General features: G+C 49.2%; 76 protein-coding genes (2 of these 76 cut by a window edge). 7 read left to right on the top strand and 69 right to left on the bottom strand.

Going from position 1 to position 54,131, the window contains the following annotated elements:
• The 20 genes from ACJJIO_RS18325 to ACJJIO_RS18230 form a co-directional block, all read right to left on the bottom strand.
• Positions 1–82, bottom strand: partial view of a DUF2793 domain-containing protein gene (locus ACJJIO_RS18325; RefSeq protein ID WP_444909374.1) — the beginning only. 236 nt of this gene lie to the left of the window's left edge; 82 of the gene's 318 nt are visible here — the first part of the coding sequence; its start codon is at positions 80–82; its stop codon lies beyond the left edge, outside the window.
• 16 nt (positions 83–98) lie between these two features.
• The gene (locus ACJJIO_RS18320; RefSeq protein WP_444909373.1) at positions 99–221 is read right to left on the bottom strand and encodes a hypothetical protein; all 123 of its coding nucleotides are present in this window, start codon (positions 219–221) and stop codon (positions 99–101) included.
• 2 nt (positions 222–223) lie between these two features.
• A complete protein-coding gene (locus ACJJIO_RS18315) occupies positions 224–670 on the bottom strand; it encodes a GTA baseplate fiber-binding domain-containing protein (protein ID WP_507014962.1) in 447 nt (148 codons plus the stop codon).
• 79 nt (positions 671–749) lie between these two features.
• On the bottom strand, positions 750–923 hold the full coding sequence (locus ACJJIO_RS18310; protein WP_444909372.1) for a hypothetical protein: 174 nt from the start codon (positions 921–923) through the stop codon (positions 750–752).
• 28 nt (positions 924–951) lie between these two features.
• Positions 952–1,380 carry a phage tail protein gene (locus ACJJIO_RS18305; RefSeq protein ID WP_444909371.1) on the bottom strand — a complete coding sequence of 143 codons (429 nt, stop codon included), beginning with the start codon at positions 1,378–1,380 and terminating at the stop codon, positions 952–954.
• A gap of 109 nt (positions 1,381–1,489) precedes the next feature.
• Complete coding sequence (locus ACJJIO_RS18300) at positions 1,490–1,954, bottom strand: hypothetical protein (RefSeq protein ID WP_444909370.1); 465 nt, start codon at positions 1,952–1,954, stop codon at positions 1,490–1,492.
• 29 nt (positions 1,955–1,983) lie between these two features.
• Positions 1,984–2,334, bottom strand: coding sequence for a DUF2460 domain-containing protein (locus ACJJIO_RS18295; RefSeq protein ID WP_444909369.1), 351 nt, complete (start codon positions 2,332–2,334; stop codon positions 1,984–1,986).
• 279 nt (positions 2,335–2,613) lie between these two features.
• Positions 2,614–3,132 carry a phage terminase large subunit family protein gene (locus ACJJIO_RS18290; protein WP_444909368.1) on the bottom strand — a complete coding sequence of 173 codons (519 nt, stop codon included), beginning with the start codon at positions 3,130–3,132 and terminating at the stop codon, positions 2,614–2,616.
• A gap of 95 nt (positions 3,133–3,227) precedes the next feature.
• Entirely contained in the window at positions 3,228–3,749 is a 522-nt protein-coding gene (locus ACJJIO_RS18285) for a hypothetical protein (protein ID WP_444909367.1), read from the bottom strand.
• Positions 3,750–3,835: 86 nt separating this feature from the next.
• Positions 3,836–4,162: a hypothetical protein gene (locus ACJJIO_RS18280; RefSeq protein ID WP_444909366.1), complete on the bottom strand. Its 327-nt coding sequence runs from the start codon at positions 4,160–4,162 to the stop codon at positions 3,836–3,838.
• Positions 4,163–4,259: 97 nt separating this feature from the next.
• Positions 4,260–4,553 (bottom strand): hypothetical protein, encoded by a 294-nt coding sequence (locus tag ACJJIO_RS18275; RefSeq protein ID WP_444909365.1) that lies wholly within the window; start codon positions 4,551–4,553, stop codon positions 4,260–4,262.
• Positions 4,554–4,572: 19 nt separating this feature from the next.
• On the bottom strand, positions 4,573–4,740 hold the full coding sequence (locus ACJJIO_RS18270; RefSeq protein WP_444911013.1) for a holin: 168 nt from the start codon (positions 4,738–4,740) through the stop codon (positions 4,573–4,575).
• Between the two features lie 23 nt (positions 4,741–4,763).
• Positions 4,764–5,003 carry a hypothetical protein gene (locus ACJJIO_RS18265; RefSeq protein ID WP_507014403.1) on the bottom strand — a complete coding sequence of 80 codons (240 nt, stop codon included), beginning with the start codon at positions 5,001–5,003 and terminating at the stop codon, positions 4,764–4,766.
• Positions 5,004–5,245: 242 nt separating this feature from the next.
• Positions 5,246–5,728 carry a YcxB family protein gene (locus tag ACJJIO_RS18260; RefSeq protein WP_444909364.1) on the bottom strand — a complete coding sequence of 161 codons (483 nt, stop codon included), beginning with the start codon at positions 5,726–5,728 and terminating at the stop codon, positions 5,246–5,248.
• Positions 5,729–5,938: 210 nt separating this feature from the next.
• Positions 5,939–6,247, bottom strand: a complete 309-nt coding sequence (locus tag ACJJIO_RS18255; protein ID WP_444884559.1) for a D-Ala-D-Ala carboxypeptidase family metallohydrolase — start codon at positions 6,245–6,247, stop codon at positions 5,939–5,941.
• Between the two features lie 144 nt (positions 6,248–6,391).
• Positions 6,392–7,219 (bottom strand): hypothetical protein, encoded by an 828-nt coding sequence (locus ACJJIO_RS18250; protein WP_444909363.1) that lies wholly within the window; start codon positions 7,217–7,219, stop codon positions 6,392–6,394.
• Between the two features lie 366 nt (positions 7,220–7,585).
• Positions 7,586–8,350 (bottom strand): substrate-binding periplasmic protein, encoded by a 765-nt coding sequence (locus tag ACJJIO_RS18245; RefSeq protein ID WP_444909362.1) that lies wholly within the window; start codon positions 8,348–8,350, stop codon positions 7,586–7,588.
• A gap of 492 nt (positions 8,351–8,842) precedes the next feature.
• The gene (locus tag ACJJIO_RS18240) at positions 8,843–9,085 is read right to left on the bottom strand and encodes a LexA family protein (protein ID WP_444909361.1); all 243 of its coding nucleotides are present in this window, start codon (positions 9,083–9,085) and stop codon (positions 8,843–8,845) included.
• A 99-nt stretch (positions 9,086–9,184) separates the two neighbouring features.
• Entirely contained in the window at positions 9,185–9,382 is a 198-nt protein-coding gene (locus tag ACJJIO_RS18235; protein ID WP_252082020.1) for a hypothetical protein, read from the bottom strand.
• Between the two features lie 293 nt (positions 9,383–9,675).
• Positions 9,676–10,377 (bottom strand): hypothetical protein, encoded by a 702-nt coding sequence (locus ACJJIO_RS18230; RefSeq protein ID WP_252082021.1) that lies wholly within the window; start codon positions 10,375–10,377, stop codon positions 9,676–9,678.
• 441 nt (positions 10,378–10,818) lie between these two features.
• Between ACJJIO_RS18230 and ACJJIO_RS18225 the strand changes: the two genes are divergently transcribed.
• Together ACJJIO_RS18225 and ACJJIO_RS18220 are read left to right on the top strand one after the other, a co-directional pair.
• On the top strand, positions 10,819–11,385 hold the full coding sequence (locus tag ACJJIO_RS18225; RefSeq protein ID WP_444909360.1) for a DNA-processing protein DprA: 567 nt from the start codon (positions 10,819–10,821) through the stop codon (positions 11,383–11,385).
• Between the two features lie 392 nt (positions 11,386–11,777).
• Positions 11,778–12,134 (top strand): hypothetical protein, encoded by a 357-nt coding sequence (locus ACJJIO_RS18220; RefSeq protein ID WP_444884555.1) that lies wholly within the window; start codon positions 11,778–11,780, stop codon positions 12,132–12,134.
• A 399-nt stretch (positions 12,135–12,533) separates the two neighbouring features.
• Here ACJJIO_RS18220 and ACJJIO_RS18215 read toward each other — a convergent pair whose 3' ends face one another.
• Positions 12,534–12,704: a hypothetical protein gene (locus tag ACJJIO_RS18215; protein WP_444890082.1), complete on the bottom strand. Its 171-nt coding sequence runs from the start codon at positions 12,702–12,704 to the stop codon at positions 12,534–12,536.
• Positions 12,705–13,023: 319 nt separating this feature from the next.
• On the opposite strand from ACJJIO_RS18215, the gene ACJJIO_RS18210 reads away from it, so the two are divergent.
• Entirely contained in the window at positions 13,024–13,518 is a 495-nt protein-coding gene (locus tag ACJJIO_RS18210) for a hypothetical protein (RefSeq protein WP_444890081.1), read from the top strand.
• A gap of 276 nt (positions 13,519–13,794) precedes the next feature.
• On the opposite strand, the gene ACJJIO_RS18205 is transcribed toward ACJJIO_RS18210, so the two are convergent.
• The 7 genes from ACJJIO_RS18205 to ACJJIO_RS18175 form a co-directional block, all read right to left on the bottom strand.
• Complete coding sequence (locus ACJJIO_RS18205) at positions 13,795–14,760, bottom strand: DUF2971 domain-containing protein (protein ID WP_444890080.1); 966 nt, start codon at positions 14,758–14,760, stop codon at positions 13,795–13,797.
• A 156-nt stretch (positions 14,761–14,916) separates the two neighbouring features.
• Entirely contained in the window at positions 14,917–17,100 is a 2,184-nt protein-coding gene (locus ACJJIO_RS18200) for a hypothetical protein (RefSeq protein WP_444909359.1), read from the bottom strand.
• Positions 17,101–17,112: 12 nt separating this feature from the next.
• The gene (locus tag ACJJIO_RS18195) at positions 17,113–17,817 is read right to left on the bottom strand and encodes a hypothetical protein (protein ID WP_444909358.1); all 705 of its coding nucleotides are present in this window, start codon (positions 17,815–17,817) and stop codon (positions 17,113–17,115) included.
• A gap of 36 nt (positions 17,818–17,853) precedes the next feature.
• Positions 17,854–18,129 (bottom strand): hypothetical protein, encoded by a 276-nt coding sequence (locus ACJJIO_RS18190; protein WP_444909357.1) that lies wholly within the window; start codon positions 18,127–18,129, stop codon positions 17,854–17,856.
• 32 nt (positions 18,130–18,161) lie between these two features.
• Positions 18,162–18,563 (bottom strand): hypothetical protein, encoded by a 402-nt coding sequence (locus ACJJIO_RS18185; protein WP_444909356.1) that lies wholly within the window; start codon positions 18,561–18,563, stop codon positions 18,162–18,164.
• Positions 18,502–19,050, bottom strand: a complete 549-nt coding sequence (locus tag ACJJIO_RS18180) for a hypothetical protein (RefSeq protein WP_444909355.1) — start codon at positions 19,048–19,050, stop codon at positions 18,502–18,504. The genes ACJJIO_RS18185 and ACJJIO_RS18180 overlap by 62 nt, the downstream gene beginning before the upstream one ends.
• Before the next feature lie 10 nt (positions 19,051–19,060).
• On the bottom strand, positions 19,061–19,603 hold the full coding sequence (locus tag ACJJIO_RS18175) for a hypothetical protein (RefSeq protein ID WP_444909354.1): 543 nt from the start codon (positions 19,601–19,603) through the stop codon (positions 19,061–19,063).
• A gap of 94 nt (positions 19,604–19,697) precedes the next feature.
• Here ACJJIO_RS18175 and ACJJIO_RS18170 point away from each other — a divergent pair, with 94 nt between their 5' ends.
• On the top strand, positions 19,698–20,507 hold the full coding sequence (locus tag ACJJIO_RS18170; RefSeq protein WP_444905004.1) for a potassium channel family protein: 810 nt from the start codon (positions 19,698–19,700) through the stop codon (positions 20,505–20,507).
• A gap of 98 nt (positions 20,508–20,605) precedes the next feature.
• On the opposite strand, the gene ACJJIO_RS18165 is transcribed toward ACJJIO_RS18170, so the two are convergent.
• The 5 genes from ACJJIO_RS18165 to ACJJIO_RS18145 all read right to left on the bottom strand — a co-directional run bounded on the left by ACJJIO_RS18165 (position 20,606) and on the right by ACJJIO_RS18145 (position 23,117).
• A complete protein-coding gene (locus ACJJIO_RS18165; protein ID WP_444909353.1) occupies positions 20,606–20,995 on the bottom strand; it encodes a hypothetical protein in 390 nt (129 codons plus the stop codon).
• A gap of 335 nt (positions 20,996–21,330) precedes the next feature.
• Complete coding sequence (locus ACJJIO_RS18160) at positions 21,331–21,582, bottom strand: hypothetical protein (protein ID WP_444909352.1); 252 nt, start codon at positions 21,580–21,582, stop codon at positions 21,331–21,333.
• Positions 21,579–22,676, bottom strand: coding sequence for a hypothetical protein (locus ACJJIO_RS18155; RefSeq protein ID WP_444909351.1), 1,098 nt, complete (start codon positions 22,674–22,676; stop codon positions 21,579–21,581). The genes ACJJIO_RS18160 and ACJJIO_RS18155 overlap by 4 nt, the downstream gene beginning before the upstream one ends.
• A gap of 21 nt (positions 22,677–22,697) precedes the next feature.
• Positions 22,698–22,916, bottom strand: coding sequence for a hypothetical protein (locus ACJJIO_RS18150; RefSeq protein ID WP_444909350.1), 219 nt, complete (start codon positions 22,914–22,916; stop codon positions 22,698–22,700).
• A 24-nt stretch (positions 22,917–22,940) separates the two neighbouring features.
• Positions 22,941–23,117: a hypothetical protein gene (locus ACJJIO_RS18145; RefSeq protein ID WP_444909349.1), complete on the bottom strand. Its 177-nt coding sequence runs from the start codon at positions 23,115–23,117 to the stop codon at positions 22,941–22,943.
• A 184-nt stretch (positions 23,118–23,301) separates the two neighbouring features.
• Between ACJJIO_RS18145 and ACJJIO_RS18140 the strand changes: the two genes are divergently transcribed.
• Both ACJJIO_RS18140 and ACJJIO_RS18135 read left to right on the top strand, forming a co-directional pair.
• Positions 23,302–23,562: a site-specific integrase gene (locus ACJJIO_RS18140; RefSeq protein WP_444909348.1), complete on the top strand. Its 261-nt coding sequence runs from the start codon at positions 23,302–23,304 to the stop codon at positions 23,560–23,562.
• Positions 23,563–23,673: 111 nt separating this feature from the next.
• Positions 23,674–23,802 (top strand): hypothetical protein, encoded by a 129-nt coding sequence (locus ACJJIO_RS18135; protein ID WP_444909347.1) that lies wholly within the window; start codon positions 23,674–23,676, stop codon positions 23,800–23,802.
• A 225-nt stretch (positions 23,803–24,027) separates the two neighbouring features.
• Here the strand turns inward: ACJJIO_RS18135 and ACJJIO_RS18130 are convergent, their stop codons facing one another.
• Positions 24,028–24,414 carry a hypothetical protein gene (locus ACJJIO_RS18130; protein ID WP_444909346.1) on the bottom strand — a complete coding sequence of 129 codons (387 nt, stop codon included), beginning with the start codon at positions 24,412–24,414 and terminating at the stop codon, positions 24,028–24,030.
• A gap of 856 nt (positions 24,415–25,270) precedes the next feature.
• Between ACJJIO_RS18130 and ACJJIO_RS18125 the strand changes: the two genes are divergently transcribed.
• Positions 25,271–26,344, top strand: coding sequence for a hypothetical protein (locus ACJJIO_RS18125; protein ID WP_444905017.1), 1,074 nt, complete (start codon positions 25,271–25,273; stop codon positions 26,342–26,344).
• Positions 26,345–26,450: 106 nt separating this feature from the next.
• Here ACJJIO_RS18125 and ACJJIO_RS18120 read toward each other — a convergent pair whose 3' ends face one another.
• The 35 genes from ACJJIO_RS18120 to ACJJIO_RS17950 form a co-directional block, all read right to left on the bottom strand.
• Positions 26,451–27,704 carry a Y-family DNA polymerase gene (locus ACJJIO_RS18120; protein WP_444909345.1) on the bottom strand — a complete coding sequence of 418 codons (1,254 nt, stop codon included), beginning with the start codon at positions 27,702–27,704 and terminating at the stop codon, positions 26,451–26,453.
• A complete protein-coding gene (locus tag ACJJIO_RS18115) occupies positions 27,705–28,094 on the bottom strand; it encodes a LexA family protein (RefSeq protein WP_444909344.1) in 390 nt (129 codons plus the stop codon). It abuts the gene before it with no gap.
• A 405-nt stretch (positions 28,095–28,499) separates the two neighbouring features.
• Complete coding sequence (locus ACJJIO_RS18110) at positions 28,500–29,345, bottom strand: CPBP family intramembrane glutamic endopeptidase (protein WP_444909343.1); 846 nt, start codon at positions 29,343–29,345, stop codon at positions 28,500–28,502.
• A gap of 121 nt (positions 29,346–29,466) precedes the next feature.
• A complete protein-coding gene (locus ACJJIO_RS18105) occupies positions 29,467–30,120 on the bottom strand; it encodes a hypothetical protein (protein WP_444909342.1) in 654 nt (217 codons plus the stop codon).
• Positions 30,121–30,603: 483 nt separating this feature from the next.
• Positions 30,604–30,909, bottom strand: coding sequence for an IS3 family transposase (locus ACJJIO_RS18100; RefSeq protein WP_444911011.1), 306 nt, complete (start codon positions 30,907–30,909; stop codon positions 30,604–30,606).
• Between the two features lie 149 nt (positions 30,910–31,058).
• The gene (locus ACJJIO_RS18095) at positions 31,059–31,928 is read right to left on the bottom strand and encodes an RbmA family biofilm matrix protein (RefSeq protein ID WP_444909341.1); all 870 of its coding nucleotides are present in this window, start codon (positions 31,926–31,928) and stop codon (positions 31,059–31,061) included.
• Between the two features lie 96 nt (positions 31,929–32,024).
• Positions 32,025–32,897, bottom strand: coding sequence for an RbmA family biofilm matrix protein (locus ACJJIO_RS18090; RefSeq protein ID WP_444909340.1), 873 nt, complete (start codon positions 32,895–32,897; stop codon positions 32,025–32,027).
• A 272-nt stretch (positions 32,898–33,169) separates the two neighbouring features.
• The gene (locus tag ACJJIO_RS18085; RefSeq protein WP_444909339.1) at positions 33,170–33,610 is read right to left on the bottom strand and encodes a DUF2793 domain-containing protein; all 441 of its coding nucleotides are present in this window, start codon (positions 33,608–33,610) and stop codon (positions 33,170–33,172) included.
• A 16-nt stretch (positions 33,611–33,626) separates the two neighbouring features.
• Positions 33,627–34,100 (bottom strand): hypothetical protein, encoded by a 474-nt coding sequence (locus ACJJIO_RS18080; protein WP_444909338.1) that lies wholly within the window; start codon positions 34,098–34,100, stop codon positions 33,627–33,629.
• Positions 34,004–35,179: a phage tail protein gene (locus ACJJIO_RS18075; protein WP_444909337.1), complete on the bottom strand. Its 1,176-nt coding sequence runs from the start codon at positions 35,177–35,179 to the stop codon at positions 34,004–34,006. The genes ACJJIO_RS18080 and ACJJIO_RS18075 overlap by 97 nt, the downstream gene beginning before the upstream one ends.
• 27 nt (positions 35,180–35,206) lie before the next feature.
• On the bottom strand, positions 35,207–35,794 hold the full coding sequence (locus tag ACJJIO_RS18070) for a hypothetical protein (protein ID WP_444909336.1): 588 nt from the start codon (positions 35,792–35,794) through the stop codon (positions 35,207–35,209).
• A gap of 1 nt (position 35,795) precedes the next feature.
• Entirely contained in the window at positions 35,796–36,731 is a 936-nt protein-coding gene (locus tag ACJJIO_RS18065) for a hypothetical protein (RefSeq protein ID WP_444909335.1), read from the bottom strand.
• Entirely contained in the window at positions 36,728–37,648 is a 921-nt protein-coding gene (locus tag ACJJIO_RS18060) for a hypothetical protein (protein ID WP_444909334.1), read from the bottom strand. Before ACJJIO_RS18060 ends, ACJJIO_RS18065 begins: the two co-directional genes overlap by 4 nt.
• The gene (locus ACJJIO_RS18055; RefSeq protein WP_444909333.1) at positions 37,636–38,079 is read right to left on the bottom strand and encodes an NlpC/P60 family protein; all 444 of its coding nucleotides are present in this window, start codon (positions 38,077–38,079) and stop codon (positions 37,636–37,638) included. The genes ACJJIO_RS18060 and ACJJIO_RS18055 overlap by 13 nt, the downstream gene beginning before the upstream one ends.
• Entirely contained in the window at positions 38,079–39,023 is a 945-nt protein-coding gene (locus ACJJIO_RS18050; RefSeq protein WP_444909332.1) for a phage/gene transfer agent baseplate hub protein, read from the bottom strand. The genes ACJJIO_RS18055 and ACJJIO_RS18050 overlap by 1 nt, the downstream gene beginning before the upstream one ends.
• Entirely contained in the window at positions 39,020–39,613 is a 594-nt protein-coding gene (locus tag ACJJIO_RS18045) for a DUF2460 domain-containing protein (RefSeq protein ID WP_444909331.1), read from the bottom strand. The genes ACJJIO_RS18050 and ACJJIO_RS18045 overlap by 4 nt, the downstream gene beginning before the upstream one ends.
• Positions 39,613–41,811 (bottom strand): phage tail length tape measure family protein, encoded by a 2,199-nt coding sequence (locus tag ACJJIO_RS18040; protein ID WP_444909330.1) that lies wholly within the window; start codon positions 41,809–41,811, stop codon positions 39,613–39,615. The genes ACJJIO_RS18045 and ACJJIO_RS18040 overlap by 1 nt, the downstream gene beginning before the upstream one ends.
• A 62-nt stretch (positions 41,812–41,873) precedes the next feature.
• A complete protein-coding gene (locus ACJJIO_RS18035) occupies positions 41,874–42,137 on the bottom strand; it encodes a phage tail assembly protein T (protein WP_444909329.1) in 264 nt (87 codons plus the stop codon).
• Between the two features lie 20 nt (positions 42,138–42,157).
• The gene (locus tag ACJJIO_RS18030) at positions 42,158–42,517 is read right to left on the bottom strand and encodes a phage tail assembly chaperone family protein, TAC (protein ID WP_444909328.1); all 360 of its coding nucleotides are present in this window, start codon (positions 42,515–42,517) and stop codon (positions 42,158–42,160) included.
• 10 nt (positions 42,518–42,527) lie between these two features.
• The gene (locus ACJJIO_RS18025; protein WP_444909327.1) at positions 42,528–43,001 is read right to left on the bottom strand and encodes a phage tail tube protein; all 474 of its coding nucleotides are present in this window, start codon (positions 42,999–43,001) and stop codon (positions 42,528–42,530) included.
• A gap of 51 nt (positions 43,002–43,052) precedes the next feature.
• On the bottom strand, positions 43,053–43,445 hold the full coding sequence (locus ACJJIO_RS18020; protein WP_444909326.1) for a hypothetical protein: 393 nt from the start codon (positions 43,443–43,445) through the stop codon (positions 43,053–43,055).
• A gap of 102 nt (positions 43,446–43,547) precedes the next feature.
• Entirely contained in the window at positions 43,548–44,258 is a 711-nt protein-coding gene (locus tag ACJJIO_RS18015) for a hypothetical protein (protein WP_444909325.1), read from the bottom strand.
• A 166-nt stretch (positions 44,259–44,424) separates the two neighbouring features.
• Complete coding sequence (locus tag ACJJIO_RS18010) at positions 44,425–44,688, bottom strand: hypothetical protein (protein ID WP_444909324.1); 264 nt, start codon at positions 44,686–44,688, stop codon at positions 44,425–44,427.
• Positions 44,689–44,777: 89 nt separating this feature from the next.
• Positions 44,778–45,101 (bottom strand): hypothetical protein, encoded by a 324-nt coding sequence (locus ACJJIO_RS18005; RefSeq protein WP_444909323.1) that lies wholly within the window; start codon positions 45,099–45,101, stop codon positions 44,778–44,780.
• Between the two features lie 163 nt (positions 45,102–45,264).
• Positions 45,265–46,326, bottom strand: coding sequence for an exonuclease/endonuclease/phosphatase family protein (locus ACJJIO_RS18000; RefSeq protein ID WP_444909322.1), 1,062 nt, complete (start codon positions 46,324–46,326; stop codon positions 45,265–45,267).
• A 169-nt stretch (positions 46,327–46,495) separates the two neighbouring features.
• Entirely contained in the window at positions 46,496–46,852 is a 357-nt protein-coding gene (locus tag ACJJIO_RS17995; protein ID WP_444909321.1) for a hypothetical protein, read from the bottom strand.
• 102 nt (positions 46,853–46,954) lie between these two features.
• Positions 46,955–47,272, bottom strand: a complete 318-nt coding sequence (locus ACJJIO_RS17990) for a hypothetical protein (protein WP_444890038.1) — start codon at positions 47,270–47,272, stop codon at positions 46,955–46,957.
• Positions 47,273–47,483: 211 nt separating this feature from the next.
• Positions 47,484–47,783 carry a head-tail joining protein gene (locus tag ACJJIO_RS17985; protein ID WP_444909320.1) on the bottom strand — a complete coding sequence of 100 codons (300 nt, stop codon included), beginning with the start codon at positions 47,781–47,783 and terminating at the stop codon, positions 47,484–47,486.
• A gap of 7 nt (positions 47,784–47,790) precedes the next feature.
• A complete protein-coding gene (locus ACJJIO_RS17980) occupies positions 47,791–48,162 on the bottom strand; it encodes a capsid cement protein (RefSeq protein ID WP_444909319.1) in 372 nt (123 codons plus the stop codon).
• A 98-nt stretch (positions 48,163–48,260) separates the two neighbouring features.
• Positions 48,261–50,303, bottom strand: a complete 2,043-nt coding sequence (locus ACJJIO_RS17975; RefSeq protein WP_444909318.1) for a ClpP-like prohead protease/major capsid protein fusion protein — start codon at positions 50,301–50,303, stop codon at positions 48,261–48,263.
• 9 nt (positions 50,304–50,312) lie between these two features.
• Complete coding sequence (locus ACJJIO_RS17970; RefSeq protein ID WP_444909317.1) at positions 50,313–51,797, bottom strand: phage portal protein; 1,485 nt, start codon at positions 51,795–51,797, stop codon at positions 50,313–50,315.
• Complete coding sequence (locus tag ACJJIO_RS17965) at positions 51,794–52,012, bottom strand: DUF6148 family protein (RefSeq protein WP_444909316.1); 219 nt, start codon at positions 52,010–52,012, stop codon at positions 51,794–51,796. The genes ACJJIO_RS17970 and ACJJIO_RS17965 overlap by 4 nt, the downstream gene beginning before the upstream one ends.
• Positions 52,013–52,078: 66 nt before the next feature.
• Positions 52,079–52,525 carry a terminase gpA endonuclease subunit gene (locus tag ACJJIO_RS17960; protein WP_444911010.1) on the bottom strand — a complete coding sequence of 149 codons (447 nt, stop codon included), beginning with the start codon at positions 52,523–52,525 and terminating at the stop codon, positions 52,079–52,081.
• 2 nt (positions 52,526–52,527) lie between these two features.
• Complete coding sequence (locus tag ACJJIO_RS17955; protein WP_444909315.1) at positions 52,528–53,709, bottom strand: terminase gpA endonuclease subunit; 1,182 nt, start codon at positions 53,707–53,709, stop codon at positions 52,528–52,530.
• A 12-nt stretch (positions 53,710–53,721) separates the two neighbouring features.
• On the bottom strand, positions 53,722–54,131 hold the 3' portion of the coding sequence (locus ACJJIO_RS17950) for a hypothetical protein (protein ID WP_444909314.1). Its footprint extends 325 nt past the window's final position; the window shows 410 of its 735 coding nt (coding positions 326–735); its start codon lies off the right edge, out of view; its stop codon occupies positions 53,722–53,724.

Here is a 54,131-nt window from a genome sequence, read left to right as displayed (position 1 = left end):
CCAGTGCTTGGTTTAGGCTGACGGCGGGGTCTAGGGTGCCTTCCTGGGCGTAGGGGATACCGTTGTTAGGTGTGTTGCTCATGGGGTTTGGTTCCTGCTTATACGCTGATCTGTGCGGCCGGGCCTGGGCCGGTGATGCTGTTTAGCGGGCTGACCTGAATAGTTACTGGGTCTGCAATGGTGATTGTGGTGGCGGTGGTGTCTGTGCTTTGGGCATTCACCGTTACCCTTTAGCTAGTGAAGTATTGCGATTGGTCGTAAGTAGCGCGGCCACCGAGGCGCCTACTCCGAGCCATTGAATTACCAGCTGGCCATTTGCGCGGTGCGCATTGAGATTGGCCGGTGCTGGCTCGGCATGGCTGGCCCCATTGAAAGTGCCGCTGGTGGTTGTCTCTTTGCCGCTGCCAACACTGGTGGCGCGGAAGGTGAGTGTCTGGCCGAGGTTGTAGCGCTCGGTGGGAATGTAATTCAGGGTGTTGCGCTCGAGTAAAACAAAGCACGTGCCCGCCGGGTGATTGGCTGACGTGGTGCCAAGGCGCCCACGCAAGAAGTAACCGATCTCCCACAAGCCGGGGCTGATTTCTTCGGCCTCGCCAAAGCTGGCGATTTCATCGCCGATCAGTGCCCTATTCTGGCGGTTGAGCAGATCCGAGAAGGTGCAGTTTTCCAGCGCGTCGCTGGTATCGTACAGGCGCTGTTGCTGCCGGCAATCAGGACGTAATAGCCCAGCTGGCTGTCGTCACCGCTGGTCAGTATGGGCGCGTCGAAAATTCGATAGTGGTAAAGCCCAGCACCAGTGGCACCGGGGCCGGCGGTGCCATAGGAGCTACGCCGAAGGCCTGAGATTGATAGGCGCTTTTGCGGTCGTGGATCAGTTTGTACTTCTGCTCTCCGTTATCCAGGGATACGGCAGCGATCCCCACTGAACAGCACCACATCGCCGGGGTGAGCTTAATTATCCGGCAGGGTAATTTCAAACTCGCCGCGCTGCTCTTCGATCATCACCTTATACGTAATCACGGTGATCTGTGCGGCCTGGTCGGCCTCCAGTACCAGCTGGGTCTCTATATTTTTCTCGCCCTCGCCGCGAGTATCGATGCTACGATCACAGGTCTGCTTACAAGTATCGATACCACCATCAGCGTCGTAATAGTTTAGGTTGAGCACCCGCACAATCTCCTCGGGGGAGCGGCGGGTTTTCTCGTCGTCGCTATCGCCGATCAAATCTTTTTCATCGATGGTCATCACCGGTTCGGCGCCGCGCGGGGTAAATACCAATGAATCACCGCAATTGACCGGGTCAAAAAAGAACGCCTTGGCCAACTCCTGAATATGCTCGAACTTGGGGGCTTCGTTGCTGACCTGCATCCCCCGAGACATACCCCTCCAGCAGGGTGGTATCGAATTTGCCAAACGGCAGGCCGGCGCGCTCGCAGATCTTTGCAACCACGGCATCGAGGGGATAAGGCATAGGATTTTATTCGGGGTTTTATTCAGGGCTTTTGAGTAAAAACTGCAAGCGGAATTGCCGATTCATACCAATTTTTACCAGGCAGGGGCTATTCACATTGCTAGCCGGTAAATACTCATTGCTATAGCGGTCGCGCTGTTGGCAGTAATCCAGGTTGCCACTTTTTAAATAGGCAAAAATCACATCGCTAGCGCCGGTCTGGGGGCAGTGCTTATCGTCCAGGGAGACTCTCAGGGTAACAAAGCCCGCAACGGTTATTGTTGCCTGGGTGCCCAGGCTGCTGTCATACCAGTACAGTTTGGCCGTGCCGGCTTCCACATAGGCAATCACCGGGCGCATATTCTGGTCAAACGCCAGTCTGACCTCGGTGATATTGGCTCCGGTGATCACCGTGCTGGCCCGCACCTGCAGGGAATCCAATACGATGGCTTTGCCATCCTCCATGACCCGCGCCCAGCTGTGGGTTAGGGTAAGGTTGAGCATAATGGTTACCCGGCCGTTCACCGGCTTCGCTATTTTCCGCTGATAGGAAAAAGCACCGAATACATATTTTTTACCAGCTGGTAGCTCTCGCTATTGCCGCTGCCAAAGCCAATCACTTCCCGCTCCGCTTCAAGATCGCTGGCGTCTTTAAAACGAAAACCAATCAGGGCACCCATGCAGGCATGATGAGCAGCGGCCACGATTTGATGATCCGCATAATCCAGATTTTTAAACAGCACCGAGTAACGGCCCAGCGGGCGCTCCCATTCGGCATTGCGGCGCTCTACTCCGCTGCGTAATTCTTTAATATCGGTTTTATAGCGGTGGTCGTATCCGGAGCCGTAGGCCACTTTTTCCAGCAGGCGACTTTCATTAAACATTAAGATCCCAGCCTCCTGCGGTTAATCCGTTGTTTGCGTTCGCTCTCGCGGGCAAGCTGCGTGGAAGTCGATTATTTACCTTGCCATCAACACGAATATTCTGCGTCATGAAAACCGGGCGGCGGTAATCATCCCAGGCGCTGCCACATTCCGGGCACGTATACACTGCGGTTTCTGGTTGGTGCAGGCCGAACACCGGATGCGGTGTACCGCCTTCTTTTTCCAGCCAGCTGACGTTTTCTCAATCCAGTACATGAGACTCACCGCAGTCGTGACAGGTCACCGGCAGCACGCGCATGGTGTCAAGTTTGGTGTAGTGCTCCACCTGGGAAAGGTCTGCAACGGCCGGTGTGCCAATTTCTTATTGCGCATGCGCTTGAGGCGTTCCCGCAGGTGGCGAATGAAATCGCCCTGATCGCCAACGTCTTTGTTGGTATCGTCCGGCTCCTCCACATAGCCCCGACGGGCTGTGGTGGATTTCACATTGGAGATGGAGTTGGAGCCAATGGTGCGCACCTCACCACCGGGGAATTTCTTCCGCGTTGAGCGGCTACCGCCTTTGCGACTGGTGGTGACATCGATCACCCGATTAACAGCTGGTGACCCCTCGATAATCGGCACCAGCTTTTCATCCATAAACAGCCGGCCTTTTTCATCCTTGGGAAACAGCATCAGGATGTGGGCCAGGTCGGTGACGGCGACCTTGCAGATATCCGTGGCCAGCAATACCGTCCAGCCGATCTGCGCGGCCTTCTGCATCACCACCATCCACGACAGTGGATTATCCAGTGCGTGCATGACACCCCAGAAAATCATTGCGGTAATAACCAGCGTTATCGCTATTTTCCGACGGCAGTTTGATATTGTCCGGCAACCACTCGATCAGCGGGATTTTAGGCTGCGGTATCCAGGCCTGGCGTACTTCCTCCACCAGCCTCTTCAGATTCAATCTCGTAACTGCCAATAGCTTTGAGGGCAGCGTCAATGTTTGGCTGTAGGGGTTCGCGATCGATGGTAATGGCATGCTGGCTCTCGATAGCAATAACGATGCTTTCCACCGCTCCTAAAAATTCATTCTTGCCAATGGTGGACCACTCCACCATCGCTTTACGTACGGACTCAATATCGACAATCAGCTGATCCTGCTTGTACAGCTCGCGCATCTTCAGCTGTGCATTCGCCTCAGATTCAACTGCCTGCGCCATATCGCGGCGGTTGCGGGCCTCATTCGCCTGGCGGCCAGCGGCCTCGGTTCGCAGACGCTCGCAATATTCATGAAGCCAAACTCTGAAGCTGGCACCTACAGTAAAAAGCCCTGCTTTGTAGTGTTTGGCAATAGCCGGTTGAGTAGCGCCAACCAAGCGAGCAAAGCCCAATTGAGTGGCCTGATCATCAAGAGAGATATCACCAGCCAAGGTATAACCCCCTAGGAAATTTCAGATATCTGTTAAAAAAGCGGGGTCCGAATCACCCGTGTGTTGGCCCCTTCAGGAAGACCCGTTCAACGTCTTTTTGCGGTCGCAATTGCATGGTCCATGGCCTTATCCAGTTCAATCGGCAGATGACGCCGCGCTATGCCTTCAGCAATACGGAGAAAAGGGAATCGCTTGCGGTAGTCAGGTTTTCCCTTGAGGAAAATCAGGGTGGGCTTAACCGTTGGCCGGCGTTTGCCGCCTGCCCTCTTCCAAACGCCTAAGACACCATCCAACTTTGCCAACGAAATATTTACCGTTTTTACCCTGCGCACTACCTGCCCCACTTGTAGAGCCAGGGTTACCCCGCAATTCAGCCAGGATTTTTTTATAGGTTCCGACCGAGATATTTCCATGCTTGTTTAATCTCGCCGCCTTGCCATGCACCACATACATACCAGCAGTGAACACCCATATGCCAAAGGGCTCGCTCAAAGCACTTGTCGTTCCGGTTCACATCCATGACCGACGGGGCCAGGTATTTCCGGGTGCAGTACCGTTGGAAACCTGATCACGGATAAAGACTTTGGCAATACCTGAACGCTTCGTGGCTTTCTTTACCAATACGGAGTTCAGCGTTAACTTTACTGGGTTTGTAAATACACGCCCTATAGCTGCACCCTCTTCTCCCCGGATTCGTAACGCCACAGTATTGAGTACCACAGAACTAGCATAAGGTAATTGCTTTTTTAATTCAGCAGATGCTTGATCAAACTTTGAAGTATCCAGCTTTACACTAACGCCCATCGTCCCCGCCCTGCAGCTTCTAGCGCTTGTGGTTGTGGTTGTGGTTGTGGTTGTGGTTGTAATACCAATTAATCATTAAACCTGCTGCAGCTATCAGCACACCAGCAAAGCCAAGCCAGTTGTTTGCGAGCCAACCCGCGAAAGCTCCAGCACCAATAGCAGTCGTATAGCCAGCCTTATCCGCTATTTCTCTCAGAGCATCCTGAAGTGTTATGACTGCTTCCAGGCAATAGTTGCCTTCTCAACGCTGCGCCCCACTACATAACCACCGAGGCCGATTTTTACTATTTCCAGAAGGGCGAGAGTCTGGTTCTCGCTGAGGTTTAGCGCTGTCCACCCCAACCAATGAAAGACGGTCAGCCCCACGAACGTAAGCATTGTTACTGGCCGCCAGTTTCTTTGTAGCCATGACTCTCTTCCAGCTTCTGCAGTGATTACCTGGGTAGCCACTCTCAACTCCTTCAGGTCCATTGAGATTAACTTTGAATCCACCTGCGCCTTTAAGCGGTTGGCTTCTGTCTTACCTGGGAATGCCTTACGTAAAAAAACCGGCTCAGTGGCCGGTTTATATGGTTAGGTACCTGCTAGAGACAACAATCGTAAGGTAGCTTATTTATACTCCCAAAACGCAGAAGTACCAAAAAGGTGTCAGCCCAAAATAATAAAGAAGTGGTCGGTTGTGCTTAGTCTTATTAGCTGCTGATGCTTTGCAGATTTGATAAAAAGTCATTTTCCTGGTCTGTGTTTTCAAATGATGATTTAGGAATAATGTTAAAAATCAAATCTGACTGATAAAGCATGATAATCCGCTTGCTTTCTCGCCACTTGACATAGTCTGACCATTTGATTTTTACTATCCCTCTTTCGTTAATTGCGTTAATGCCCTCACGATCCCATTCGAATTGAGCTGGAAGATTTAAGCTCTTTTGCTGCCGATAAATTTTATTACACTTGTAGCGCAGATAGACCAAATAATAGCCAAAATACCAAAGTAGCCAGCCAGAGGCACAACCAACGGCGATTGATAATTCAACGTTTAAAGCACTATATAAAAAATAGGCAAGCCATACTGTTAAAAGCGTAATGATAAAAAATTTGCTTACACTAAGCTTCTGATGAACCCATTGGGAATGATAGTAATCATCGGGTGTTATCTTAACTTCGATTTTATTCATACTTATTGCTAACATTTATATACTGATGATCTTGACCACTATTATCCTGATCACTGCCTCGGAAGCAATTCCGCGTCAGTTTTCCAAAGTAATCTTTCAAATCAGACTGCCGGACAAATTTTATACACTTCAGCGGGACGGCTAGTAACTTAAGACTGTAGGGCGGGTACGCTCGCCCGGCATTGATTCAAGGTCATCCAGGTGAAGGAATCACCTTTTGAATGCCCCCTTTTGCCATACCCCTATAACGGTGAAACCTTCCTCCTGGGTGATTTTAATTAACCGGTAGGCCCTGCCTGACGCCACCTGAACATCAATAGCCTGCCCGGTGGTATGGGTCATGGTGGCGTTTAATCGAGCGTTATGAACTGGGCAGCGGTAACCGGAGTTAATAATCATCGGCTTGCCAAAGCGCTCTCTAACTTGGATCAGGCGCCTGAGCGTTTCATCTTTGAAATAATTTTTGCCACAACAACGACAGGCCAATTCCAACTCTGTGAAATAGTCATTATCAAACATGGAAGCACCAGAAATAAAAAAACCCGCACTGGGCGGGTTAATTTTTATAAAATAAGTGTCGCTACAGAACGATTTTACTAATACTTTTTAACTGATTTAAATAAACAGCGTATCTTAAAGCTTAAATCAAAAATAAGGATGCGATTAAAGCTCGTAAGCTTCCCTCAGCATATCTTTAAGATAAATATGATGTGTTTCAAACTCCATACCTTGCGCGTCTTTAGCTTTAATACTGACAGCTGTTTCATCACCATCAGGCCCAGGCATTGTTGAGACTTCTAGCTTGTATGCCTCAAAAAACTTTGACTCATCGCCGTAGGGTGCGTGAAAATGAAAAACTTCTTTCCCTTCTCCAAGCCACAGCAATTCGATAACAAATGCCATATCACCATTGCTTGAATTTGGATCAACAGCTGGATTATCTTTAAGCGACAACTCAACCTGACTGCCATCAACTGTAAACGATTTGACATCAACAACTTTGCTTGGAGTCGCATCAACTAATTGTCCATGAACAGAAAATAGTCTTTGCTCAAAATTTAGTGAACGCTCTTTCCCAATAAAATTTTCAACTTCAGAGACAAAGCCTTCAATGTGAACCATTGCATTATTTGGATTTCCAGCATTGAAACCATCTACTGCAATATCAAGCTGACGATACACCCAAACATCATCGACGGTAGAATAAAATCTCCAACCTTGATCATCTGCCTTGAAATTACCTATTAACAAACCGGGCGCATGAGGAAAATTAATTTCTAACGAAGTAAGCATTGCGGGTACTGAATGACTCGCTTGATCAACGGTCAAAATCACAGAACTAGCGCCATTCAAATTTAGGCCAGGATACTGTATTTCACCGTTAGATGAATGTAGATCTTGAAGTTCATACTTGAAAGTTTTTGCTTGCGCACCGAAGGCTAATAGAGCCACAGAGACAGCTACTATTTTAATGGTATTTCTAAAAAACATAAAAATTCACTGAAAAATAAATTGAATTAACCGCTCGAGAAGAAAGTTAACCTTATAACACACATCAAAACCCAGCACCTGATCACACTTTTCGAAAAATCTAATCAAAGAATATATAAAGTATGAGTTAAAACCTACAGAAGCTTACCAACGACAGCATAGCTTATTAAATAATAAACACAAAAAACCGGCTTAGGGGCCGGTTTAAGAAAGGATGATCGGTCGCTATACATACAATTCGACAGCTTGCCCAAGATTATTCTTTTGATGGCTAGCTGTCAATAAATACAGTTTTATATATGCACAGAGTAGAAATTAGCGTGCCAGTAAATCCTAAAAGCCTCTAATAGCATCTAGATCACCAGCTCATTCGCAGATATTCGCTTTTTCCGAAATGCCATGTTTCCTAAGAAGCTTTGCATATTCACCTGTAGAACAAAGACGGGCCAGCCCTTTATTGAACTCATCTCTGGTCTTTTCATCCTTAAACGCCATTTTAAATTTCGAAACCGGTAAAAAGACTTTATGAGTATCCACCTCATCCATTGAGTGCCCCTGCTTCATGGAGAAGTGAGCAAAAATACTCTTATCGATAATGGCAATAGAATCTTCGTTCTGCCAGAAATCCCGGACCTGATCTCGTGAATCCTGTATCTCGACATAATTTTTGCTACCTGCCCCTCCAGGTGAGAAAAGGCGCTCAAATTCTGGCCCTAGATCTAGGTGAGCCCCCTTCCAGGCAATGACATGGTGCCCTACAAGGTCGTTCACATTATCTATTTTAATATCTTCACTCTTGCGGCTAATTGCGTAATTAACAAATCCAACATATTTATTTGAGAAAAAATGGCCACCCGTCTCGCCATGCTCATACACATTTGTCTCAGCATCTGCTATGCCATTTTTAATAGCATTTTGAATATCCCCCCAACCCATCTGCAAGAATTTTATTGAATACCCAGGTAATGCCTGCTGGATTATTTCGACTTCGAGCCCGCTCTTCGCGTTATCAGCAACATAAGGAGGTGCATCATTAGCTATAGCGACCTTTAACTCCGACGTATTAGCGAATAAAGGTAACCCAAGCAATAATGGGAACAAGACTAGCAGCTTTAAGGTCTTGTTTCGCATAGTAAAACTCCTTAATAGCAGGGAATTCTTAATACTTAAATAGCAGGTTAGGCCAAAACATAGATACTATGTAAAAATACGATATCGAATACAATCGACTTTAACTGTTAATAAGGTTTAATAATTAAGGCGCCAATGGTCAGAGCAAATTGGTATAATAAAAAATTGTACTTAATTAACTGGAAGGGAAAGGGCCTTTCCTCATCCCTGCTAAAGCCTCTCTCGCATCTTGTAGCCTACTTCTATGCTGGACTCAATGATTTGGCATAGAATCTTAATGCTAGCTACCGATTTTTTTGCCACCTTTGCCACCTCCTGCAACTCCCATCTTCGGAAGTAACGGAGCCAAAATACTGTTAACTCAATTCTGGCATTATCTTGGTTATTGCGCCCCTTTACCGCTCGTAGTTACATACCAACAACTTGATCAGTTTCCTCCGACCCTCCTTCGTTCACGGGTTCTGGATCTCTCGATAATTTGACTTCATATTCCTAGCAAAGGAGGACATACGGGGCCAGGATACTGAATCTCCTGCTCTCTCCGGGAATGATAAGAATGTCCCGGTCGAAGATTCCCACCCCTTGCATAGAGTCGCCATTGGCACGAGCCATGAACGTCGTCGGGCCGCTGGTTATTAAATGATCATCTAGACTGAGGGCTTCTTCTTTGTAGTCGCCTGCCGGTGAGGGGAAGCCGCAGCTGAAGCCGCTGCCGTATAGAGGGGTAAGTTTCACCGTAATGCTAGATACTGCTTATACATGCAGTGTCGAGAGGCTGGGAGCGGTCAGGCAAGGGAGCGCATGACCACAGCGCCACCTCTTGACCTTGCCTGACTACTTTAATAATTCTCTAAGCTGTTCTTGCTTCTCATTAAGAGTGTTTAGCTCATCAACCAGGGTGTTGGTTGCTGCATCTAGGTTGTTTATCTGCACCTTTAGCATATCCCTTATTTTCGGGTCGGTAGTGTCTGCGGTCATCTCAATAGTGTTCAAGCAAGCGCGTATCTCGGCTTCAACATCTATAAATGTCATGGTCCAACTCCTTCTTTCCGGCGACACAGGAGCAATTTACCAAAATACTGTGTAAACATACAGAATAAAAAAAGAATGAATTCGGCGCCTATTCCGTTCCGCACTGGAAGTAAGGGTATGCATGAAACATGGGAGCTGAATGAGAAACTGGAGGATACTCCCGGGAGAGTGCTTGAAGGTGTACCTCACTCACCCAAAAAGACTGGTTGCTAGGCTGACTCGTTCTCACAAAAGGTCAACCCAGCACACAACACTCTTTTGACTAGAGTGAAATTTTCATAGCCTTGTGTAATCTAGTTCTTATTGCAGCGTTCACATGGCCGATTAGAATCGCCCTGAGTTCTAATATAGCCCAGGTTTACCGCCGCAGTATAAGTACCATCTGATAGGACGGCATCAATTTCATAGAGATCATCGCCACCAGGGACTGATATATTCCCGGTGACAGTACCACTTAAGCCATTGATAGTGACTCCTCCAGCGCTACCAGTTGTCCCATAGAAATCAGACCTCCAGCGGAATACGATTGCCATAGACTTGTTTTCTTTGGCAAACTTGGAATACTCATCTACGGTATAACTTATTTTTGCTGTTCTATTAGATGAACTAAAAGAAAGCAAACTCATTTTAGGTTTATTTTGAACCGAAACGTCATTACAAATTGTTTTGGCTGACAAAGGATCTTTAACTGTCACCCAGTGTGGTCCTCTGGTCGTAAATGTAATGGACTCTTTGGCTCTCCATTTAAAATCCTGATAATTATACTCATCCCACCCCATAAATCCGGTAGAGGTTGAGAAGGTTGCCTTTTTCCCGCTGTAATCAACATGGCGGGTATCGTGATAAAAAGTTGTCGGTACACCCACAGCTGGATATTCGCTTCCCTTAGGATAGCTGCTTGGATCATACCCACTTGTAGAACACGTTGCAGAAAATACAGCCGAGGAAATTGTTAACCCTAATACCGCAGAGGTTATTTTAATTATTTTATTCATCAATAAATCCATTTAACACTTTAAAACAGAGTGCGAAGAATACACAGACAAACAAAAAAGTAAAACTTTTTTTAGACCAAAGAAACCCTTCCTTTCAAAAGGTTTTTCAGCCTTTTGTACACTAGTACAAAAACATCAATAAGATCACTACAACGAAAAGCAACTCGAAAAACTTTAGCAACTCATGAAGTGACAGATAAGCCCGCCGATGATTCAACGCAAAAACAAAACGCACCAAACCAAGAAGCTTAACCAAAATAAATCCAGTTTTTATGATTTAAATTTCCGCTGTATATTTACGATCAAATTTCACTAGGATGTAAAGTGTTACAAGGATTTTGGCATGTCCGTAGAATATCTTTTTGAGTACCATCCATATCGCGGGGGCAATAACCCTAAGCATCTAGTTTTAACACTAGCTCTCTGCAAAACTGCTTCTTAATGGAAATAGTTGAGATTCAACGCGGCAATCCAGAGTATCCAGTCGGCCTGGAAGATACTCCCAATCCGTCGGCAACACTGTTTGCCCGCGGCAATGTCAGCCTACTAAATCGGCCAGGCGTTGCGATTGTTGGATCTCGAGACGCTTCTCCAAACGGCCTGGAGATTGCTCGAAGAATCGCAGGTTACATCACCACTAAGGGCAATGTTGTCATAAGCGGACTAGCCCTGGGGATTGATGCCGTAGCCCATGAGGGCGCCCTGGCAGCCGGGGGAGACACTATCCCTGTGCTTGCCCATGGCCTGCACACTGCAAACCCTCGGGCAAACTATAAGCTAGCAATGCGAATACTCGATACTGGAGGCCTCTGGGTATCCGAACACCCTGAAGACGTATCACCCCAAAGACACTTCTTTGTAGCAAGAAACAGGATTCAAGTTGGCCTGTCTCAATCTTCTGTCATCGTGGAGTCTGCGGCATCAAGCGGGACTATGAAACATGTAGATTTCTACCTGCAGGCCCCCCCCTCTTTGCTGTTGCCCCTCATAACCCTGAGGATTCACTAGGCTAAACTGTCAGGGCCCAATGAAACTCAACAATGAAGGGAAGGCGACAGCCCTAAGAACTAAGTCAGATTACGATCTCCTAGAGCTGTAACTACCCTACTCTTCTAAGAGAGCCAGTTATTGGGCTGATTCCTGCTCCGAGAACTCCAGCCCATACTCCTCCACTATCGCCATAAAGCGCTGCCTATAAATTGTTCTAGCTATCTCTATCTACGAATCTACTCACTATCACATCCAATTGGCACCATTGTGCCCATATATTACCGGTAGTACAGCACAAACTATATCTTCATAACTTGAACTCAACACCTCCCGCAAAGGAAAATACTTAATGTTGTTTTAAATAAAAAACAAGACTTGATACAAGCTTTTAATCAAAAAAGGATTTATTGATGTTAAAAATAAAATTATTGGCAGCCGTAGTTTTATCTTCTGTCACTACAATGGCCAACAGCGCTACCTGCCCATCCCAACAACTGTCACACCACTTTGTTTTTCAGGGAGAGCTATATCAATGCACTGGGGTCATAAAGGAAACAACTTCAGGATTTAGATCCAGCACCTATAAAGTTGAGATTGATACCACCAACAGAACCGGAAAAGATTGTTGGCTTGGAGATGTTGAAGCAGCACATCATGAAGGTACAATAATTAATATAAGCAGAGGTTCGATTTGTAAGAACTATTGCGACGTTAACGCCTACTGTAATGACAATGGCGAGTGGATAGACTTCAAATACTCTTGGTAAAAGCTATCAATAACCACAAACAACTTCACGATACCACTAATAATGAGGACTATTTCAACAGGTTGAATGTTCCCACTTGATGAGCTTATTTTAAGAGAAGCAGCCTACACAATAAGGGGAGGCCGCTTCTCTAATAAATAGAGCAGATTATGAACTCCGAGATCTGACAATCGCCTACTCTCCCAAGAATGCCAACATTTGGGCTAACTCTTTCCGTTAGAACTTTAGCCCATACATCTCAACTATCGCCATAAAGCGCTTAACATAGATGGCCTAGACTGGCTCATAGGGCGGCATCCATTCGTCCGAGCCTTTGTCGCCCTTGCTCTGGTTCCAGCCGTCATCGACTAACCAGAGGTTCTCAGGGTCTTCGGCAAACTGCCTCTTCAGCTCTACAGTTCAGTTGGCACCACCGTGCTCGTGCGCCCTGGAAAGTGGGACGATGTATTCAACATCCAGATCAGAGGCCAGAATATAGAAGTTACCGGTGTATGGGTCCAACCACAGGCCAGTATCTACCGTGCAACCTTTCTCGTTGGTAAAACTGACCGGAGCCAGGGAGTATTGCACCAGAGGCTCATGACGGGTGCTCTGGCAGTCGCCGTCAGTGTCGGACCACTTCGGTAGCCACTCGTGACGGCCATAGCCCCGCTCTTCTTAGGCTTCGACTTCGAGGCAGCCGGCCAAGGCGGCAGATAGGATAATAGGTAGTAACAGGCGCATGACGTCCCCCCTTTGTTTTTAAGGGATCGTACTGAGTGTAGGCCGCTAACTCAAAGACAAAATATTAAACAGCAAGAGAGTTAAGCCGCTAAAGAAAAACGCTAGAACTTAGTGTAATATTCGATCAGAATATGTAAAACATACCCGGTGACACAGCATAGATCACATGAACTTCCCTAAAAATAAGTATTTCCTTCATCCGTTCAGAAACTTGACAATGATAATTTGTCTTTCGGTTATCGCTTCATGTGACACTAAACTACCAAAAACTATCGATTTGGATTTAAGTACAAAAGAAAAACAAATTGCGAACGTCAACATTCTAACCACAAATTACCTCTGTGGATTTTATAAGGAAAAAACTGGGGGCTTTGGATCTCAAGTTAGCAGAGATGAGCATTACAACGTAGCAAGGTTATTTGCTCGCTCCATCTACGCAAAACTCAATAAAAAAGAATCACCTCAAGAATTTGAGGTGCAGACCTTAGTAGGTATAAATCAAAGACTTATCAAACACGGTCCGGATAAGTTACGGAAAGAAATTGAAGATACTCTGTCCGGCGATTATGCTAAAGACATACCGCGATGGGTAAATAATTGCTCCAGCTTATACACTTATTCAATTGCGCTGATTGAAGACGCCAGCAACGCCCAAGATTGAACCGTGGCCCCTCAGGCGCGGACCGAAAGCCAAGACCTCCCCACTCTGCTTCATAAGCTTCCGGTCAAGAATAATCCGAGAGAGGCGGGTCAGCAGCTCCTGGCGAGTGTTCTAGCAATCACCGTCCGCATCGGCCCAACGGGGAAGCCACTGCTGGCGGCCGTAAGCCCTAGTCTCGGCTTCATAACAGCCTGTTAGGGCCGATGCTAAGACGAGCAAAGTAAGTAAACGCATAATTACAAAAACACTATGAATTTAACCTAAACATAATTATCTTTAAGTTCTTAAAGGTATCCCAGAGAAGCTAATTCTACCTTCTAAATCATTAAGCCCCCCATCTCTTAGCTCTCTAGAGAGGGCCTGATGAATAACCCCAGGGTACTGTGTGGGCCCGATTAATATACTATCTAGCATATCGGAAAGACTTAACCCTATTATTCCCATTTGTTCATTATTGGCAAAGGGGAGCTTATATACAATTTGAGGGATACCATTAATTGTTTCGACACTATCAATCAAGAACTTGTCTTCTGTGTCCAGTTCCGGAAGATATATCACCCTCCATTCCTGCTCCTCCTTGAATCCGGGATGTTTTAAGCAGAGTGTTAAAACAATCAGCGTCATTGCCAAAGATGACCAAACAATGTCTTCAGGCAAACTTCTCAGATAATCAACATTAGCCTCTATATTATTCAATATTTTTTCTAGCTCTGCCCCCAGGCGCTCGTCCGAATAATATAGAGCGGGACTAAAAATGACTCTCAAATTTGGAATCAGTGGTGGGTTATTAAAAACCAATGCCGCCTTGCCAGCGTCACCACCATAAGCCCGCCACATAGAGAGCCTGCCATGCTGGCTTTCATCTGCCATATGAACTGATATTGAAGCAAGATAAGTATCGAACCTTAAATTCCTCCACCAATCATCAAATTCTTTTGCGACCTTTTCCCAAGTATTGTCACCAACCTGGTTCAAAACATCTTTAAACCTACTGCCATTCGCAGGCTGTTTAAGATATTTCATCAACATGTCAAAACCCTGTGAAACCTCCATATAATCATTCATACATGAGGGGTTCCTTAGCCAGAGCTCCTTGTTTCGAATAATGTTTTTAGCATTATCTGCAGAAGTATAATGAACAAATTTATGTGAATTATCTAGAACTTCAGCTCGCCCCTCTACGGTATAGGGAGCTAAGATTTGATCCAATTGTTCATACATTTCTTGTTCTTCAGGACTCATCCAACACGCTCCAAGGATCTGCTATTCAGACATTGATACTTCCTGAAAGCAACATCTGTCTGCTTTAGGGTATATTTACCCATCTCTATAATATTATGCAGCTGTTCAATTCACCTGGCTATCCCAACAAGTCCTAATCAAAAGAAGGTGAAGGAATTATTTAAAAGCCAGCACACCCTGATTACGAGGCTTGTCGTCTTCGCTCAACAACAACGCTGGTGATGCACCAGAGTGCGCTGGGGCACCACCTAGCAAAGCGCCAAGTAAAGTAGCGGTGTCACTGGAAACGGCAAAGTCACCTTCGGCCAGACCGTTTTTCCTCAGGTCGCGCCAACGGCGGCTCTTACTCACACTTTCAGCCCCCTCGCGCATAAAAGGCAGCCACTGAGCGATAATGCCAACCTTGTCTACCAGCGCGCTCATCGGCCCGGCCAGATGGTATGCAGAGCCGGAGAAATTTTTCTTGCGCACATCTTCCTGAAGTTTCCGCAGCTCACTCGCAAATTTATTCCAGCGGTTCACTTCGGACTCATCGAACAAGGCCCGCAGATTGCTCTCATTGTTCTTGAGCTGGTCGGAGAGTCGATTGATATAGCTGCCCCTGGATAGCTGCAGGCTGCCATCCTCGGCCACCTTAAAAGCGGGGCCGAAAATATTCATAAAAGCGGACTGCCGCAGGGCTCCGAATTCCGGAGAGTCTTCACCGAATAGCCGCTTGAAGTCCTCAACGATGGCCGCTCCCTGCTTCTTGCCGGTGCCACCGATTATCTTGTTGACCACTTCCTCTGGAGTGCTTCGCCCGTTCACAACATCATTGATAATGCCAGTGCGAGCTGTGGGCTTACCATCCTTGTGAGTGCCTTTGACTATCTGCATGTACTCGCGATTAAGGCGGCGAGCTTCTTTAAGGGCGTCCAGCTGCTCGGGCGAGCCGAAAAACTTCCCATTCTCCACGGCCTCATCAAGCCAGCTGTCATATTGCCGACGCACTTGCCCAAGTAGTGCTTGGTCGGCAGAGCCGGGGGCGGAGGCCCGCTCAGCAGCAGAAATTCGACGGCGCAGGCTTTCGAAGTTATCCAAACTTTCCATCTTGTTGGTCGCGACTGTAAGGGCGCCCGGTAAACCGGAAGACTTTTCACCTCGCAGCGCTGCATGAAACTCCTCATACAACCCATATGCGTTGGGCGTCTCGGTCTTGCTGGCAAGTTTGATATCGCCATCAAATCCGCGATAGGCCGCTCCCAGCCCCTCTTGCATAACCGAGCCCTCGGCCATCATAGGACCACGTTCTTTGGCAATATCGTCCACTCTGGTGTAAGCGTCGGTTTTAGCCTGCTTGGCATTCTCTACCTTTGACAAAAGGCCGTCATAGAGCATCCCCGCATTACTTGCGAGTGAGCTAGCCCCTTCAGTCAGCCCCAGGTCATCCATCTGATTCTGCACCACCTTGCCCAGCTGGCGCTCGCGGAAATCAGTGAAACGATTAACTGCCTGCTCTGCATGGCTTCCGTAAACGCCGGCCGCAGCCTCATTCTGTTTGCGCCATAGGTCAAAGTTGCCAGTTTCAATCCCCTGCTGCTCGGCGCGGGTTTTTGGTACCCAATCCTCTGGCATATCGACATTTTCAAGGACTCCCACCAGAGCATCACTGGAGAAGTCAGCACCCTCATTCAGTTCGTCAACTACCCTTAAGACTGCCTCCTCCGACATCTGATGCGAGTCCACACCAAGTCTCGTCAGTTCCGTTTTTACATTCTCTGGCGTGGCCCTTTTTGCTTGGGTAGCGCCTTTACCGAGGCCAACGCCCAGCAGCTCCAAAATTGCCGTTGGTACAGAGGCGGCACCGGCAGCCAATGCTGGACTTCCTGTAGCGTTATAGGTCGCATCACCCAGGCTCTTTTCGGCATATTCCATAGCCCGGCCGGCAGGTTCGATAAAGTCAGAAAGCGTATTTAGCTTGTCCCTACCTTCATCGGTGCACGGCTCATAGGTGAGGAAGTTGCGAGCCGCCCCCACTGCTCGGTAACCAGCTCCCGGCTCGGCCCAGGGATTTAGCGATTGAGCAATGCCCGCGAGTCCAGAAACCGGCTCAGCCAAAATCGACGAACCTACCGCGCCCACCACCTCAAGCTCACCGATGGAATTGTCCGCAAACTGCTCGAAAGCGCCGGGTTGATTAATACCTGCAGGGTCTGGCAGTGTGTAGCCAATTTTGCCGGCGAACTCGCCAAACTCCATATCTCTGTAATACGACTGGTGCAGGCTGCGCGCCAAAGCTTCATCGCTCATATCTGAATATTCAGGATATTGCTTACGTATTTCCGCGATAGTTAAAGCCATTCATCGAATCCCCTATGGGTCTTTATTTGTGTTGGCGGCGTCAGCTACCGCCTCAGGACCATCACGCTCAATATCTTCGAAATCGATACCAAGTTTCGCCCGAACAATTCGGTCAACCATTTCGAGTTTTGCCTTGCGGGCTTCCGGGTGGTCCTTCCGGGTTGGAATCATCTTTAACAGCAGTTCTTGATCTTTATCAGTAAAGACACCCTCGCCGGCCTCACGAAAAAGGGATTTAAGGATTGGGGCCATGGCAGACACTGCCCCATCAGCCGTCTGCGCCCCAGAGGTCAACGCCGGGAATGAACCTGTAAACGGATTAGTGGTAGTTCCCTCCATCCCTTTAGATAAGCCTTCCATTCCAGCCTGATACGCCTTGTAAGTTTTGGCGTTAAGCGCGGCCGCCTTTTCGGCCTCAGAATTATTTTTTAAATCGATCTCGCCTTTCTTGTTCTTTATGCGCTGGTCATAAATCTTCTGAAGCTGCTCATCCGATAAGAGCTCTACTGGAGTGTTGCCGCCAGTGGTTGTCAAAAGCTGGTCACCGACCTTATGTACTTTGGGGTCAAACCGAACACCGAGGTCACGCACCTCGGTAGAGCCGTCAGGATTCTTAACCGCAATCCCATAATTACCATTAGCGAGTGTTAGCGGAGAACCTACTGTGTCTGCCGAGCCCGCACCTTGCTGCTCCAACATTGCCCGCTTTAGATTCATTTCATCAATCCCAGAATTGAGCTTGGTGCCATGATTTTACAGCGCTGTTAGTTGATTGTTGTAACCGCGATAAGCCTGCGACGGGTCGCCACCGTTAAGGCCAACACCGGCAGCGGTTAGCATGCGCCCAATCCGGGCCCATTTATTGCCCTTCAGTTTTTCAACTTCACTCTGGTTTTCTATTAGCTGCAGTTCGTAACGGTCGATGGTGCGGGCAAAAGGGTTTGAGGAGTCGAAGGTGGGGGATTGTTGGGGTTCTATGAAATTCTGGTCGAGCGCCCCGATAGGCTCGCCGATGCTGAGTATTGGCATTTCTCTATCCTGTTGAGTTTCAGTTGTGGGCCTTACCCCATGCCCTGCATGATTCCCCCGGCTCCGTTGCTGCCTCCCGCCTGAGTGGATTCATTGAGCACAATTGGAGAGCCAATCGAGCCCTGGTACAGCTGCAGTTTTTGCCAAGGTGCCATGGCTACCTGCTGCATATAGTTCTGCATCGCGTTTCCGCCCTGCCCCATCATGCTCACACCGCCCGCGCCCATGTTGTAGGCGTTGCCGAATCCGGTATTGAAGAGATTGCCAGCGGTACCGAAGTTATTGCTGGCCAGGGATGTGTTGAGGTTATTGGTTGCCAGCTGAGCGCCCTGATTCGCGCTGGATTGGCCGGCCGCAACCTGCACGGCTTGGTTATAGGCGTTGGAGCGTATACCCGCAGCTACATCTGCGGCCCTGTCGTCTGCACCGCTCATGGCGATACCCTCTCGAGCCAGCATTGCCGGTAGAAACCGCCCCAGAGGCGATGCCCGGCAACTGACTCTCATTAAGGTTGCGGTATATGTCTCGAGTGTTGGCCGTAATTTGAGAATCCAGCAGGTCGTTATCTATTAAGGAATTCACAGTGTTCATATCAACACCGTTTTGCATTGGGGCCTGAAAGCCTCCGCCGCTCATTACCTGGGTCAAATAATCCTGCATCACATTGGCGGTATTTCCGAATCCACTGGCCGCGCCAGATACTTGGTTGGCATTGCCATTGGCGGTGTTGCCAAACCCCATTGCAGCCTGGATATATTGCTGCATTTCCGGGCTGAGGTCGGCGACCGGAGATTGCCCGGAGTTATAGAGCCTTTGCCCCTCCCCCCAGATATCATTCAGGTAGCCTTTCTGGTCCTCATCCAGATAACTCTGGCTTTTGGACTCGCCACCACCACCCATAAGACCGTCTAAAAATCCCATGTTTCACCTGTTAGAAGAGGCTGAGAATGCCTTTAATTAGTGGGTCTTCTTTCAATCCATCTTCAAACGCTTTGCCAGCGTTGGAGAAATCCAGAGAACCGAGGTTTGCCATTGATTCGACCATGCTGCCAGAGCCTGGCGCTGCATCGTTGAGGTCATCTTTCCAGCGGTAGGTTGCGTCTTGCTCGAATACCTTGCCGCCGAGTAAGTCCAGGGCGTAGTCCTTGTCATCCTCATCGCGATAGCCACCTTCGCGGGCTTCGTTTTCATTTACCCCAATGAGTACAGCCAACGCCGCCCAGGGACCTAGAGAAGCGATCCAGCTGGAACCGCCTGCCGCACCACTGCCCGCGCCAGTGCTGGCGGTACCGCCTGCCGTGCTACCTGCACCAGATGCGCCAACGCCTGCGAATTTGTTGTACCAGCTCATTGCCTGCATTGGGTTAATGCTGGATTGTTGCTGAGCTTGTGGTTGTTGAATTAGAGAGGGTGCCGGGTTGTACTGGGTTTCCCAGTCGGGCATGTAGGGGTTGTGTCCGTAGTTAGAGTTCATAAATTTAGCTCATTTTCTTGACGCTTAATTCGTTTACACACAATAGCTGTGGCGTGATAATGGAAGCTTCGGCACGAAAATTATGGACGGACATATGCAACGCTTTCTCTCATGGCTCTCCTGGAAAAAGCTTCTATTTTGTTATGTAGCGGCAATACTTTTTTTTGCAATTATCTATTATTTCCTCCGAGATTCTTTTTCCTTTAATGAAGAGGAGATGGGCTTAATTCAAACCATCTACTTCAGCATTGTGACAATCACAACTCTGGGGTATGGAGAAGTCCACCCAAAAAATGAGATTGGTTACTTTTGGACAGCTCTCGAAGCTTTAGTAGGTATTTTTGCTTTCGGATTACTTTTAAATGAACTAGCCAAACATCAAGCAGACCAGCAAGAGAGAAAAAGGCAGGCTTTAATCGCCGAACAGCTAATCCAAACATATGATCATTTTCTTTACATAACCACTTACCTTGTTATCCAAACAGTCAACAGCAGAGAAAGTGGAACTTGGAAATTGTGGAATACGCCTAAAGTAACGAAAACACGTGAATATCTCTTCAAAGATAAGGGGAAGAATTTTCAATTATTTAAGGATAAGCTAGAAAAATCTCAAGATTTACAACTAGACATCATGTCCGAATATCTTATATTTTCAAAACAGGTGGAATTTTCACTGCTACATATAACACCTAAAGATCAGAAATTATTCGACTTCTTAGCAAGAATAATTAAAAGGTCTACTCACTTTGAGCACTCTCCAAACAGATGCTATTTATTAGAGCTAATGATAAAAGATATTATAACCGGCAACCCTAATACAGGAGGGCTTTCTGTTCTGACAGAACCCAGAGACCATGACCTGTATAGGGAAAAGCTTGAAGAGCTAAAAGCTCAAGTTAGCTGAAAGTAAAAACTACATATTCAGTCTCACTTTAGCCAAGGGAATCGCCATAGCCACAATGGAGTTTTGAACGGCTAGGCGATTCGATGGAAAAAGCCCCTCTACACCTCTGGCAAGTCCCACTTAACAGATTTGGTCGCACCAATAACTTCTATGCCTTTTTCACCCATATAGTTTTTAAGGTCTAAATCGAGTGGGAATCTTTTCACCTTTTTAGGGCGAGGACTACTCAAGCGTTTTCCTAATACTTCTATCTCATAATAATCCGGATTCGATGGGTTATATCTTGGATTAAGTGAAGGCTCTATATCAGGGTCATTTTTTCCCCATACAGTTAGCACGTATTCCCCTGTAATACCTTTAACCACCTTGATTTTAGTGAAATCAATTATTTCCTGCTCCTCAGATTTATGTTCTGATTGAGCGATAGACTGACCAGCTTTACCAAATTTTTTAGGCGAAATATCCTCGCCACTTCTAGCCCTCGCCATAAACACCTCACGAATATAAAGGATTCCAGATCAATCTTATGGGGCCAAGTCCTAGCAAGGTTCTAATGACCCCAAATATATGTCACGATTTCAGGCTAGACCAATTTAGCAGCGGCCTCCTCACAAGGGATAAATTTGCGCCAATGCTCTAATGGTGCGTCTATAATTAACCCCCACCTATTTAAGGCGATACTCAGGCAGTCTCTGAGGAGCTACTTATTCCCAAGTCACCACACGCGGATTTAGCGTGCACTCAATGCACTCCATACGCCAGGCTCCCTTATTGCCTCCGCGTTCTCAACACTCTTGGGCAACAGGTTTGATTCTCTCTAACCTCACAGCGCATGCACCTGCACCCAGGCAGTGCCTACCCAGATATACAAACCCTTCCCCTGTCCAGGGTCCCAGTCCGTGCCGTCGGCAGTCACCAACAGGCCCAGCGGCGGGCGTCGTGGCGGCTCACGGTAAAGCGGTGCCAGCGCCTCCAGGTCGGTAAAGGCGCGCTGTATCTTGCTCAGCTCCGCCTGTAAATACCGCCACAGCTCCTCAAGGTTTCTCGGCTGCGCCGGTCCCGGTGTGTAACTCATCGGCCATCCACCGGAATCAGGTCCAGGTCCCAGCCGGTCAGCCGCCAGAAGCCGGCGTCTACGGATTGGATTTTGATGGCTAGATAGCGAGCCTTAAGCCGTACATCCACCTTGAGCCCTTCGGCCACGTCGAACTCCCGCGGCTGGCGCCAGTGCACATCACCCATAGCCGTTGAGGCCCCGCCTACGGTGATGCGAACTTTGCCTGCACCATGAATTTGCGGAACAATTTGTCGAATCAATTTCCACTGTTTCGTAGGCGCTTTCAGTAATTGGTCTAGGTCAATGCCAGTGCGCTCCAAGTATACCGACTGAGTTGTGCTCGCTGTGCTGAGGAAGTCGGCTTCCTGCAGGGTGTGGGCAGCTCTGTCGCTGCTGAAGTAATACATCACCGGGTAGAAAGCGGTATCAGCAAACTCACCCCAGCTCTGGGTGAGGTCCACCCAGCTCTGCGTCAGCTCCTCCCAGGTCACAATTTCACCCTGCTTGGGTGCAAAGACTGCACAAGCGACGCCCGGTACATCTACAAACGTGAAGGTATTATCCAGCCAGTTGTAAACCATGGCCCGGTTAGCATTACCCGCGCCTGTAGTGTAATAGGTCCATACTTCTTTGGTTTTATGGTTGGCTACGCAACGCACCTTGGTGCGGTCACCCACCTCATTGTAAAAAGTTTTATTCGCTCTCCGATGCGCTACCGGTCGAGTACTGGAACCATCATGTACAAAAATTTCAGTAGAACCAATTACAAAGTGAAACTTGTCGAACGCGGCAACAGCACCCCGGCAAAGAATACCTTGGTCGAGTAGTTTGTCGAAGGCGAATACATATTGCCCGCCGACAAACTGCATCAGATAGGTGGCTTCCTGAGAGTAGATAATATTGGCCCCACCCAGAGGCAGACAATCAACTAGCTCACTTGCCCCAGAGTCCACCGGGTTAGCACCAGCAAGGCCGGACAGGTCCACCACATCCCAAGTCCAGGGTACTTGGCCTGGCTCAGCCTCAGTAGACCAGCGCACAGTGTTCGGATAACTGACCCCACCCTCAGTAATACCCAAGGCCACCATGAAATTTTTGTAACCGCGCAGCAATTTAGCTCGTAGATTGGATGGTCAGTTAGGCAGCGCTTTAAATTCCGTGTCCGTCGGCTCACGAATCTGCGGGACATCTACGCCATTATTGAATATCACGCTTTCGCCCCACACCAGCGACTGCCAGTTTTCCGAAGGAGAATACCCGGTGGAAAAATCTGTGCTGTTGGTGCGTTTAACAAAGGTTTCATTCTCGCGTATATACAGCTCTGTTTGCGAGGCATAGGCCAGCTGCGGCACACCATCGGAAACCCAGCCGGCACCTCATACGGGAGCCTCTGCCAGGACCTCTAGTGTTTTCGGGGATGGCATAGTCTGTGCCGCGCCGTTGGCAAATCGGGCGTTTTTGCCCGCCGAGAATTCATTGACGGGCAGCTCGAATGGAGGCGTATCAACATTAATGCCGCGCTCACCTAACTGTCGGATAGGATAGAAAGCCATTAGGTATCCTCATCGCCGCTCAACTCAGCCAGTAAGTCAGCAATATTCTCACTGGTGATTTCAGAAGTTTTTATTATCCAAGCAAGTGCATAGTATGGCGGGCGCACGTCAACAGAATGCGTATGAGAGCCGCTATTGCCAATACCGTGGCTATGGGCCTGACCGCCCCCCTGAGACTTAATGGATGCTGGCCGTCCATCTTTATCGCTGGGGAAAGGCCCGTGGATTCGTATCGATCGGCGACCCAACTAAGGCGATGAAACCTCTCAAGGAAAAACAGGGTGGGCGTTATGTCGAAGATTCCGAATATTTAGCCTTTTACACCTGGCTTGAATCCAGGGGCCACACCGCACACGCTGCTGCCATAGAAATTTCATACCTCTACGACGCACGGCAACAAGATGTTCTTGCATTAAAGCGGCAGGATATCACCGACGAGGATTAGTTGATTTGCCAGCAAAAAACCGGCAAGAAGCAGCTGAAGCTCTGGACAGATCGATTACACGACGCAGTTAAACTGGCGCTTAAAAGCAACACCAGCTCCAGGTCACAAAGTATGTATCTGATTCGTGGCCGAATTGGGCAGCGCTACACCCGAGATGGATTTAATAGCACCTGGAGCCCCGAACAGAAAGCTGCCTATGAGGCCGGCGCCCTACCCGCTCGCTCCCGTTTCATGATTTAAAGATTAAAGGCATCTCAGATTTCGAAGGCAACAAGCAGGAATTCAGCGGGCACAAGACCCGCAGCATGATGGAGCGCTACAACCACACCGCCGATAAAGTTGTTTCTCTTAACAAGGCGAGGATTAAAGGAAAGCGAGGCGTGCCCAAGGGCGACGGGTGAAGTTTCTGCTGAAAAGGGCCTAAAATCTTCCGAGCAGAAAGCACTAAACTGAAGATTTCAATAGCTACTCCTGATGAATCCTTGAGGATTGATTGAGCCTTTTTGCATACTTTGAAAAAGTTACGTCACCATTTTCCAGCTCTTCACAATAATTAAACTCAAGTTCAAATTTTTTAGCGTGAGGAATCGCAATGAAATGTGCAACATTCCAATCCCCCATATTTTTTTCCACATAATACGCTTTTAGTTCGCCCACTAGGTCTGAGACTCTAGTACCAGCCTCATAAGATAAAGCAAACCCGCCAGCTGTTGACCTTAGCTCACCCACCCATACAGAAATCGTGGAAGATTCCTTAAAATATCTCACAAGAGCGTGCACCTCACTCGAAACATCTGGAGCTTCGAGGTACAGCAGCTTTGCAACCTCCTGATAAATAGTTTGATCTTTCATTTAAAACTCCTGTGTAGGGCTTTTAGATTGGTAGACTTAGCGACACTCAGAGCAGCGGCGGCATTCTTCACTTCTGAGGTACCCATTACAATCCAAAGTGATGGTATATAAGGGAACGCTTTAGGCGCAGTGGACACTGGATAAATGTCCAATCGGAGGGACTGAAAAAATCGATTATGGTAAAAATTACCCCCTCGAATTACCCCTCAAAGGCCCAAAACGAAAAAACCCCGCACTAGGCGAGGTTTTAAGTCCTTGATAGACAAGGAAGAATCTGGGGTGGCCGACGGGGATCGAACCCGCGACCTCAGGAGCCACAATCAAACCTAAATCTCTATAACTACCATACAGTTACAGACCTTTGTGTGTAAATATCAAGGTGGTTCAGCATCGCAATAAACCCCATGATTACTTAGCTGGTCAATTTTTGACACACTTAAAAGCTGTACACTTACACAGCAACTAGACTGCAATCACCGGCAGTTGATCTCACTGAAAGATATAGGCAAGCAATGTAAACGCCTGCCTATGCCAATTTCCTGTACTCTTTCAGCACCCAGACATAGTGATCCTTAACCAAGCGTTTTGTTGAAGCCGTCCTGCGCTTGTATTGTTCCCCCAGCTATTTCTGGAACAGTGATATGTTCTACCGCTATTAATACTTTACAATCCCCTTCAGAGGCTAAGCCGGCTCAGAGGTTATGGAATGAAACACTGGTCGGTGCATGACTTGCACAAAACGGCATGGCAATTTTTCCTAACTGACCGAGCCCCATATCGCTGAAAAAATGCTGGGGCACAAACTGCCAGGTAAAATTAGATCTGCTGCTTATAAATAGGATATAAGGGATGTTGAATGAATAAAGTACACGTTACATTTTTAATTGGTCTTGTCACTTCAGGTGTAGCCGTTGCGGAAAGTTTTTATGAAGATGTTGGCATTGGAGTTACAAGTCCTCAAGCCACTTTGCACATCAAAGACTCAGGATCAAAAAAACCCGCGATACTAATATCTGGTGCCAGCTCTACTGAAGGCGATATTGCGGTCTTGAATGATGATACATTCCAGCTTGGAAATTGGATAGATTCTACCGAAAGCTATATTAACTGGCTGGAGATTGACACTGAAAATGTTAAGGAATCCGAGAACGATATAAAGGAATCCGGCCACAGTGAATTTGTGCCCGGCAACACTAAAACTAGATTGAAATTAATTGGCGACAATAGCCATTCAACTATATTCCATTATTCAGGTTTCATTCGACCCGAGGACCATAATGTAAATCTGGATAAGGAGTGCAAAGATACTGAATTGAATGAATGCCTACCGTATAGGGAAGAGCTTGCACTGAGAGCCGTCTCTGACGGTGTTAACCCAAACAACAATGGAGCCGGTGCTCACTTCTACGGTAACCAGGATAGCCAGCATGGCGGCTGGATTGGTTTTTTTACGGATGGCAAAGCAAGGATGTCTATAAACAAACAGGGGCGAGTTGGTGTAGGCTCTAAAAATGTACTTGACGATTACAAAAATTATTTTAAGGGTCGCTTCAATATTATAAATCCCGAAAATGAGCCTGGACTCTATATCGAAGGTGCAGGGCCCGATGAAGGAGATATCGCGTGGAAAGATGGTGAATACCTTCAAATGGGAACATGGGAAGCCTCAATGGAGGATAATTTTGACGACAAAAACATCGGAGGCGAATTCCATGAAGTGGTGAGGATTACGCATGCAGGTAATTTCTCTGTCAAAAATCCGATCGAGAACGACGATTCTCCAGGGTATATACAGTTAGATACTTCTGCAGGAACTCCTCCTGATTCTGATTGTAATAGCTCATCAGATGTAGGCCGCATGACCATACATCAATCTGAATCGCTACTATATGTTTGCGCATCATCAGGCTGGAAAAGCTTGACTCTTTAAGAAGCCAGTAATTAAATATTAATAGTTTTATCTTTTAAATCAGGTGAGCCATAAATCTCACCTGATTTAAAGGTTATTTCCTAAAAGTAAAATTTCCGCAATCGCTTCAGGTCACCACCCTAGGCAAATCCCCCCACCGGGTGGTATAGGCAGGCGATGTAAATGCCTGCCGCATCTTCCACTTTTTCTGGATGCCTTCAGCCCCCAGGAACAAAGTGCCCCGGCCGAATTTTTTGTTAATTCGGTCCATCGCCTGCATGGTCTGCCCTGCCCTAAGTGATTGCCCTGGGGTGAACAAATCCCCCTGGCCCAGGGCGCGGGGGATTATCTCGATGAGCCCTACGCCTGCTTTCATAAAGCGACAGCCGGGGCGGTACAAGTCCGCAATGGCTTCTCTCACCAGCCGCACGATTACCCGCGTGTCGTCGGTGGGGTATGGGGTCTGCACTACGGCGCTGCGGCTGTAGTAGTTGGGCTCATGGGGTGAGGTGTGCAGGAATAAATGGATCGACTTAACCAGCGACTTCTGCGCGCGCAGTTTCTCCGCTGCCCTGCTGGCGTAGAGGGTGGCGGCCTGCAGTATCGGCGCTAGCTCGGTGAGCTTTTCACCGAAGGAGCGGGTGCAATAGATCTGCTTCTTCGCTGGGGGCTCTTCCTCCAGGCCCAGGCAGGGAATCCCGTTCAACTCCTCAATAGTGCGCTCAATATTCACATTGATACGGCGGCGCAAAATTTTCGGGTTGGCCTGCGCCAGGTCATAGGCGGTCTCTATGCCGAAATCCGCTAGGCGCTTGGTGAGGCGCCGGCCTATGCCCCACACATCATTCACAGCGGTACGGCGCTGCATCCACTGCCACTTCTCCGGGGTATCCAATGCACAGACGCCATCGCACTTTGGGGTTTTCTTGGCCGCGCGGTTGGCGAGCTTGGCCAAGGTTTTACTGGGGGCGATCCCCACACCCACAGGCATTCGAATATTGCGCCAGAGGGTATTGCGGATCTTGCGGCCGTAGTCCTGCCAATTCTCCTGCAGCCCGTGCAGGTCCAAAAACATCTCGTCAATGCTGTAGACCTCCACGCTGGGGCCGAACTCGCGCAGGGTGGTCATCACCCGGTGAGAGATATCACCATACAGGGGATAATTACTGGAGAAGATCGCTACCCGGTGGGCGCCCAGTAGCGGCTGAACCTTGAAGAAGGGCTCCAGGTCGCCAATGCCTAATAGCTTCGCCTCCTTGGAGCGCGCCACCACAAAGCCATCGTTATTGGAGAGCACCACCACCGGACGCCCACGCAAATCCGGCCGGAATATCTGCTCACAGCTAGCGTAGCAGCTGTTGCAATCCACCAGTACCAGCATTCAGCTCGGCCGGTGGTAGCGCACCGAAGCCTTTACCACCCCCTCCACAATCAATTCCTGCCCCTCCCAAATAGGGATCGGGGCGTAATCATCATTAGCAGAGAGCAGCCGCCCCTGCTGCTGGTCCAGCACCTTGCAGGTCAGCTGGCCATCCAGGGCCACCACGACCACATCGCCATGGGTGGGCTTTAACGAACGATCGACAATCAATAGATCCTTGTCGAAGATGCCGATCCCCATCATGGAATCCCCGTTCGCCCGCGCCATAAAGGTCGCCGCTGGCTTGCTGACCAGATGCTCATCCAGGCTAAGGGCCGCCTCCTTGTGGTCATCGGCAGGAGAGGGAAAGCCACAGGCAATGCCGTGGCCATAGAGTTGGGAAAGCTTCATTCTGGGATACCCAAATACTGTATATACATACAGTTTATTGCCAGAAGGTAGCAATCGGCAAGAGCAATGGATGACTATGAGGCCGGTACCACTCTCAGCAGCGGCTTCAATAGCCGGCTAGGCCGCCTCTTCTATCGGTAGGCTTGTGCCTGCGGCCTTTGCCTCAACGCCGAAAATAACGCCCTGCAGGGTTTCCCCCATTTCCTCACCAATCAGCTACAGCAAGGCAGTGCGCGCATTCTGATTGGGGCAGCCAACCACCCATTCCAGGCCGGCACATAGATTATTAACGTGGTGAAGTTGTTGAACGTGAGCGGTCAAAGGCATGGTCTACCTCCTTGTAGGAACGACAAACCCTAACCACCAAAGGCACTGGCCCCAGTGGCTTACCCCCGCCAAGGCCCGCTACTGATTTATCGGGGCTTTTGGCGATAAACACCGATCAAAAGCCTTGTCCCGTCGAACGACATGACGAAAAACGAGGTACGCGATAGCATAGAACACTGCGATACACAAGCCAGTATCGCTGGCCACCATATCCCAAAGCTTTGAACGCGAACCCGGTTCCGTTAAAAGCAATACAGGAGCCGCGAACTGGAAGAAGAAATTGTGAGCGGCGTGGGCGATGGTGGCAACCCAGACTGATCCAGAGCGCATTCTGAGCTCGCTGAATACAAAGCTCATGGCGATAATACCGAGGCCATAAATCAACGCCATGAGCAACGTATAATCTGTCTGATAGAAACCTCCGTAAGCAATGAGTGGAAGATGCCAGAACGCCCATACAAGTCCGCTGACGAGATAGGGGTTCTTAACACCACCACTTACCAACTTTGGCAATAGGAATCCGCGCCATCCGAGTTCTTCCCCAAATGCGCCGATCAGGCCTAGCACTAAGACGGACAGGAGAACAGGGCTAAGTTGGATCAGTTGCTCCAATGACACCAGCGAAAATTGCCGGATATCGATTGCAGCAGATACCAGACCCGTTAGCAATACCAATAGGAATGGAATTGCTACAGCATAGACGTAGTAGCGTCCCTTTCCGATCCGAAATCTGACATCTTCATATCCCGATTTCAGGATGAGTCTCAGCACTATTGAAAGAGAGCCAGGGATGCACATCAGGGCGACTATCCAAAGCGGGCCGAAATTTCTGACACCCCCGCTGGTGATGATGAACGCCTCCAAGCTCCAACTAATTGCAAGCACCAAGACGATAAAGACTAATGCTTGATCTCTATCCCTCATCATACCTCCGTGTGTTCAACAGCTTACGCCCGTATAACCGGTGAGTAGTACTGGGGAGATTTTGCCCCGAAGGGAATAGCAAAAAGCGTCACAGTAGTACGAATCCGTGTTTATACGTTTATTAGGCATCGTTTTTTTCAATTATTATAAATGGTTTTTCATCCCTAGCTGGACCATTAGGAGCTACTACAGGCCGATAACTAGTAAACTCTGATAACTTATACAAAATATCAACTTCTGAATTATCACTTAGTTTCAAGTTTACTTTGAGAGATTTTATGCTCTTTTGATTTATAGTGAGCATACAGGTATATTTTTCTCCGATATCATCCTCCGAACTCTTGGAAAATTCACAGCCTTCCCCTGCCGCACTGACAGCAATAAGTTTTAATGGTATAACATTAAAATCATCAGTCTCAGAGTATGTTCTAAACCTAAAGTACAACTTTCGCTCCGATGATTCCAATCCGTTGTTACCACCCAAAGGAATTACCGGTAGTCCTAATGGGCCAGCAGCGATCTCCCTATGACTTACAAGAAGTGGATAGATAACAAGGTATCCTTTATCTACTGGGTAAGAGTAAAGAGGGGGATTATAAATTCCAAAACAGTGATCTCCAAATAAACCCAAAGTAGCTTGGTTTTCTTCACACCAATCAAAAACGTAAGTTCTTTTAAGTAAAGAAGTTGGTTCTATTTCGTAATTAATAGTTTTGCTAAGTGTCGAGCATCCAGAAAAAATTAAAACTGTCAAAAATTTTACCAATAACTTCAATATCAAAGCCTCCTCTAGATGCCCAACACTGCTAGCAAGGGTAGCCGAAGCGAAGCGTTGGCTATCCACTGTCCGATAAATTTACAGGGAAAATACCATACTTTCCCCACCAATTAACTATCTGATTGGCTTTCCACTATGGTGCTGCTGGCTTACAGGGCTTGCCGACTTAAAACGAAGGCACTTGTATGAAACTGTGGTACCAGCTGGAAAAAAAACTCTCTGGAGAAGTGTGTCCAGTTAGAGATTGATACTTGCAGCAACTACAAAATATCTAAAAAATGACCACCACAATAACGTCACGATAACCGGCATTCAAAAACATGCTGCAGCGCAGCTGAAGTATGCTTTATAATGTGATCTTACCCCGATAAAACAGACACACTACATTTCATTTTGCTATTCGCTCATATTCCATTGGTGATTGGTAGTCTAGCGCTGAACTGACAAGTACTGCCACTGCCCCTTAGCCATAAGGTATGGTTACGTCAGCACCCAAACTTGATTCCCGCTTTTAGGCACAGCTCCATCCGGTCTAAGATTCTCCCCAGAGGCTAGGAAACGTATTATGCCTGGTGCCCTACATGTCACTCTCATAACTCTGGCTACGACCCCTAATTCCTGCATCAGCCGGGCTACGCGCTTACGGCTAACTTCATAGCCCTTGGTCAGCAAGGCTTTCCAAATCCTTGGACTACCATAGCGCCCTGCAGAGTCATCCGAAATCTTTTGAATCTGAACCTTGAGATCATCATCTTGGTATTTTCGTTCTGATCGCGGCCTCTTCAGCCAATCATAATAGCCACTGCGCGATACTCCCAGCCACTGACAAGTTCTTTTGATTCCTAGTTCTGATCCGAACCTCTGGCTGAGCTAAATATGATTAGAACGAGACAGCTGGGACACAAGGGCACCCCAGCCTGCCGAAAGCTTAACGTTTAGTCTGCACTTTTAGTGAAATACAGACTGTCTTTCACCCGAACGCCGGTACTTGGGTCAGTGACATACCAGGTTAGCTCATAATCTCCGGCCTCAAACCAAGCAGGAATATTTAGATAATTTCTAGTGTAGTCCTTCGCCTCAGAATAATTTAGCACCACATCCCGTGACTTATGGATGGGATAATTATCCCCGTTGGGAAATTTAAGTACACTCCACTGTTCGAGTGTCACCAAAGATTGCGTAGAATCTAAATTACGAATACTTGCATCATAATTGACTCTCCCTCCGTAAGAAGGAACTGAAAACTCGGCAGGTTCGTCAAGTGCAATTGTTAACTGAGTATCAGAGATATCACCTTCAACTTGCAATCTAAGGCCCGATAACTCTACATAGCCACCGGACACAGTGAAATTAATCTCACCTTTTCTGTCAAGAAGATTCTTTGGTAATATATTATTGCCATCCATACAATAATTGAAATCTTGCAACTGCCTAATGGGATTAGGATTTTCTGGAGTTGGGAGAATAATGGGATAAAATAAAGGTACCGAAATCCATTGACTAACTACAGGCGGGTAACCTGGGGATTCATTTTCTACTATGAAACCTGCATAGTCCGCATCTCCACCATTAACTTCAGCTTGGATACAAAGCCTTTCAATACTATTGAATTGAAAGCCAATGTCTAACTTCACCTCATGAGTAATTCCATCCTCCATCATGAAAGGATACGGTTCACTCAGGTGTACTGGGGCACTGATCATGTCTGCCTGTACGGATGCCGATGCGCAGATTAAAGTAAAGCCAGCGATGGATTTTCTCAACACAGTATTGTGCAGAGGTTGATTTATACTCAGCTTTTTCAAAATAACAACTCACTCAATATATTATGAAGTATAACAATTCTTCCAAATAGAGTAGCTGGGACACAAGAGCGTCCCAGCCTGCCAGGAGCTTAAAGCTTAGTCAGCACTTTTAGTGAAATACAGGCTGTCCTCTACCAGATTCCCGGTGCTTGGATTAACCACATACCAAGTCAACTCGTAGTCTCCAGCCTCAAACCAAGCAGGTATATTGAGGTAATTTCGCGTGTAATCCTTTGCTTCAGAATAATTCAATACGACATCCCGTGATTTATGAATGGGATAATTAGTCCCATTGGGAAGTTTGAGCACACTCCATTGTTCGAATGTAACCAATGATTGCGTATAGTCTAAATTACGAATACTTGCATCATAATTAACTCTTCCCCCATAAGAAGGAACTGAAAACTCAGCAGGTTCATCAATTTCGATCGCCAACTGGATGTCAGAGGATTCACCTTCGACAACTAGCTCAACGTCCCAGAACTCTACGTAACCATCAACCGCTTCGATTGAAAACTTAACTTCCCCATCGAGAAGGTGTTTCGCCAAGAGAGAATTTTGATCTAAACAGAGACTAACATCCTGTAGCTCTGAGACAGGGTTGGGATTTTCCGGAGTTGGATCATCGGCGGTGTAAACCATAGACATAGGATACAATATCTCATAGGACATATGGCAGGGTTTAACATATTCCGGTCCTACAATAACAGCCATCCTGTCAGCATTTCCGCCTTTAACTTTAGTTTTGAAACAAACTTTTTCAATGGTATCAAACTGATGGGCAATATCTAAATCCACCTCATGCTCAACTCTATCTTCGAAGCTGAAGGGATACGGCTCACCTAGATCTATTGTTGTACTGATCGTATCTGCCTGAACTAATGTCGACGCGCAAATTAAAGAGAAACCAGCGATAGAATTTTTCACTACAGCCTTGTATCGAGGGGATCTATTTGTCAATTTTTTCAAAACTACATTCCATTACATACATTTTGAGACACAAAAATACTTCGAACATTTTTTATAACCCAATCCTGATTAAGTGCGACCCATGCTTTGGTAATCGGTATTTATCGCACGTCTTAGATAGCTCCAAACTACGAAAAATAGATTTACAGAGCACAAACCTCAAAATCAGTAGGCTAAAAATGTTCGAATTATTCTATTCGATCATTTCCTTATACCTCAAAATTTTTACCTTAGTATCCGTACCATCTAAGCCAACAACTAAAACAACACGACTAACTAATCTGATTATCCCAATAAATCCCATTCAACGCGCTTAACATCTGCGTAACCACCCCAGCCAAATCGCTGCTTGTGTCGCCAGTAATCTGCGGCAAGGTCGCGGGGCGGTTGGCGATCTGCCAGCCGCTGTTGCCTTTTACATACAGAAGACCATCCGCCTTATTCAGGGCCACTTTTGCGGGGAAAAATTGCCAGTAGCCCGGGTCTGCCACATAGCGCGCGAGCTGGCCGTCTTTTCCGGACCAGGCGCCAGTGCCTGCGGCAACTAGATAGCGATCGCCATCGCTTGCAGAGCCCGGTGGATCATTCTGTATGGCCTGCACTTCCAGCTGTAGCAGTGTGTCGGTGGTATCCAGCGCTTGGTTAAGGCTGGCGGCGGGGTCTAGGGTGCCTTCCTGGGCGTAGGGAATACCGTTATTGGGTGTGTTGCTCATGGGGTTTGGTTCCTGCTTATATGCCGATTTGTGTCATCAGGCCTGGGCCGGTGATACTGTTTAGCTGGCTGACTTTAATCGTGGCGGTGCCTGGGTCTGCAATGGATAAAGTGGTTGCTGTGGTGTCTGTGCTTTGGCCGTTGACCGTTACCCGGTAGCCGGCAAAAAACTGGCTTTGATCGTAGGCGGCGCGGCCACCCAGGCGCCCTACTCCGAGCCATTGAATTACCAGCTGGCCATTTGCGCGGTGCGCATTGAGATTGGCCGGGGCGGGTTCGGTATGGCTGGCACCGATGAAGGTGCCGCTGGTGGTTGTCTCTTTGCCACTGCCAATACTGGTGGCGCGGAAGGTGAGTGTCTGGCCGAGGTTGTAGCGCTCGGCGGGAATAAAATTCAGCGTGTTGGCTCCAGTAATATAAAGCGCGTGCCCGCCGGGTGGTTGGCTGGTGCGGTGCCGAGGCGCCCGCGCAGGAAATAACCGATTTCCCACACGCCGGGGCTGATTTCTTCGGCCTCGCCAAAGCTGACGATTTCATTGCCGATCAGCGCCCTATTCTGGCGGTTTAACAACTCGGCCAAGGTGCGGTTTTCCAGCGCGTCGCCACTATCATAGAGGCGTAGCTGTACGCGGTTGTGCGTATCGGGGATTTCCCGCTTGTGGCTGGCGAGGCTGGTAGTGAGCTCGCCCATCACCGCTTCAATATCAGTATTATCCGATTCTATATAGTTCTGCCCCCCGTCGAGGGACAGAGCCACTGTGGCACCGGCCCAGGCGCTGTTGCTGCCGGCAATGGCCACGTAATAGCCCAGCTGTAAATCATCACCGCTGGCCAGTATGGGCGCGTCGATAAATTCGATATACGTAGAGCCCGGCACCAGCTGCACCGGGGCCGGTGGGGCCATAGGAGCTACGCCGAAGGCCTGTGATTGATAGGCGCTTTTGCGGTCGTGGATCAGTTTGTATTTTTGCTCGCCGTTATCCAGGGAAACTTCATCAATTCGGCAACGATCCCCACGGAACAGCACCACGTCACCGGGGGTCAGTTTTAAGTAGTTATCCGGCAGGGTGATTTCAAAATCGCCGCGCTGCTCTTCGATCATCACCTTGTGCATAATCACGGCGATCTGCGCGGCCTGGTCGGTCTCTAGTACCAGCGGGGTTTCAATATTCTTTTCCCCCTCGCCACGTGTATCGATGCTGCGATCACTGGTCTGCTTACAGGTATCGATACCGCCTTCAGCATCGTAATAGTTCAGGTTTAAAACCCGCACAATTTCCTCGGGGGAGCGTCGGGTTTTCTCGTCGTCGCTATCGCCGATCAAATCGTTTTCGTCGATGGTCATTACCAGCTCGGCACCGCGCGGGGTAAATACCAGGGAATCGCCGCGATTGACCGGATCAAAAAAGAACGCCTTGGCCAGCTCCTGAATATGCTCGAACGCGGGGGCCTCGTTGCTGATCTGTATCCCCGAGACATAACCCTCCAGCAGGGTGGTATCGAATTTGCCAAACGGCAGGCCGGCGCGCTCGCAGATCTCTGCAACCACGGCATAGAGGGGATAAGGCATAAATCGCTCTGAGTGATTTGAGGTTTTCTATTCAGGACTTTTCAGCAAAAACTGGAAACGGAAATTGCGGCTCATACCGATTTTCACCAGGCCGGGGCTGTTCACATTGCTGGCCAGCAGATACTCAGTGCCGTAGCGGTCGCGCTGCTGGCGATAGTAGAGATTGCCGTTTTTTAAGTAGGCAAAAATGACATCACTATTGCCGGTCTGGGTGCTGCGCTTATCGTCCAGGGAAACCCGTGGGGTAACAAAGCCCGCGAAGGTTGTTGTTGCCTGGGCGCCCTGGCTGGAGTCATACCAGTACAGCTTGGCCGTGCCGGCCTCTACGTAAGCAATCACTGGGCGCATATTCTGGTCGAAGGCCAGACTGACCTCGGTGATATTGTTACCAGTGATCACCGTGCTGGCCCGCACCTGCTGGGCATCCAATACGATGGCTTTGCCATCCTCCAATACCCGCGCGCGCCAGGTTTGGAAATTCAGCCCTCGGCTGGGATCTTGCAGGGCAATACCGCCGCGCTGGTAATCGGTAATATTTCGCACCGGTAGGGCGGCGCCGCCGATAAAGGGGCTGGCTACCGGCTGGCTCGATAAGGTGTTTTCAGGCAGCGCCATTTCAGCCTCGCGCCCAGCTGTGGGTAAAGGTCAGGGTCAGGACTTTGTTGCTATCTTTGGGTATGGCGGCACCATCACTCACGCGGTCAAACTGGACTTGCCAACAAGTCCAACCGATATAAGTGACAAGCGAGCGGATACCGCCGATATTACCGTTGCTTAAGCCCCAAGAATTTTGCACAGAGGCCTGCAGGCTGCTGTCCGCATAGACCAGAGGTTGGGCGACCCCAGCACCTGTAATGCCATCGGGAAACCCCGTTACATCGCCCAGCTGACCAGTTTTCGCGAATGGCGCCTGAGCATAGGAGTTAGCCCGCCCCAAAGCCCACCCGCCATTGTTGATGGTGCTAAAACCCGCTGGGCGGGCTGTGTAGTTGTAGCTCTCACCATCGAGAGTAATCTGCCCGCCGGTATCAGAAAAGTCTGGATAGACGCGCAGCTCATAGGTCACATCCAAATATTCATCTGAACGCACGGTAAGGCTCGCGGGGTTACCATCGGCATCTTGTATCAGTGCACGGGAGAAGACATAGGGGTTACTGTTACCACTCCAACCTACACCCACTTCCGACAAGTTGCCCGCGGCGTCCCCCGGGGAAAAGCGCAGCGTATTGGAAAAATAAGCAAAATAAGGCTGCTGGGTAGTCTGTACCCCACCGCTTTGGCTCTGGCCATCCCCAGTAACACCGACAATCTGATTCATTCCACTATCGCTGGTCTGTGGGGTCGCGCTACCGCTACCCACATAGCAATAGCTCATAACCTCACTGATGGAATCTATACCCAGCCGATTTAAGCCGATATCGGTGATCAGATTTTCAAACTCGGCACACCGTTGGCGGCTGCCGGGAATTTCTTTCAAGCCCGTTGGCGTTTCCACAGCCTTGAAGATTTCCAGTTTGTAAAAACCGCGCACGCGGTTATGGGTGTGAATCATTGAAGGTCTCCCGATACGCCAGCAAATGTTGCAGTAATGGATTCTGTACTGGCATCGCCATAGGTAATTAATGCGCGGCGCAGCTCGCCGGATACCCCAACCAGTGACGCCGCTATTTTTTCTGGTGAGGCGTGGTCATAGCCACGTAAAGTGGAGCGCAGCTCACCGGCGACGCCGACAAATGCTGCCCCGATTTTTTCGTCCGGGTAGTGGTCATAGCTACGCAAAGTGGGACGCAGCTCACCAGAGACCTGTACCAGGCTGCTTGTGAGGTTGTCACGGACTGCAGCACCGGGTGCGGGCCGCACCTCGGCAAACTCCGCACCCAGTGCATCCACAGACTCCAGCGGGTAAGGCTTGCTAGTAAGGGTAAAACCCTCAGAGCGCTCCACTTCAAACGCATACTGCGGAATGGCACCGCCGGTACTGGTGAGGTTTTCGTTATCGATCACCAGGTAACAGGTGCCGCGATGCGCGGGTACGTTACTGATACCAAAGGCGGCCTGCAGTACTGCCGAGGGCATCTGTTTAAAGCCACCGAGGAAAAACTCGGCTAGCTGTAAAAACGCCTGGTTATTATCGATCTGCGTGGGGTCAGCGCTGTCGCGGTCATAAACTAATTCGTTGTTGCGCCAGACTTTGCAGATACCGGTAATAGGGCCTTCGCAAATGCGAATGGCGTAGGTTCTATAAACCTCTTCATTAACGACTTCGGTCTTACCGCCGCCTTTACCGCTTTTTTGCTTTTGTTTTTTCTTAACAATTTTTGGCGGCGTGGTGGCGATAATATTGCCGATCACCGGCTTTACCCGCCCAAAAATAATCTGACGCGGCACCCCAGCCTTGCTGGTCTGCAGTTGGATCTTGTCGAACTTGCGCCCTTGAATCGTAGTGGTGCCGAATATTAAAGCGCCCATGGCGAGTACACCTCCACCAGTAGCCGGCGCCAGCGCGCATCCAATACATGCTCTCTGCAATCCTGATCGGCGTGGGCATGGATTAAGGAGAAATCAGCGGAGCTTCCAAGCGGGTAATCGCCAAGAAAACCCACATGGCTGGGATCGCTGCGCTGCGGACTTTTAAAAACGGCGATATCACCAGGCTGCCATAAATCCTCGGCAATAGGATCACCGAAACGCGCGCGCATTTTGCGGCGCACGCCATCTTTCCAGGGCTCGCGGCCGTAGTGTTTTTCATCTTCGATTTCCAGGCCGGCGGCGCGCAAGCTGAGCACAATTAAACCCACGCAATCCACCGCCCAGGCGGTGCGGCCCCGGTGGCGCCAGCGCACACCAGCAGCCACCAGACCGCGGGCAAAGGCCAGTGTGTCGATTCTTTGTTGTTGCATTAGCGTTGCTGCTGGCTGGTATTTCTGGAATTGTAAGAGGAGCCACCACCGGTACTGCCGGGCACACCGGCGCCGGGGGTATCACTGGCCTGGCCGATGGGAATTAGGTTTTCACCCTTAAAATCCAGGTGATTGCCGTACACATCGCGGCAGACAGAAAAGGTCTTGTCGCAGTCCGGGCGGATCTCTAATTGATCACCCACGGCTACCGCAAACGGCAATGGTTCTATCTGGGTGATCTGCCCACTGGCAGTATCGACTGCTTCCACCTGATACAGGCGCGAGGAGATGTTATTGCCGCTTTTCCAACGCACTCGCCAGCGCTTGGCGGCGGTGGACAGGCTGGCAATATTGCCCACCACATAGGTGACTTTTGGCTCATCAGCATTAACAGCAGTGACGGTGGCGGACTGCCACAGGGCTTCCGCATTCACACCGCAACCGGTCTGGGAATTGGCCGGGGTGCCAAAAATCGCGCGGCAGGTGACGGAATCCACATGGCCGATCGACTGGCGCAGGCGCATGGCGTAGCTGAGTAATTCCGGCATAAAGACCGTATTGCGCGCGGTGCGCACCTCGCCCACATCACCGCCATCCAATAACAGCGCACCCATTGACAGATCGCGGTAATTCACCAGAACCATGGCCCACTCCGCCCCGTCCAATTCGCCGCGCTCTGCCATGGCTACGGTGATACCGGGCACGTCGGTGCTATACAGCGAATAGCCCTCGGCGTTGTCCACATCGAAACTGGTATCGCTGGCAATAATGCTGGAATCAAAACCGTTCTGCGCGTAATAGGTGAGCCCTTCAAACTCGATATCGCGGTCCAGAGTAGTGGCGCCAAACTGGCGGCCATCGGTGAGGGTGATTTTTAATAAGCGGCACAGCGTGGTGACGCCGCTGTCCAGGTGGGCCTGGAGTGCTGGGGGAATCTGTCTCACAGGCGAATCTCCAGCAGTTCCACATTGCCATTCAGTACCGGCATTGCCTGGTGGCGATTGTCGATACTGAAACCGATCTCATCATCCTCAAAGCGCACCGGCACATCGAATTCCCCGCTCCAGGTAATTTCCGCATCGTTATCGGCGCTGAGCTGCACTTGGCCCGTGGTGTAGTCGATACTGGCGGCCACCGGATTGCCATCGGCAAAAATGGTTACCCGGCCGATCACCGGCTTCGCTATTTTTCGTTGATAGGAAAAAGCACCGAATATATATTTTTTTACCAGCTGGTAGCTCTCACTGCTGCCAGTACCGAAACCAATCACTTCCCGCTCCGCTTCAAAATCGCTGGCGTCTTTAAAACGAAAACCAATCAGGGCACCCATGCAGGCGTGATGGGCGGCGACCACGATTTGATGGTCGGCATAATCCAGGTTTTTAAACAGCACCGAGTAACGGCCCAGCGGGCGCTCCCACTCCGCATTGCGGCGCTCTACCCCGCTGCGTAATTCTTTGATATCGGTTTTATAGCGGTGGCCGTATTCGGAACCGTAGGCCACTTTTTCCAGCAGGCGACTTTCATTAAACATTAAGAGCCGAGCCTCCTGCGGTTTATCCGTTGTTTACGCTCGCTCTCGCGGGCGAGCTGTGTGGCAGTGCGATTATTTACCGTGCCATCGACGCGAATATTCTGCGTCATGGAAACCGGGCGGCTGTAATCCCCTGCACCACCACCGCTGTGCATACCCGCTTGAATCATGGTCAGGGTGCGGTCCAGTTTTGCGCTGGTTTCCGAGGTGGTTACCCGCTCGCCTTTTTGCAACAGCCAGGTGCCGTCTTCCGGCACGGCATCGATACCGTCGTGGGCCATACCGGTAATTTTTGCCGCAGCTAAACCGCCGGTGACATAGACCGCACCGGCTGCCGCTGCACCCAATACCGGGCCGATATAGGGAATAGAGGCCATCGCGTTATAAGCACCCATGGCGGCATCCTGGGTATTAGCGATTACGCTCTGCAGGGCATTGCGTTTTTTCTCATCCAGCAAGGCCCCGCCGATAGAAAGAGCCGCGCGCATATAGGCCGCCTCTTCGCCCTCCATGCCTGAGTAATAATCCGAGGCCACTTGCATCAATACGCTGTAACCATCCAGCTGCTGCTGGCGACGTAGCTCTTCATTAGCCTGGGTGATTTCGGTAAGGCGTTCTTCGTACTGCTGCCGCAGGGATAATTCCTCTTCATCCCAGGTGGCATTGAGGTCGGCGCGCTCACTGCGGAATTGCTCCTGCATTTGCAGTTGAGTGGAATACCAGTCTTCCAGCTCGGTGCGCGCGGCTTCAACATCCTCACCACTGCCGAAACCGCCCAGGGTTGGGCCGTCTTCGGTGGCCGCGTCGGCGATACGGCCGAGGGTGCTAGCTCGCTGCTCTTCGGTCAGGCCGGCCATGGCATCGACGATGGCCAGGCGCTCGCGCATCTGATCGGTGAGCACTTCTTCGTCGGTGCGCAGATCCCGCAGCAGGCCGGCATAGGCTTCCTGATTGCGCTGCAGGGCCTCGGCTTCTTCCTTGGTGGCTTTAAATTCAGTGCCGAGTTCTTCGATCATCTCATTAAAAATCAGCCAGTGATCTACTGGCGGAAGTAGCTCGCCCTCCGGGTTCGCATCAGTAACCAGGCTGGTATTTTCCACTAGCCCGGCGGGAGCCGGTGATGAGTTTCCGGTAATTTTTGAGCGCGGTTTGTAATAGGTATCAATCGCGGATTCCAGCCGCGCCAGCTCCGCTTTTAATTCCTCATCATTCCAATATTCCACCACGCCTTTAGGGCCGAAGAAGCGCAGGCGCTGGCCGAGGTCATTGCTATCCAGCACGTCGCGAATGCGTTGAGCGTCCCGCTCCAGGCGTACAATATCGTCGGCATGGATGCCCACAGTAATTGCGGCGAATTCGTCGGCCAGATGTTGAACCGTGTTCACCGTATCGGTGACCACTTTGGAAACTGCGGTAAAGCCTTTAATCAGACCATTGGTAAGCGCAGCAGCCGCCTTCTTGGTAGCCGGATCTTGCAATAGTGCAGTCAGCTCCTGCAGGGCCGCTTTCCCCTCATTGAGCCCGCCCTCGGATTCGAGCAGATCGCCAAAGGCGTTCTGGGCCTGCTTTAATGCCCCACCAAAAGTATCGGCAGCCGCCTCGGCAGCGCCACCAAATTGCTTTTCCAGCTCTTCAAGGATCAGCCCCTGCGCCTCAGCAATGCGACCGGATTCCACCAGGGCTTCAATAGTGCTTTTCTGCGCGTCGGTAAACTGAATACCGGTACGGCTCAGGGCTGAAATACCCTTAATTGGATCATTTAGCGCTTTGCCCAGCTGTACTGCCGAGGAACGCAGATCCGTACCCATGGCCACGGACATATCCAGAATCGCCGGGGTAGCCCTTTTAAATACCTCGCCATGGATATTGGTAAAGGTCAGCAGCAACGCTTCCATTTCCATCACAGCTTCATCGCCAAAGGTAGTGAGCTGCTGCATGGTGCCGGCGAGGTTTTGCAATTCCTCCGAGGAGAGGCCGGCCGCACCCTCGGTGGATTTAAGGCGCGCTTCCAGCTGACGTATGGCGTTTTCCTGGCGGATAGTGGCCTCAATAATCTCCTTGGCGCCCACTGCCGCACCAATCGCGGCAAAGGCAGCCCCGATAGCCCGTGCGGCGGTTTGGCTGCTCTTTTTAATTTCCCGCATACGTTTATTCGTATGGCGGGTGGCCTTATCCAGTCCCCTTTCAAAGCCGCCCACTTTGGCGATTAAATCCAGCGTTAATGTGCCCAGGCTTTTTAGACATAGCTATCCACTGGCCCCTAGGACCAGCTTTTCATCGCCTCTTGCAGCGACAGCTCTGGCTCTTCCTCGTGGGGCATAAAGTCGGTAATTTTTACGGGGGTGCCTTTACCGCGATGGGTATTGGCATAGAGTGTGGCGAGTAGTGCCGATGACCTTTCGATTCGCATCCCCGGATGTAGGGAGCCGCGTTTTTTGCGGTAGAGTGCCCAGCGTTGCACCTCTTCATAGCTGAGTCGCTGCTGGGCCTCGGCGATGGTGCAACCGCCGATACCATTCAGCACCAACTCATGCCAGAGTTCGTCTAGCTCGCTGAGCTGGGCGTCTTTCCCAGATTATTGACCGCGCCGATTTCCAATAGCAGGGCCTGGGTCAGATTCGCACTGAGCGGGCCGCGCTGCGGGTCTGCCTCACCGGTAATATCCGCCGGGGTAAACACCGGCTTGCCCTCGGCATCGACAATACAGGCAGCGATCCGCCCGGCAATCACATCCCCCTCACCACGCAGCGCCGCCACATCACTGACGGCGCTGTGATAAGAGAGTCGGCGGACATAAACGGTTGCCGACAACTCCTGTTCACCCTGCTTCCAGGTAATGGAACGCTTCACAGGCGCACCGGAAAAAGCCCCCTGCTGCTGCAGGGATTCGATGGATAATTCCATAGTTACGCCCTTAAGTTGAAGACTTAACCGTCCAGGCGGAACCGCCGCTGCGCTGGATCGACATTTCACCAGTGACCAGACTGTTCTGCTGGAAATCAAAGGGGAAGTCGGCCACATAGCCCTCAAAGGTGAACCAGGTGCGCGTAGTTGGTAAGGTCCACTCGCCGGTTGTCACCGTGGGCGCCTCGGTGCCATCACTCCAACCCACCGCCCATTTCATATTTTCCACGGTGTCATCCTGGGACAACTCATGCAGGCGTTTATGGACCGCATTTCTCGGATCAATTTTGAGGCCCACCGACGCCTGCCCCGGTGTACGCAGGCCCCGTTTGAATTTTTTATCCAAGTCCTCCAGAGAGGTATCGTCGAGCTGATCCGCCGGATTGCCGCCGGGGTTAAAAGAGTTCAGCCCGGTCACTTTCTTCACAGAGTCATCTGCCGGGTCGATAAAATAGATATTGGTGCCCTGAGCCAATTGAGACATAGGGGTTCTCCCGTTGCTTTAATAGAAATGAAAGTCCGACGCAGGGGTGCGTCATTCAGTGGAATATTGGGCGGTATAGGTCAGGCGCACCTCGCCCAGCGGGTGATCCTGATCTAAGGCGAAACCGGTTTGTGAGAGCGCAAAAATTTCACAGGTACCCCCCAGGGTTCGATCCTGCAGGACGCCCTCTACATCCTCAGAAGCCTGATCCAACAGTTCATAGATATCTCCCCGGCTGTGCACCACCACCGAAACGACAAGATCCAGCTGGCGGGTAGTACCCGAGAGTTCCTGTTCTGCTTGTTCTGTGGCAAAGCCCACAAAAATGGCCGGCAGTTTTTCCCGCTCGATGCCTTCCGTGGTGCCCGCTGAGGGGAAGTTGTAGCCGGATAGGATTTTCAGGTTATTTAGAACGTCATCGCGGATGGTGATGCGTTGGGTCATTGGGATTACTCCAGGAATTTTGGGCATAAAAAAACCCGCTGGTGCGGGTTTGGGGCATCAATAATTCGACAGTATCTTTACACTGCCCACCTATTCATGAGTTTAGTTATTAGCTTGTCGCAGGCCTATAAATGCTTTATTCAATTCAGTTTCAATAACCTCCTGGTAAAATGAAAGGAATTGATCAATTCCACTTTCATCTGTTGGATTTTCATAAGGAAAGGGGACTCCCTTTACTCTATGAAAATAAACCCCAACACCTTTGCTTTCGTACTGACCCCTCTTAAAAATCCACATAATGGGTGGTGAGTAAGCCATATCATTGGAGTCAGGTGTTAAGGCATATGACCCATATTGATTATAAAACTCGCGTGGCTTGATACTAATTGCTCCGAAGCAATCGCCCTGCAGCCAATTCCCCGTGATCGAACCATGCTCCATAACTAGGAGAAGGTCAAAATCATTCATGATTTTTCCAAATGCGACACGATTGATATCTAAAACTTCCGCAGTATTCGACCGCTTATGTCGTACAGTCAAAACTTCGGAATTGGCCCCATAATCTCGAATATCTACTTCCGTCGCATCCAACCCCAAAGTCTGTAAGTAAGGAATACTTGTACCCACAACAACTTCTCTATGATTAAAAATGTCTGAGTATTTTTTACCAAATAAACACACATCGTCACTGGAATTAAATACAATTCCAACCTTGCTTAGAGGTCGATATTCACCAGAAATTCTATGAGTAATGCTCGCAGATTCACAACCGATCACAAATAACATTACAACTAAAATAGGAATAAACTTCATTACATCTCCTTGACTTCAACAACCGACATCAACCACTGGAGGTCAGGTCCACACCCATATCATGACTTATTTCATCATACATCACCCAAACCTTACCATGTCAATTTTAAAGTTTTATCAAGCCACCCAGGGGACTGCAACTGGTCTTATCCGCCAGAAATTAATCCTACTCCCTCAATCTCTGCCGCAGCCTGATCCAGTAAGTCATAGATATCCCCCGGCTGTGTACCACTATCGCTACCATAAGATCCTGCTGGCGGGTAGTGCCTGAGAACTCCTGTTCTGCTTGTTCCGAAGTAAAACCCACAAAGATTGCCGGCAGCTTTTCCCGCTCGATGCCTTCAGTGCTTCCAGCTGAGGGAAAGTTGTAGCCGGATAGGGTTTTTAGATTGCTTAAAACGGCATCGCGGATTGTTATGCGTTGGGTCATTGGGACGCACTCCAGGAATTTTGGGCACAAAAAAAACCCGCTGGAGCGGGTTTTGGTATTTGTATTACTACAAACAGATTCTTCAAAATCTAAAAGCGGATTGAGTCTATCCAGGGTCTATTTGTTTCATCACAGGTATACTCCATTTTCACTCCCTGCCCAGAAGTCTTAGCAGTAACTAACAATGAAAATTTTTGATCAAACTCAATAGCCTTTTCTCGACTCATCAAATATCTTGTGGGATATGTCTGATCTGGACATACATGCTCCCCACCATTTTTTTCGAGCCAAACATGAACCTCACCATTCTTCCAAGAATATACATGCTCAACTTTATAATAATTATCATTGCCAAGTGACAAAGCATCAATTGAAACTAGGCAAGCCACAGCTGTAAATATAACTTTCTTCATATCAACCTCATTCAACCATCCAACATTATCAATACTAAAACCAATCAATTCAACTATGACAACAAGAAACCACAACCAGCAACATGATATACCCCCTATACTCTAGCCTCATTGGATCGAAAGCTTACTTCTAGCATTTCTATTTATACCCACCAATAAAAAGCTAGGGCCAGTAAAACTCAGCATATATTAACTTATGATCCGGAAAACATTCCCCATCAATACATAAAGCATCTTTCGCCCCTGCAGACATAACAGGAATCGGATGCTTATTTAAGGCTCCAGCAGGCAATACTTTTTGTTTGATTTGACCACCTGGCGAATAGTAAAAAATATAGTCTATCTTATGACTATCCTTCAAAGTATTTCCGCCACCAACGGAATCTTTTATCTTGTAATGGTATGTCTTGTTTATTGGTTGTGTGGCCTCGATCGTTCCCTCGAAGTGCTTTTCAAACAAATCTATCAATTGATCATAGTATTCCGTGCCAAATTTAATATTAAAATCTCCAGCAAATATTATTGGCCTAGGCGTCTCCTCATATACAACCTTCATTTCAGTCAACATTTTCCGTGCATCGTCAACTGCCAGATTCTTATCGGTATCATGATGAGTAGCATGAATATTTACAAACCAAAGCTGCTTTCCTGGCTCAATTTCCAATAGAGTTGCGATGTATCCTCGCAAAAATTTGCTCCCATCCACTCTTTCCACTTCTCTAACCGTCTTATACTTAGTATCAAGAACATTAGGGCTTGTTACAATTGCATTTCCATTATAAACCCCTGCAGCTGCACCGTGAGATTGAGAGTTATCATAACCCTTCCCACCATCCATTGGCACCAACCCTAAAAAACGATTTTCGACTCCCGGTGAAAAATACTCATCAATCTCCTGAGTCAATGAAAATTTATCACCGCATGCCCTCTTAGTTTTGTTGTCCATTTCCTGAAAAGCAATAATAAAATCTTCATCCTTTACCACTTCTTCACTCAAATAATTTAAATATGCTTCAAACCTCCCTCTATACTTATAGTAATCATCCGCACAACTTAACTTAAAGGGATTTTCCGGCTTCTCATCTACATTTAAGTCGTAAAATGAAGTAAACCCAGACCATACATTATGGCTCACCACTTTAAAACTTGCCGCCTGGAGACTAACTGCGGATAAAGACAGGGTAATAAGCACAAACGGAAACAATAGACTTTGTATTTTTCTCACTATAAGCACTCAACAAATAAATCCATAACCAACATATAAGCCATTAAGCCTTAACCTGCCATTCAAATATCTCACTCCTAGAACACCAACAATAAACAGACATTCAACCACTATAAAGTCTACTTGCTAGGTTCGCCGCGCGATACGGGTGACAATTTAATTAACAGCATTACTCCCAAATACTAACCCACTCAATTTCATGAGCATCAGAGGCGATACCGCTAGACTCTTTTACATTTACACTTACCTTCTTTCCTGAAGCCTGCGCAGTTAGCAGAGTAGACAAAATACTTGCGTAAGATGACTCTGAGTTTTTAAGATATGCATATTTAACACCAACGCAATCTCCTTGGTAATTTACGTGAATACGCATTGTGTTCGCGTAAGCACTACCATTATCACGATTCGCTTGCACAGTGATGCCTTTAACATCAATATATCCACACTCTAAATATGCATACGATTGCATAGGGAAAGTAGAAAGAGCTACCAAACCGGAAATAACAAATAAAATTTTATTTAGCATAAACAGAGCACCTCATCTCATAAACTCTTGAAAGATATATTCTTTCACACTACCAAAAAAATGCACACAACTACATACATTAAGCTGTCGCGATCTACAGCATTACGACTTTACAATTATTCCCGTAACTACAGGGAACTCACCCTCAAAACAACCATTTACATTCAAATCTATTTCCTTATTTGCCATCATTGCCGCCAATGCCATACTAATTATTTTTTCATGCCCATGATTTGACTCATCTAGCCTTTTGTACTTTGTTGGCTGCGCTCCAGGACACTGAGATGCATCATCATTCTCAACGGTTATATAGCCATAATCTGTATACCAGCGAACATCGACAATTTTAGTGTTGTATATCCAAGCGGCAGATGCCTGAGCATGAAAGATTAGAAGAATAAAAAATAATACGTATTTCATAACTTATACTCAAAAGAAAATAACGATATGCTCCAAGAAACCTCTTCACATCTATCAACCTTATATCTCGCCCCTTCCCCTTAGATAAACTAAAAAAAACGGTCGATACATTCTGATAGACAGAAAGAAAATTGAATGTAAATCGGTTTCAGTACAGCTCTGCCATTCTCTCAGCTTCTCCTCTAATTATAAAGTCGCCACAAAATGCACCTCATAACTCAGCTACCAACACCCGCCAAACAACCCCATCATCCAACAACCGCTTGCGCACTGCATACTCCACACCGCCAAGCGTAACCACCGCCTCGGAGTTGTAAGCCCCTACCTCACTCACCAGCAGGCTTAACTCAATACGCGGCACCCGCACACGCTCATCCTCATCGAAGTCGTCAATCTCTTGATCCTTGATCACGCGGCAATCAATTGGCTCAGCACCGCTACCGTCTGTATAGGTAGCGGGCTTGCCCCACTTGCGAAACGCACGTTCTGCGGTTCGTTGGTCCAGGTCCATAAATCACCTAGACCTTCACGGTGCCCGGTACGCCGGTAAATTTGACCGCTAGGCTGGTAACGCCATCGCCGGCAGCTTCGGCGGCAAAGGCGGTGGGGCCAGTGATATCGCCGGTTGCGGCTGTTGCAGTACTATCGTCAAAGGCAGCTGCGGATACATCCCAGGTGAGCAACTCGCCCTGGCCAATCACTGCACCGGATACCTTGGGCACAGTGAATACGCCTTCAATAGCAATCACACCGGACTCACCCACGGCAATATCATCCATCGCCACGCCCAGCACTGCGCCTACTGCTAGCACCTGGCCTGAGGCAATCAATGCACTCGTGTTGTTGGTGAAATCCAGCATGCGCCCGTCTTGCACAAAATTAGTAGCCATTCTCTTTCTCTCAATTGAGTAAATTACTGTAAGCAAAAAGGCCGCGATGTGCGGCCCTTTTCGGATTCTTTAAGGTTTGATTCGGTTTGAGCTGGGTATTAGGTCTTAGGTGTTTTCACCATGCCTTTTGCATCCCAGGCTTTCGCAGCGGCATCCAGGCGCACTTTGAATTCTACCCCGTCGATATTCCAGCCGTTTTGCTGCTCCAGTACTGGGGTTTGCTGGCCATCCAGGTAAAGCACTTCGATAGTGTCGTGCGCTACTGGGTCGGCATTGAGGTACCAGCCATTGTGTCCGCTAAGGCGACCATCGGAGATCACGCTGGCAATATTGCGCACGCTGTTGGGTACAGTGTTGGATTTCTCAGCAGCTCCAACTTCAAATTCTGACTCCAGCGCAACCTTTGCGGCACCCTCGTCGGCAATATCACACAGCAGGAATTTGGGACGGATATTTAGGAAAGCGGTACCGTCCTTCTGTTTACCCATCAATACCCGCGCGGCATCGATGCTGGCTGTATTGATACCTGCCTTAGTAGCTAGGTTGCCATGATCGGTATGGAATAAGGCCTTGCCATCGGCCATTTGTGGATTATTGATCAGGATACTGAACACCAGGTCTCCCACTGTGCGAATAGCAGCAAGGCCCATCTTTTGCGGGATGCGGGTAAAGGCTCCCAGATCGTCATTGATAATCGCCTGGCGAGTAATGGAGAAGAGTTCACCGTAAGTAGCCAGCGCGGCAGTTTCGGCGCGCTCTCCGATACTTACATATTTAAATTCTGCTCCGGGTGCTACTTGGCGCAATGAGGGGAAGGTGCCAAGATCCGTACGAGTAGCTATCTTGAAATCGCTTAAATTTCCAGTGGCGGTAAACTGCGGGAATACTTCCTGGGCTTCCGAGTAGCCCTTCAGCATCGATTTATTAGCAATATTGCCCAGGACGGTAGCGAAGTCACCAGAGCTATGGATAAACGCTGCGGCAACCACGCCCATTTTATCCAGGCCCGCTAAATTCTGTCCGTGGGCGTGCATAAACATACGGGCAATTTCCAGCATGGTATAGCCGGCCAGACTGTTGCCTTCGGTGCGTTTCTCATCAAAGGCACGCATGGCAATGGCATTCTCAGCATCCGCCTTAATACGCTTGATACCCTCACCTTCCTGCACCACTACGCTGTAGCTTTGCACTGGGGTTGGGGTTTGGTTACCCAGGGCTGTGAGCAGTTTATCCTTGGCCTTTTCAGCGGTGCAGTCCATATCATTGAGACATTCCTGCATAACAACACTGTGCGCCTCGAATCCCTTAAAAACGGCTTTGATAGTGTCTTTGCGTTTTTCCTCATCCACTGCAAATTGTGCTCTGGCATCGGCAGCAATCTGCGCTTTCATTTCTGGGGTAACCTCGGGTGCAGCGGTTGCAGCTGGCATGGTGGAGGTGGTTGTAGTCATGGCTTGCGCCTCCTTGGTTTTGGGGGGATTGTCTGCAACCGCAGACGGGAATTTAAATTCAGTGGGCCCCTGCATAACCAAAGCACTAATAGCTTGCGGGGTATTTTTGAACTGGTTTAAGTGATCGGCATTAAAGCTGGCAGCCATTTCCATTGCTGCGGTGGTGTCGGTAGCAAAACCCGCTTCCACGGCTTCGGCGCCGGTATACCAAGTTTCGTCATCCATCACTTGGCTGATTTCCTCATCCGACATACCGGTGCGTGAGGAATACAGGCTTTTCATGGTGGTTTTGACTTTGGCCAGCAGGCTCTTGGTTTTTTCCAGGGCGCGCTCATCGCCTCGCACACCGGCGCTGGGGTTGTGCACCATGTAATAGGCATTCTCAGCGATATGAACCGTGTCCCCGGCTAAGGCGATCACACTGCCCATACTGGCTGCGATGCCTTCAATCCAGGTTTCCACCTCGGCTTTGTGATCTTTGAGCAGGTTGTAAATGGCGGTGCCATCGAACACATCCCCACCGGGGCAGTTGATATGCAGATTGATCTTGCTGACATCGCCTAGCGCTTTGAGATCTCGGGCAAAGTCTTTTGCCGTTACCCCCCAATAACCGATGGTATCGTACAGATAGATATCGGCTTCAGTCGCATTTGCAGCAGCGGTAATGCTGTACCAAGATTTTTTGGGCATAGCAGTTTCCTACTCGGATTCAGTATTTCCTGCGGGGACCGCAGCGCGTTTGCTTGGGGTGGTGATTCCGTTCTCTTCCAACTTCCTCTGCCAAGCAGCGGTTTGTTTAACAACGTCATCAGGTTTTTTGCCTCGGCGGCGAATGGTCTGCTGCGGGCTGACCAGAACATTTTCCAGCAGGGTTTCATCGGCGCTGGCTTCGTGGGCTGGATTAATCCAGGGCATGACCGGAGTAATAAAATCGACGTGCATCAGGGTGGCCGGGTCGACATCAGCGGGTACTTGAAAAGTGTCTGCTAATAAACCCATTTGCACCCAGCGCCGGGTGACCGGTTCCACGATCTCCTCGCAGAACTCCAGACTGAGGGTTTCGTAATTGGTCCACTGCTCCACCAGTTCCTGGCGCTGCGCACTATAAGTACCGTTGTAGTTTTTGCTGATACCGCTAAAGCTGGCCATGGTGCCGGCAGCAGCCATGCGGTGCATGGTTTCTAAAAATGGCGTTAGCAGACCGCTTGGGCGATTACTTTGAATGGTGCCGACAGATTCCCCGGGGCGGAGATCGTCATAGATGGCGCCGGCACGGATATCGAGAATGCGCTTTCCTTCACTATCCCAAGCATCATCATGCTCATAAGTATCAGGGCTGCCCTTTTGTATAAAACCCACCATGGCCGAGGCAATCTTGGCGGCAACGCGCTCGTTTTCTTCATAGTCTTTAATATCGTTGAGGCGATTCATTACCGCTGCAAAGATGGAAACCCCTCGGCTCTGGTGCAGCCGGCGCACAAATTTCAGGTGTTCGATATTTTCCGCACTGTGGCGCCTGCGTTTCATACGCCAGTTCAGTGAGGCACCGGGGTGCTCGTCGTAGAGCCAAAATGCCTTGGCTTCGCCCCAGGCGGATTTCTCAATGCCCTGCACTATGCGTTTGCTGGGATCGTTGTAATCCACCGGCAGAAAATCCGGTTCCAGGCATTCGATGGTGTAAGGCACATTGGTACGGTGCTTTAAACCGGGCACTGTGCCCTGCAGGTGCCGCAGTAGGGTTTCGCCATCGCGCAGCCAGGTATTGCACAAAAGCCGCTGGGATTTGCCCCAGCTGAACTGCCGGGTACATTCCAGGCGACGCGCCCATTCCTTGTGAGCCTCATTCATTTGGCTGGCGAGACCTTCGTGAATATCGCCATCCCAGGTTTTAGGTTGGAACTCCACATCGATACCGCGCGGGCCGACGATGTTGTTGGTCAGGGTAGTGAGAATGCCAAAGGCAAAATCGTGGTTTTGCTCCAGGTGCCGGGCCTGGCCGCGCAGGGTTTCCACGCTGCCTTCAATGACTAAATCCCCACTGCGGTTATCACCGGGGTTTTTCCGCAGGCGACTGGGTCGCGCGGCTTCATAGGCGGCGGCGATCTCCAGGGCGCGGCGAGCTTGCACGCGACGTAAAGCGGCCTCGGGTGCAAAGAACCCGATAACAGAATCCAGTTTGTTCATGAGTAAAAGTTCGCGTAGGCGGGTCCGCGGCGTTTGCCGGTAGCCTTGAGTTGTTCTTGCTGTGCGCGGCGTTCCCACTCCTGCCGACCTGAACGGATTTCCTGCAGGTTCTCCGCGGTAAATTGGCGGCCGTTAATCACCGTGGTTTTACCGGCGAGCACGTCTATTTCGGCCTCAATATAGAGGTCGACCATCTCTTGCGGGGTTTTAGACATTTAACTATCCAGTAAGGAGCCAACAGGCTGTGCTGGCCGGGGTGGTTTTCTAGTAGATTGATTGGATTATGGGGATTGATCAGGTTCACTAAACAACGTGCGCTGGCCTAGACGCGCCTCAAGAATTGACCATTTTTTCTCAGTCTTTTTTTGTACTTCCATGGAATAGGCCGCGTGTAGGGCATAGACCTCGGTATCTAGCCCTTCATTACTCTTTCCAGGTCTTTTCTGCCAAATTTCCCTTCCTGAATATTTTTTGCTTGGAGCTTTTACTTCAGCGGTGACCTGCTCCCAGTAATCCTGACGCACATGCTTGCAGCTGTGCATATAAGCGCTGGTGCCTAACAATCGCCTGGCAATAAGATCCTTAGCCTTGTGGGTGCCCACCATGTACAACTTCACTTGATGGCGATCGGCTTTAGTAGTGCGCGTTGGGTTACTAACCTCTGCTTTCCTTGGATGTGAAAATATTTCTTTGCTGCCAAAGTCTCTACTATCGCCCTTAATTGCCATCACTAGGACGCGGCGATATTTTTTTCTCTAGTTCTTACCCATTCATACACCGCGCCGCTGGTAGTACCATCAGAGGAATCGATACTGACTGCAGATGCGTAAATCTCACCAAAGCGCTCATGCTTGAAGCCTTGGAAAACTAACTTGTCCAAGGCATCCCAGCAGCTATCGCGCTTATCTACCGTGTCGCCATCGATTTCGCCCCAGTACATTTGCCAGCTTTCTTCATTGCGACTAAAGGCGCGGATGGTGATGGCAAGCCGGTCATGCTGAACATCAATACCGACAGTAACCAGCAACCCACCAGCCGGACAAAATAATTCTGGATAATCCTCGGCAGTTTCTTGCAGTTTTTCATGATCCAGCAACCGGTTGGCCGCATATTTATAGGGCCTGCCTAACTTGTTGTTTTGGAATACGATGCGTGCAGATTCATCGCCGCTTTTGGCTTCGTGTTCGGCTTCCAAGAAATCCCTGACGACCTCCGCCAAGCCAGTGCCAGGAATACACACATAAAGCTCCGATAGCTCCATAAAGGTTTCTATCGGCTCGATTTCATCCTCTGTAAAGTCCTCGCCGCATTGGGTTTTGACCCAGCCGGCAAAGTCATCGCCGTTTTCCCGCGCGGTTTTACAGGTCTGCAGGATATTGGCCTGGCGGCGGTAGTCATCCCAGGCACTACCACATTTAGGACAGGTATAAACGGCGGTTTCTGGCTGATTCAGGCCGAATACCGGGTGCGGTGTGCCGCCCTCTTTCTCCAACCAACTGACGTTTTCCCAGTCCAGTACATGGGACTCACCACAGTCGTGACAGGTAACCGGTAGCACGCGCATTGTGCCGAGCTTGGTGTAGTGCTCCACTTGGGAAAGATCAGCAATCGCCGGCGTGCCGCCAATAATCAATTTCTTATTGCGCATGCGCTTGAGGCGTTCGCGCAAGTGGCGAATGGAGTCACCCTGATCGCCAACGTCTTTATTAGTATCGTCCGGCTCCTCCACATAGCCCCGGCGGGCCGTGGTGGATTTCACATTGGATATCGAGTTGGAGCCAATGGTGCGCACCTCACCACCGGGGAATTTCTTGCGCGTCGAGCGGCTACCGCCTTTGCGACTGGTGGTGACATCGATCACCCGATTTACCGCTGGTGAGCCTTCGATAATCGGCACCAGCTTTTCATCCATAAACAGCCGGCCTTATGGCTTAGCTGTCGCAATGGCATGACTTAATGCTTTATCAAGCTCAATCGGTAGGTGCCGACGCGCTATACCTTCGGCGATCTGATAGAACGGGAAACGTTTTCGATAGTTGGGCCTGCCTTCTACAAAGATTAAGATCGGGCGTGCTGACCGACGGCGCTTGTATCCAACCCGTTGCCACACTCCCAAGGTGCCCTCAATCTTTCCAACAAAATAGCCCTTGGTTATTCCCCGTTTAGCTTTGCTGCGTTTACTATTGGTTGCGTTCTGCATAGGGTCAGGGTTAGCTCTAACTTGAGATAGAATCTTGCTATAAGTGGTAGCCGTAATATTTCCATGTTTGTTCAGTCTGGCAGCCTCCCCAGGTACCACATACCAACCTGAGGGCAATAAACCAGCAGCATGCA

This window comes from Microbulbifer mixtoriginis (SeqCode), assembly GCF_052467235.1.
This window is presented reverse-complemented; position numbering and strand designations above follow the sequence as displayed.

Excerpts from the sequence above, each read along its gene's own strand:
- ACJJIO_RS18305 (WP_444909371.1), bottom strand. The coding sequence starts at position 1,380 with ATGTCTCGGGGGATGCAGGTCAGCAACGAAGCCCCCAAGTTCGAGCAT.
- ACJJIO_RS18300 (WP_444909370.1), bottom strand. The coding sequence starts at position 1,954 with ATGCTCAACCTTACCCTAACCCACAGCTGGGCGCGGGTCATGGAGGAT.
- ACJJIO_RS18295 (WP_444909369.1), bottom strand. The coding sequence starts at position 2,334 with ATGTTTAATGAAAGTCGCCTGCTGGAAAAAGTGGCCTACGGCTCCGGA.
- ACJJIO_RS18290 (WP_444909368.1), bottom strand. The coding sequence starts at position 3,132 with ATGCACGCACTGGATAATCCACTGTCGTGGATGGTGGTGATGCAGAAG.
- ACJJIO_RS18280 (WP_444909366.1), bottom strand. The coding sequence starts at position 4,162 with ATGGAAATATCTCGGTCGGAACCTATAAAAAAATCCTGGCTGAATTGC.
- ACJJIO_RS18275 (WP_444909365.1), bottom strand. The coding sequence starts at position 4,553 with ATGGGCGTTAGTGTAAAGCTGGATACTTCAAAGTTTGATCAAGCATCT.
- ACJJIO_RS18260 (WP_444909364.1), bottom strand. The coding sequence starts at position 5,728 with ATGAATAAAATCGAAGTTAAGATAACACCCGATGATTACTATCATTCC.
- ACJJIO_RS18255 (WP_444884559.1), bottom strand. The coding sequence starts at position 6,247 with ATGTTTGATAATGACTATTTCACAGAGTTGGAATTGGCCTGTCGTTGT.
- ACJJIO_RS18250 (WP_444909363.1), bottom strand. The coding sequence starts at position 7,219 with ATGTTTTTTAGAAATACCATTAAAATAGTAGCTGTCTCTGTGGCTCTA.
- ACJJIO_RS18245 (WP_444909362.1), bottom strand. The coding sequence starts at position 8,350 with ATGCGAAACAAGACCTTAAAGCTGCTAGTCTTGTTCCCATTATTGCTT.
- ACJJIO_RS18235 (WP_252082020.1), bottom strand. The coding sequence starts at position 9,382 with ATGACATTTATAGATGTTGAAGCCGAGATACGCGCTTGCTTGAACACT.
- ACJJIO_RS18230 (WP_252082021.1), bottom strand. The coding sequence starts at position 10,377 with ATGAATAAAATAATTAAAATAACCTCTGCGGTATTAGGGTTAACAATT.
- ACJJIO_RS18225 (WP_444909360.1), top strand. The coding sequence starts at position 10,819 with ATGGAAATAGTTGAGATTCAACGCGGCAATCCAGAGTATCCAGTCGGC.
- ACJJIO_RS18220 (WP_444884555.1), top strand. The coding sequence starts at position 11,778 with ATGTTAAAAATAAAATTATTGGCAGCCGTAGTTTTATCTTCTGTCACT.
- ACJJIO_RS18210 (WP_444890081.1), top strand. The coding sequence starts at position 13,024 with ATGAACTTCCCTAAAAATAAGTATTTCCTTCATCCGTTCAGAAACTTG.
- ACJJIO_RS18205 (WP_444890080.1), bottom strand. The coding sequence starts at position 14,760 with ATGAGTCCTGAAGAACAAGAAATGTATGAACAATTGGATCAAATCTTA.
- ACJJIO_RS18200 (WP_444909359.1), bottom strand. The coding sequence starts at position 17,100 with ATGGCTTTAACTATCGCGGAAATACGTAAGCAATATCCTGAATATTCA.
- ACJJIO_RS18195 (WP_444909358.1), bottom strand. The coding sequence starts at position 17,817 with ATGAATCTAAAGCGGGCAATGTTGGAGCAGCAAGGTGCGGGCTCGGCA.
- ACJJIO_RS18190 (WP_444909357.1), bottom strand. The coding sequence starts at position 18,129 with ATGCCAATACTCAGCATCGGCGAGCCTATCGGGGCGCTCGACCAGAAT.
- ACJJIO_RS18185 (WP_444909356.1), bottom strand. The coding sequence starts at position 18,563 with ATGAGCGGTGCAGACGACAGGGCCGCAGATGTAGCTGCGGGTATACGC.
- ACJJIO_RS18180 (WP_444909355.1), bottom strand. The coding sequence starts at position 19,050 with ATGGGATTTTTAGACGGTCTTATGGGTGGTGGTGGCGAGTCCAAAAGC.
- ACJJIO_RS18175 (WP_444909354.1), bottom strand. The coding sequence starts at position 19,603 with ATGAACTCTAACTACGGACACAACCCCTACATGCCCGACTGGGAAACC.
- ACJJIO_RS18170 (WP_444905004.1), top strand. The coding sequence starts at position 19,698 with ATGCAACGCTTTCTCTCATGGCTCTCCTGGAAAAAGCTTCTATTTTGT.
- ACJJIO_RS18165 (WP_444909353.1), bottom strand. The coding sequence starts at position 20,995 with ATGGCGAGGGCTAGAAGTGGCGAGGATATTTCGCCTAAAAAATTTGGT.
- ACJJIO_RS18160 (WP_444909352.1), bottom strand. The coding sequence starts at position 21,582 with ATGAGTTACACACCGGGACCGGCGCAGCCGAGAAACCTTGAGGAGCTG.
- ACJJIO_RS18145 (WP_444909349.1), bottom strand. The coding sequence starts at position 23,117 with ATGGCTTTCTATCCTATCCGACAGTTAGGTGAGCGCGGCATTAATGTT.
- ACJJIO_RS18140 (WP_444909348.1), top strand. The coding sequence starts at position 23,302 with ATGCTGGCCGTCCATCTTTATCGCTGGGGAAAGGCCCGTGGATTCGTA.
- ACJJIO_RS18135 (WP_444909347.1), top strand. The coding sequence starts at position 23,674 with ATGTATCTGATTCGTGGCCGAATTGGGCAGCGCTACACCCGAGATGGA.
- ACJJIO_RS18130 (WP_444909346.1), bottom strand. The coding sequence starts at position 24,414 with ATGAAAGATCAAACTATTTATCAGGAGGTTGCAAAGCTGCTGTACCTC.
- ACJJIO_RS18125 (WP_444905017.1), top strand. The coding sequence starts at position 25,271 with ATGAATAAAGTACACGTTACATTTTTAATTGGTCTTGTCACTTCAGGT.
- ACJJIO_RS18120 (WP_444909345.1), bottom strand. The coding sequence starts at position 27,704 with ATGCTGGTACTGGTGGATTGCAACAGCTGCTACGCTAGCTGTGAGCAG.
- ACJJIO_RS18115 (WP_444909344.1), bottom strand. The coding sequence starts at position 28,094 with ATGAAGCTTTCCCAACTCTATGGCCACGGCATTGCCTGTGGCTTTCCC.
- ACJJIO_RS18110 (WP_444909343.1), bottom strand. The coding sequence starts at position 29,345 with ATGAGGGATAGAGATCAAGCATTAGTCTTTATCGTCTTGGTGCTTGCA.
- ACJJIO_RS18085 (WP_444909339.1), bottom strand. The coding sequence starts at position 33,610 with ATGAGCAACACACCCAATAACGGTATTCCCTACGCCCAGGAAGGCACC.
- ACJJIO_RS18075 (WP_444909337.1), bottom strand. The coding sequence starts at position 35,179 with ATGCCTTATCCCCTCTATGCCGTGGTTGCAGAGATCTGCGAGCGCGCC.
- ACJJIO_RS18070 (WP_444909336.1), bottom strand. The coding sequence starts at position 35,794 with ATGGCGCTGCCTGAAAACACCTTATCGAGCCAGCCGGTAGCCAGCCCC.
- ACJJIO_RS18065 (WP_444909335.1), bottom strand. The coding sequence starts at position 36,731 with ATGATTCACACCCATAACCGCGTGCGCGGTTTTTACAAACTGGAAATC.
- ACJJIO_RS18060 (WP_444909334.1), bottom strand. The coding sequence starts at position 37,648 with ATGGGCGCTTTAATATTCGGCACCACTACGATTCAAGGGCGCAAGTTC.
- ACJJIO_RS18055 (WP_444909333.1), bottom strand. The coding sequence starts at position 38,079 with ATGCAACAACAAAGAATCGACACACTGGCCTTTGCCCGCGGTCTGGTG.
- ACJJIO_RS18045 (WP_444909331.1), bottom strand. The coding sequence starts at position 39,613 with ATGTTTAATGAAAGTCGCCTGCTGGAAAAAGTGGCCTACGGTTCCGAA.
- ACJJIO_RS18030 (WP_444909328.1), bottom strand. The coding sequence starts at position 42,517 with ATGGAATTATCCATCGAATCCCTGCAGCAGCAGGGGGCTTTTTCCGGT.
- ACJJIO_RS18025 (WP_444909327.1), bottom strand. The coding sequence starts at position 43,001 with ATGTCTCAATTGGCTCAGGGCACCAATATCTATTTTATCGACCCGGCA.
- ACJJIO_RS18020 (WP_444909326.1), bottom strand. The coding sequence starts at position 43,445 with ATGACCCAACGCATCACCATCCGCGATGACGTTCTAAATAACCTGAAA.
- ACJJIO_RS18015 (WP_444909325.1), bottom strand. The coding sequence starts at position 44,258 with ATGAAGTTTATTCCTATTTTAGTTGTAATGTTATTTGTGATCGGTTGT.
- ACJJIO_RS18010 (WP_444909324.1), bottom strand. The coding sequence starts at position 44,688 with ATGACCCAACGCATAACAATCCGCGATGCCGTTTTAAGCAATCTAAAA.
- ACJJIO_RS18005 (WP_444909323.1), bottom strand. The coding sequence starts at position 45,101 with ATGAAGAAAGTTATATTTACAGCTGTGGCTTGCCTAGTTTCAATTGAT.
- ACJJIO_RS17995 (WP_444909321.1), bottom strand. The coding sequence starts at position 46,852 with ATGCTAAATAAAATTTTATTTGTTATTTCCGGTTTGGTAGCTCTTTCT.
- ACJJIO_RS17990 (WP_444890038.1), bottom strand. The coding sequence starts at position 47,272 with ATGAAATACGTATTATTTTTTATTCTTCTAATCTTTCATGCTCAGGCA.
- ACJJIO_RS17985 (WP_444909320.1), bottom strand. The coding sequence starts at position 47,783 with ATGGACCTGGACCAACGAACCGCAGAACGTGCGTTTCGCAAGTGGGGC.
- ACJJIO_RS17980 (WP_444909319.1), bottom strand. The coding sequence starts at position 48,162 with ATGGCTACTAATTTTGTGCAAGACGGGCGCATGCTGGATTTCACCAAC.
- ACJJIO_RS17975 (WP_444909318.1), bottom strand. The coding sequence starts at position 50,303 with ATGCCCAAAAAATCTTGGTACAGCATTACCGCTGCTGCAAATGCGACT.
- ACJJIO_RS17970 (WP_444909317.1), bottom strand. The coding sequence starts at position 51,797 with ATGAACAAACTGGATTCTGTTATCGGGTTCTTTGCACCCGAGGCCGCT.
- ACJJIO_RS17965 (WP_444909316.1), bottom strand. The coding sequence starts at position 52,012 with ATGTCTAAAACCCCGCAAGAGATGGTCGACCTCTATATTGAGGCCGAA.
- ACJJIO_RS17960 (WP_444911010.1), bottom strand. The coding sequence starts at position 52,525 with ATGGCAATTAAGGGCGATAGTAGAGACTTTGGCAGCAAAGAAATATTT.
- ACJJIO_RS17955 (WP_444909315.1), bottom strand. The coding sequence starts at position 53,709 with ATGGATGAAAAGCTGGTGCCGATTATCGAAGGCTCACCAGCGGTAAAT.